The organism is Pseudomonas sp. SZ57 (assembly GCF_009495975.1).
Classification (GTDB): domain Bacteria; phylum Pseudomonadota; class Gammaproteobacteria; order Pseudomonadales; family Pseudomonadaceae; genus Aquipseudomonas; species Aquipseudomonas syringae.
In genome coordinates this window covers 1-57,671 of record NZ_WIBD01000002.1, presented here as the reverse complement: position 1 = coordinate 57,671, position 57,671 = coordinate 1, and the positions used below count along the sequence as shown (strand labels likewise).

General features: G+C 60.2%; 36 protein-coding genes (1 of these 36 running past the window's edge). 15 read left to right on the top strand and 21 right to left on the bottom strand.

The genetic code is table 11. The features are described from left to right. Positions 1-219, bottom strand: the 5' portion of a protein-coding gene (locus tag GE543_RS00475) for a lactonase family protein (RefSeq protein ID WP_153220133.1). Its footprint begins 915 nt before the window's first position; 219 of the gene's 1,134 nt are visible here — the first part of the coding sequence; the start codon lies at positions 217-219; its stop codon lies beyond the left edge, outside the window. A 164-nt stretch (positions 220-383) separates the two neighbouring features. On the opposite strand from GE543_RS00475, the gene GE543_RS00470 reads away from it, so the two are divergent. Together GE543_RS00470 and GE543_RS00465 are read left to right on the top strand one after the other, a co-directional pair. Next, positions 384-1,568: an MFS transporter gene (locus GE543_RS00470; protein WP_178118518.1), complete on the top strand. Its 1,185-nt coding sequence runs from the start codon at positions 384-386 to the stop codon at positions 1,566-1,568. A 246-nt stretch (positions 1,569-1,814) separates the two neighbouring features. After that, a complete protein-coding gene (locus tag GE543_RS00465; RefSeq protein WP_153220129.1) occupies positions 1,815-4,541 on the top strand; it encodes an autotransporter outer membrane beta-barrel domain-containing protein in 2,727 nt (908 codons plus the stop codon). A 30-nt stretch (positions 4,542-4,571) separates the two neighbouring features. Here GE543_RS00465 and glgB read toward each other — a convergent pair whose 3' ends face one another. From glgB to GE543_RS00450, 3 genes are read right to left on the bottom strand one after another with little or no spacing between them, the layout of a single operon-like run. Beyond that, the gene (gene glgB / locus GE543_RS00460; protein WP_153220128.1) at positions 4,572-6,797 is read right to left on the bottom strand and encodes a 1,4-alpha-glucan branching protein GlgB; all 2,226 of its coding nucleotides are present in this window, start codon (positions 6,795-6,797) and stop codon (positions 4,572-4,574) included. Further along, positions 6,794-10,120, bottom strand: a complete 3,327-nt coding sequence (gene treS, locus GE543_RS00455; RefSeq protein WP_046271736.1) for a maltose alpha-D-glucosyltransferase — start codon at positions 10,118-10,120, stop codon at positions 6,794-6,796. The genes glgB and treS overlap by 4 nt, the downstream gene beginning before the upstream one ends. 19 nt (positions 10,121-10,139) lie before the next feature. After that, a complete protein-coding gene (locus GE543_RS00450; RefSeq protein ID WP_153220126.1) occupies positions 10,140-12,158 on the bottom strand; it encodes an alpha-1,4-glucan--maltose-1-phosphate maltosyltransferase in 2,019 nt (672 codons plus the stop codon). A 294-nt stretch (positions 12,159-12,452) separates the two neighbouring features. On the opposite strand from GE543_RS00450, the gene GE543_RS00445 reads away from it, so the two are divergent. Further along, positions 12,453-12,611 carry a hypothetical protein gene (locus GE543_RS00445; RefSeq protein WP_153220124.1) on the top strand — a complete coding sequence of 53 codons (159 nt, stop codon included), beginning with the start codon at positions 12,453-12,455 and terminating at the stop codon, positions 12,609-12,611. A 48-nt stretch (positions 12,612-12,659) separates the two neighbouring features. Here the strand turns inward: GE543_RS00445 and GE543_RS00440 are convergent, their stop codons facing one another. The 11 genes from GE543_RS00440 to GE543_RS00390 form a co-directional block, all read right to left on the bottom strand. Next, a complete protein-coding gene (locus tag GE543_RS00440; RefSeq protein WP_032698495.1) occupies positions 12,660-13,406 on the bottom strand; it encodes an SDR family oxidoreductase in 747 nt (248 codons plus the stop codon). 113 nt (positions 13,407-13,519) lie between these two features. Continuing rightward, positions 13,520-15,631 (bottom strand): bifunctional diguanylate cyclase/phosphodiesterase, encoded by a 2,112-nt coding sequence (locus GE543_RS00435; protein ID WP_153220122.1) that lies wholly within the window; start codon positions 15,629-15,631, stop codon positions 13,520-13,522. Positions 15,632-15,798: 167 nt separating this feature from the next. Next, on the bottom strand, positions 15,799-17,262 hold the full coding sequence (locus GE543_RS00430; protein WP_153220120.1) for an efflux transporter outer membrane subunit: 1,464 nt from the start codon (positions 17,260-17,262) through the stop codon (positions 15,799-15,801). Further along, on the bottom strand, positions 17,259-20,366 hold the full coding sequence (locus GE543_RS00425; protein WP_153220118.1) for an efflux RND transporter permease subunit: 3,108 nt from the start codon (positions 20,364-20,366) through the stop codon (positions 17,259-17,261). The genes GE543_RS00430 and GE543_RS00425 overlap by 4 nt, the downstream gene beginning before the upstream one ends. Further along, entirely contained in the window at positions 20,363-23,473 is a 3,111-nt protein-coding gene (locus GE543_RS00420; protein ID WP_153220116.1) for an MdtB/MuxB family multidrug efflux RND transporter permease subunit, read from the bottom strand. Before GE543_RS00420 ends, GE543_RS00425 begins: the two co-directional genes overlap by 4 nt. Continuing rightward, positions 23,470-24,774, bottom strand: coding sequence for an MdtA/MuxA family multidrug efflux RND transporter periplasmic adaptor subunit (locus tag GE543_RS00415; protein ID WP_153220114.1), 1,305 nt, complete (start codon positions 24,772-24,774; stop codon positions 23,470-23,472). Before GE543_RS00415 ends, GE543_RS00420 begins: the two co-directional genes overlap by 4 nt. A gap of 152 nt (positions 24,775-24,926) precedes the next feature. Beyond that, entirely contained in the window at positions 24,927-25,427 is a 501-nt protein-coding gene (tpx, locus tag GE543_RS00410) for a thiol peroxidase (protein WP_153220112.1), read from the bottom strand. A gap of 90 nt (positions 25,428-25,517) precedes the next feature. Continuing rightward, positions 25,518-26,435, bottom strand: a complete 918-nt coding sequence (locus GE543_RS00405; protein ID WP_046235825.1) for a LysR family transcriptional regulator — start codon at positions 26,433-26,435, stop codon at positions 25,518-25,520. A gap of 114 nt (positions 26,436-26,549) precedes the next feature. Next, on the bottom strand, positions 26,550-30,239 hold the full coding sequence (locus tag GE543_RS00400) for a translocation/assembly module TamB domain-containing protein (protein ID WP_153220110.1): 3,690 nt from the start codon (positions 30,237-30,239) through the stop codon (positions 26,550-26,552). After that, positions 30,236-31,960, bottom strand: a complete 1,725-nt coding sequence (locus tag GE543_RS00395) for an autotransporter assembly complex family protein (RefSeq protein ID WP_153220108.1) — start codon at positions 31,958-31,960, stop codon at positions 30,236-30,238. Before GE543_RS00395 ends, GE543_RS00400 begins: the two co-directional genes overlap by 4 nt. Positions 31,961-32,019: 59 nt before the next feature. Next, entirely contained in the window at positions 32,020-32,691 is a 672-nt protein-coding gene (locus tag GE543_RS00390; RefSeq protein ID WP_003345438.1) for an N-acetyltransferase, read from the bottom strand. Positions 32,692-32,883: 192 nt separating this feature from the next. Here GE543_RS00390 and xthA point away from each other — a divergent pair, with 192 nt between their 5' ends. Together xthA and GE543_RS00380 are read left to right on the top strand one after the other, a co-directional pair. Then, the gene (gene xthA / locus GE543_RS00385) at positions 32,884-33,696 is read left to right on the top strand and encodes an exodeoxyribonuclease III (RefSeq protein ID WP_003410296.1); all 813 of its coding nucleotides are present in this window, start codon (positions 32,884-32,886) and stop codon (positions 33,694-33,696) included. 145 nt (positions 33,697-33,841) lie between these two features. Continuing rightward, positions 33,842-35,185 carry a substrate-binding domain-containing protein gene (locus GE543_RS00380; RefSeq protein ID WP_153220106.1) on the top strand — a complete coding sequence of 448 codons (1,344 nt, stop codon included), beginning with the start codon at positions 33,842-33,844 and terminating at the stop codon, positions 35,183-35,185. 11 nt (positions 35,186-35,196) lie between these two features. Here the strand turns inward: GE543_RS00380 and GE543_RS00375 are convergent, their stop codons facing one another. Continuing rightward, entirely contained in the window at positions 35,197-36,426 is a 1,230-nt protein-coding gene (locus GE543_RS00375) for an acyl-CoA dehydrogenase (protein ID WP_153220104.1), read from the bottom strand. Positions 36,427-36,611: 185 nt separating this feature from the next. On the opposite strand from GE543_RS00375, the gene GE543_RS00370 reads away from it, so the two are divergent. From GE543_RS00370 to GE543_RS00360, 3 genes are all read left to right on the top strand, one after another. Continuing rightward, positions 36,612-37,568, top strand: coding sequence for a LysR family transcriptional regulator (locus GE543_RS00370; RefSeq protein WP_256664634.1), 957 nt, complete (start codon positions 36,612-36,614; stop codon positions 37,566-37,568). A 136-nt stretch (positions 37,569-37,704) separates the two neighbouring features. Then, positions 37,705-38,097, top strand: a complete 393-nt coding sequence (locus GE543_RS00365; RefSeq protein ID WP_003318521.1) for a MerR family DNA-binding transcriptional regulator — start codon at positions 37,705-37,707, stop codon at positions 38,095-38,097. 30 nt (positions 38,098-38,127) lie between these two features. Next, positions 38,128-39,027: a hydroxymethylglutaryl-CoA lyase gene (locus GE543_RS00360; protein WP_153220102.1), complete on the top strand. Its 900-nt coding sequence runs from the start codon at positions 38,128-38,130 to the stop codon at positions 39,025-39,027. A gap of 281 nt (positions 39,028-39,308) precedes the next feature. Here GE543_RS00360 and GE543_RS00355 read toward each other — a convergent pair whose 3' ends face one another. After that, on the bottom strand, positions 39,309-39,566 hold the full coding sequence (locus GE543_RS00355) for a hypothetical protein (RefSeq protein WP_024662055.1): 258 nt from the start codon (positions 39,564-39,566) through the stop codon (positions 39,309-39,311). Positions 39,567-39,801: 235 nt separating this feature from the next. On the opposite strand from GE543_RS00355, the gene GE543_RS00350 reads away from it, so the two are divergent. Genes GE543_RS00350 through GE543_RS00335 form a run of 4 tightly spaced genes read left to right on the top strand, consistent with a single transcriptional unit; the run spans position 39,802 to position 45,422 of the window. Further along, positions 39,802-40,965, top strand: coding sequence for an isovaleryl-CoA dehydrogenase (locus GE543_RS00350; protein WP_153220100.1), 1,164 nt, complete (start codon positions 39,802-39,804; stop codon positions 40,963-40,965). Positions 40,966-40,978: 13 nt separating this feature from the next. Continuing rightward, positions 40,979-42,586, top strand: a complete 1,608-nt coding sequence (locus GE543_RS00345; RefSeq protein WP_153220098.1) for a carboxyl transferase domain-containing protein — start codon at positions 40,979-40,981, stop codon at positions 42,584-42,586. 14 nt (positions 42,587-42,600) lie between these two features. Then, positions 42,601-43,476 (top strand): gamma-carboxygeranoyl-CoA hydratase, encoded by an 876-nt coding sequence (locus GE543_RS00340; RefSeq protein WP_153220096.1) that lies wholly within the window; start codon positions 42,601-42,603, stop codon positions 43,474-43,476. After that, positions 43,473-45,422: an acetyl/propionyl/methylcrotonyl-CoA carboxylase subunit alpha gene (locus GE543_RS00335; RefSeq protein ID WP_153220094.1), complete on the top strand. Its 1,950-nt coding sequence runs from the start codon at positions 43,473-43,475 to the stop codon at positions 45,420-45,422. The genes GE543_RS00340 and GE543_RS00335 overlap by 4 nt, the downstream gene beginning before the upstream one ends. A gap of 96 nt (positions 45,423-45,518) precedes the next feature. Here GE543_RS00335 and nfuA read toward each other — a convergent pair whose 3' ends face one another. The 3 genes from nfuA to GE543_RS00320 form a co-directional block, all read right to left on the bottom strand. Next, positions 45,519-46,112 carry a Fe-S biogenesis protein NfuA gene (nfuA, locus tag GE543_RS00330; protein WP_002553665.1) on the bottom strand — a complete coding sequence of 198 codons (594 nt, stop codon included), beginning with the start codon at positions 46,110-46,112 and terminating at the stop codon, positions 45,519-45,521. Between the two features lie 70 nt (positions 46,113-46,182). Next, a complete protein-coding gene (locus GE543_RS00325) occupies positions 46,183-47,205 on the bottom strand; it encodes an acyltransferase (protein ID WP_153220092.1) in 1,023 nt (340 codons plus the stop codon). Positions 47,206-47,385: 180 nt separating this feature from the next. Beyond that, positions 47,386-49,698, bottom strand: a complete 2,313-nt coding sequence (locus GE543_RS00320) for a fatty acid cis/trans isomerase (protein WP_153220090.1) — start codon at positions 49,696-49,698, stop codon at positions 47,386-47,388. 157 nt (positions 49,699-49,855) lie between these two features. Between GE543_RS00320 and metH the strand changes: the two genes are divergently transcribed. After that, positions 49,856-53,575: a methionine synthase gene (gene metH, locus GE543_RS00315; RefSeq protein ID WP_153220088.1), complete on the top strand. Its 3,720-nt coding sequence runs from the start codon at positions 49,856-49,858 to the stop codon at positions 53,573-53,575. Positions 53,576-53,586: 11 nt separating this feature from the next. Here metH and GE543_RS00310 read toward each other — a convergent pair whose 3' ends face one another. Then, positions 53,587-54,687, bottom strand: coding sequence for an ABC transporter substrate-binding protein (locus GE543_RS00310; protein ID WP_153220085.1), 1,101 nt, complete (start codon positions 54,685-54,687; stop codon positions 53,587-53,589). A gap of 553 nt (positions 54,688-55,240) precedes the next feature. Here GE543_RS00310 and GE543_RS00305 point away from each other — a divergent pair. Together GE543_RS00305 and GE543_RS00300 are read left to right on the top strand one after the other, a co-directional pair. Then, positions 55,241-56,899, top strand: a complete 1,659-nt coding sequence (locus GE543_RS00305; RefSeq protein ID WP_003410272.1) for a nitrite/sulfite reductase — start codon at positions 55,241-55,243, stop codon at positions 56,897-56,899. Continuing rightward, positions 56,883-57,377, top strand: a complete 495-nt coding sequence (locus tag GE543_RS00300; protein WP_003410270.1) for a DUF934 domain-containing protein — start codon at positions 56,883-56,885, stop codon at positions 57,375-57,377. The genes GE543_RS00305 and GE543_RS00300 overlap by 17 nt, the downstream gene beginning before the upstream one ends. The last annotated feature ends 294 nt before the right edge of the window (positions 57,378-57,671 follow it).

The window sequence follows — 57,671 nt, the reverse complement described above, 5'->3', positions numbered from 1 at the left end:
GGCGAATAACGCTTTGCCATCCGGCGTGATGGCCATTGGATTGACCTGATCACCCGCCCTGGTTTGTTCGACCAGGCTGAGCGCCCCGCTCTTCTCGTCCAGACGGTATTGAGAGATCAGCCCGTCAGTGGGGCTGGAAATGTAGGCGAAGGTGGCTGCCTGGGCACTCAGGCCGAATGAACAACCGACTGCAGCGGCCAGCAACAGAATATTTTTCATGACGAACCTTTTTATTATTGTGATGTGATCAGTCATCCTATGAGCATCTCCTCACAACGGCAACTGTCTGATAACCAACCCGCATAATACCGTTAGCCTGCTTTCATTTATCCACGACGCACGCCATGATGAGGCACTCCCACCGCCCGCCAGCGAAGAGCCCAATGCCTGCCGCACACCCCGGTTCCATGACGATTACCCTGCAGATCGTCTCCATCGTCTTCTACACGTTCATCGCCTTCCTGTGCATCGGCCTGCCTATCGCGGTATTACCCGGCTATGTTCATGACCAGTTGGGTTTCAGCCCGCTGATTGCCGGTCTGGCCATAGCCTCGCAGTACCTCGCCACCCTGCTCAGCCGACCTTTCGCCGGCCGTGCCACAGATACGCTGGGCAGCAAGCGCTCCATCGTGTTCGGACTCTGGGGCATCGTCATCAGTGGCAGCATGACCTTGCTGGCCACACTGCTGCACGAATTCGCCACGCTGAGCCTGTCGATTCTCGTCGTCGCGCGGCTTTTCCTTGGGGTCGCTCAGGGGCTTATCGGGGTCGGCACCATCAGTTGGTGCATCGGCAAGATCGGCCCGGAGCATACTGCCCGCTCAATCTCGTGGAACGGTATTGCGTCCTATGGTGCGATTGCCATCGGTGCACCGCTGGGCGTAGTGGTTATCGACGGCATAGGCTTCAACAGCCTGGGTATTGCCATGATGGTAATGGCCGGGCTGGCACTGAGGCTGATTCGCGACAAGCCGTCGGTGCCCATCATTGTCGGTGAGCGCCTGCCCTACTGGTCGGTGTTTGGCCGGATCGCACCCTACGGTCTGGGCCTGACGCTATCGTCGATCGGCTATGGCACGCTGACCACCTTCATCACCCTGTTCTATCTGAATCGTGGCTGGGAAGGCGCGGCCTATTGCCTGAGCATGTTTGGTGTGTGCTTTATCCTCGCCCGCCTGCTGTTCATCGGTGCGATCAATCGGCTGGGCGGCTACAACGCGGCCATCCTGTGCATGGCGGTAGAAATCTGCGGGCTGTTGATGCTCTGGCTTTCTCCGAGCAGCGGCGTTGCCCTTGCAGGGGCCGGACTGACCGGCGTGGGGCTGTCGCTGGTCTACCCGGCGCTCGGCGTAGAGGCCATCAAGCGCGTGCCCACCCCTAGCCGCGGCGCAGGCCTGAGCGCCTACGCGGTGTTCTTCGACCTGGCACTGGCAATCGCAGGTCCGGTGATGGGTGCGATTGCCTTGGGCCAGGGCTATGACTGGATATTTTTCTACGCCGCCCTGCTATCGGTTTGCGCGCTGGCCCTGACAATCTGGTTGTCGCGGCGCGCGGCTCAAGCGGAGTGATTGGCCGCAACAGTACCTTTGCTGCATAAGCTTTTCACTTGTAGTTCCAATAGTTAGTAGATAAAGCTTAAATCCTGCCATCGGTCGGTCAACTTCTTGACGCATCCGGCAACGACTTCTTGACTTGATACTGCGAGCCTCGAAACAGGCTTGCAAAGTGTTCGTCGCCCGCCTTGGCGTGACGCCGCTTTGCGTAGCAGTCTGGCCTCTCGATTGCCTCCCTGCTGCCTGGACGGGAGTGCTGTCATGAAGATCCGTTGTGTTCATCTGTACCACCCCTGCAACGTGCTGCCGGTGGTGATACTGGCAATCATCCCTTCCTGGGCCGAAGGCGCCTGCAGCCTTTCCTCCCTGGCATCGGCAGGCGTTCAGGTCTGTGACAGCGGCAGCAGCGGGCCGTTTAGCGCGCTCAGCGGCGACCACGTGCTGATCTTTCCGCTGGGCGGAACGGGCACTGTGTCCGGCAATATCCTGTTCGGTCCGGGAAGGGACAGCGTGGACATGCAGTCGGGGCGCATTCTGGGCAACGTCACCCAAGGGGCGGGGATCGACCGCTTCACACTCTCCACAGGTGAGGTCAGCGGCGATCTGAACCAGGGCGATGATCCCGACGATTTTGTCATGAGCGGCGGCACGCTGGGCGCTCTGGCCCAGGGTGATGGTCGGGATACCTTTCTGATGACAGGCGGCACCATCACCCGCGCGTTCGAGGATGGCGACGTGGCGGTGATGACCGGTGGCAGCATCGGTCGCGTGGACATGAAGCTGGACAACAATGTATTCGAGATGTCCGGTGGCACTATCATCAACAACCTGGTCACCGGCTTTGGCCGGGACACGATCACCTTGTCGGGCGGCATTGTTGGCGGCAATGTCAGCGTCAGTGGCGGCGACGATCAGGTCACCCTCAGTGGCGGCGAGATTCGCGGCGAAGTTCGCACCAGCGTTGGCAATGACACTTTCAACTGGCTGAACGGCGGTTACGCACGCAGCAACGTGTTGATGGCTGACGGCAACGATACGGCACGCCTGTACAACCTGAGCGAATACTACCTGAGCGCCAACCCGCTGCTCGACGGCGGCCCGGGCAACGACGTGTTGACCTTCGATAACACCGTATCGTCGCAGCCGGGTCGCTATGCCAACTGGGAAACGTTCAACGTAAGCAACGGCTCGCAGCTGAATCTGGCCGGCACGCTGGTGCTTGGTGACAACGTGAGTAACACCGGCGTTCTGAATATCGATTCCACCAGTACGCTGCTCTCGACCTCGGGCAGCATTGCGCCCTTCAGCGCCGGATCCCTTGCCTCACTTGAGAATGCCGGAACACTGGACGTCAGCGATGCTGGCCGTTCGCTCACTGGCACATTGACCGTCACCGGCAATTACACCGGCCAGAACGGGCGGCTGCTGTTGCTCTCGGCACTGGGCGATGATGCATCCGCCAGCGACCGACTGGTAGTGGCACAGGGTCGTATCAGTGGTTCCACACGCATGATCGTCAGCAACTCGGGTGGTCTGGGCGCCCTGACCCGTGGCAATGGCATCGAAGTGGTACAAGCCATCAATGGTGCAACCAGCGAAAGCAGTGCCTTTTCGTTGCAAAACCCGCTGTCTGCAGGTGCGTATCAGTATTACCTGTTCAAGGGCGGCGCCACTGCCGGCTCTGAGAACAGCTGGTTTCTACGCTCTGCGGTGATTGCTCCGCCAGCGCCTGCCCCTGTCGAGCCCACCCCGGAACCTGCGCAGCCAACTCCACTGCCAACACCTGTTCCTGTTCCCGAGCCTATACCTACACCTACACCTACACCTACACCTACACCTCAGCCTGAGCCCGAACCTGCACCCACACCACAACCTGTACCTGTACCTGTACCTGTACCTGCCCCTCCCCCAAACCCTGAGCCTGAGCCTGAGCCGAACAGCCCTCCCCCTGTCACGCCAGCAGTCACACTGCCAGTGCCCGCCATCGGTACCCCGCCACTGCCTGAACCCGTTCGCGGAGCCGCGCCCATCGCGTTGTACCGACCCGAGGTCGCCAACTACTCCGTGGTGGCGCCCACCGCTGCGATCCTGGCCTTGAGCTCACTGGGTACCTTTCATGAGCGTCAGGGTGATCAAGCCTTGCTGACGCAAAACGGCACGACGTCGGCAGGTTGGGCACGCGTGTTCGGCAGTGACTTCAGACAACGCTGGTCGGGAGACGTGAGCCCTGGCCTGGACGCTTCATTCAAGGGTTATCAGATAGGCCACGACCTGTATGTTTGGCAACAGGACAGCGGGCAGACTCAGCGCATCGGCCTGTTCGTCGCGCATAACCGTCTGGACGGCAAGGTGAAGGGTTTTGCAGAAGGTTTCAGCGACTACCAGACAGGGCATCTGAAACTGCAGGGCGAGAGCCTGGGCGCCTACTGGACGCTGACCACACCGAATGGCGGATACGTCGACGCAGTGGCGATGGGCACACGCCTGGATGGCCGCAGCCGCTCTGTCAGGGGCATCGGTATCGACACTGAAGGCCACGTCATGAGCCTGTCTGTCGAGACAGGTTATCCGCTGCCGCTGTCACAGCGCTGGGTTGCCGAGCCGCAGTTACAGATCATCTACCAACGCGTAGACCTGCAGGATCAGGATGACGGCATTGCCCATCTCGGGTTCGACAGTCAGGCTTACACCACAGGGCGCATCGGCGTGCGCTTCAAGGGACACTATCAAGTGAGCAGCGTACCGATAGAGCCTTATCTGCGCGCCAACCTCTGGCACACCAAAGACGGCCATGACACGCTGACCTTCGATCACGCAGAGCAGATAAGAACCGCGCATCGGTCAACGACGGGCAGTATCGGCGCAGGGATGGTAGCGACATTGAGCAGCAACGCCAGCCTGCACTGGAGCGCTGATTACCTGGGTGATCTGGACGAGCATGGAGCGGAGGGGGTGAACACCAGCCTGGGGTTCAGGCTGGTGTGGTGATGCGACCGTCAGCGCGGGGACGCGCCTTGGTCAGTCTTTCTTCGGCTTGAGAATCAGCACCGCGAGTGGTGGCAGATTCAGCACCAGCGAATCCTCCATTCCATGCGCCGGCTCGGCTTCGGTCATGACCTCGCCACCGTTGCCAAAGTTGGAGCCTGCGTAGGTTTCTGCGTCACTGTTCAGCAGCTCCGTCCAGGCACCTCGCATCGGCGCGCCGAGACGGTAGTCCAGGCGCGGCACCGGGGTCATGTTGGCGACCACCAGCAGCGGCTCGCCGTCGTAACTCCAGCGCAGGTACGCAAACACGCTGTTGGCGCTGTCATCGCCGACCAGCCACTGGAAGCCGGCAGGGTCTGCATCGCGCTCGTGCAGCGCCTTTTCCTCTCGATAAAGGCGGTTCAGGTCGCCGACCAGGTTCTTTACGCCCACGTGCTCGGCATATTGCATCAAGTACCAGTCCAGCTCCCTGTCGTGATTCCACTCGCGCCATTGGCCGAATTCGCAGCCCATGAACAGCAGCTTCTTGCCGGGGTGCGTCCACATGAAGGACAGATAGGCGCGCAGGTTGGCGAATTTCTGCCAGCGGTCACCCGGCATCTTGTCGATCAGCGAATGCTTGCCGTGCACCACTTCGTCGTGGGAAATAGGCAGTACAAAACGCTCGGACCATGCATACACCAGGCTAAAGGTCAGCATGCCATGGTGATGCTCTCGGTAGAGCGGGTTCTCTTCCATGTACTGCAGCGAGTCATGCATCCAGCCCATGTTCCACTTGTAATTGAAGCCAAGCCCACCCTGCTGGGTCGGCTCGCTGACGCCCGGCCACGCAGTCGACTCTTCGGCAATCACCATGGTCCCGGGGGCTTCCAGTGCAACCACGTCGTTCAAATGACGCAGGAAGTCGATGGCCTCGAGGTTTTCGCGGCCGCCGAAGCGATTCGGTACCCATTCGCCCGCATTACGCGAATAGTCGCGATACAGCATCGACGCCACCGCGTCCACGCGCAGACCGTCGATATGGTAATGCTTGAGCCAGTGCAGTGCCGAGGCCAGCATGAAGCCATGAACCTCGGTGCGTCCCAGGTTGTAGATCAGGGTGTTCCAGTCCTGATGGAAGCCTTCCTTGGGGTCGGCGTACTCATACAGGCAAGTACCGTCGAACTGCGCCAGTCCGTGGGTATCGGTCGGAAAATGCGCCGGAACCCAGTCAAGAATGACGCCGATTTCGTTCAGGTGGCAGGAGTCGATGAAGAAGGCGAAATCTTCCGGCGAACCGTAACGGGCAGTTGGCGCGAACTGGGCCAGCAACTGATAGCCCCACGAACCACCGAACGGGTGCTCCATGATCGGCATCAGCTCGATGTGCGTGAAGCCAAGCTCCTTGACGTAAGGAATCAGGCGGTCAGCCAGTTCACGCCAGTTGTACTGCCGCCATTGATTGTCGTCGACCTGCTCCATTTGCCAAGAGCCTGCGTGCAGCTCGTAGATCGATAACGGTGCACTGACTTCGTGACGGCCTGCCCTGGATTGCATCCACTCCTGGTCACTCCACTGGAACTGCAACGGCGCAGAGATCTTCGACGCAGTATCGGGCGGTAGTGTGGTGGCCAGGGCCATCGGGTCACTTTTCAGCGGCAGAATACCGTGAGCACCGAGGATCTCGTACTTGTAGACCTCGCCGGGCTGCAGGCGCGGGACGAAAATCTCCCATACCCCGGTCGGGTGGCGCATGCGCATGGGATGGCGACGCCCATCCCAGCTGTTGAAGCTGCCAACCACAGAAACACGACGCGCATTGGGCGCCCAGACCGCAAAACGCACACCGTCCACGCCATCGACGCTGGTGACTTGCGCGCCCAGACAGTTGCTCAAGTCGCGATGATTACCCTCGGCAAACAGGTAGAGGTCCATCTCGCCCAGCAGCGGGCCAAAGCTGTAGGGGTCCTCGGTGATCTGTTCACCGCCGGCCCAGTTGATTTTCAGCAGGTAAGGCTGTGGGTGCTCGAGGTGGCCGACGAAAAACCCCGGCACGTCGCTCATTTCCATCTCGCCCAGTTCGCGACCGTCATCCCTGGCCAGCAGGCGGACACTCAAGGCTGCGGGCAGATAGGCGCGGACGAACTGCCCGCTGCCACCATCGCCATGCGGGCCGAGAATAGAAAACGGGTCACGGTGTTCAGCACGGATCAGCGCGTCGAGGTCCACAGCAGCGGGAATCGCGCGGTGGCGCGTGCCGGCTTTGTCAGGCGCATTCATATTGACTCTCCATCAGACGGTTGCAGCAGTCCACGCAAGCCTTGCAAGGGAACGGCCAGCCAGGCTGGGCGGTTCTCGGCTTCGTAGATCACTTCATAAGCAGCTTTTTCAAGGGTGAACAGCTCGAGTGCAGCGTCCTCCCCTTTCGCATCTTTCCAGGCATGCGCCATGCCGGTGGTCGCCGAGCGATAACCTTCGATGAAGGTTTCTCGCGCCTGCGCCAGGTAGGTATCGGCCACACGTTTGCGCGCCCCGGCAGCCTCGGGAGACGTGTCGACGCTCTGCGCACTGCGTACAGCCATGGCCGCTGCGTAATCAAAGGAGCGCAGGACACCGCTGACATCCTTGAACGGGCTGTGCTTGGCACGGCGCTCTTCAAGTGCGCGGGCCGGCTCACCCTCGAAATCGATCAGGTAGGCATCGCCTTTGACCACCAATACTTGCCCCAGATGCAGATCGCCATGCACACGAATGCGCAGGCCACCGGCCGAGCGCCTGGCCAGGCCTTCGACGCGCTGACGGATCTGCTTGCGCTGCGCGAGCAAGTCTTTGACCAGTTGCTGATCGTCCTGCTCCAGCTCGCCGATGCGCTGTTCCAGCAATTGCAAGGCGCGCTCGAGCTGAGCGTTGACGCTGGCCCCGGAGGCCTTGCTGTCCTGGCTGCTGGTGACTTCTACGGCAAAATCCGCATTGTCGGTGGGCGACGCGAGGATCTGATGCATCTCACCCAGACGCTGGCCAAGGCTGCGCGAGAAGTCCGCGAGTTCGAGCAACGCGTTGTAATGCTGTTCCTGGCCGGAAACACCGTGTGCCAACTCGTCACGTACCGCACGCTCGAGATTGTTCTGGGTCCATTCCCACGCATCGCCCTGATTGCTCAGATACCCTTGGGCGATCATCAGCAGATTAGGCTGACCGTCCTTGCCGACGCGTACCAGAGAGCCCAGCAGCGGTGAAATGTTTTTGAAGCCGGCCTGGGTCAGGAACGCGCCCATTTCCAGCTCGGGGTGCGTCCCGGCGCTGACTTTGCGAATCAGCTTGAGCACCAGGCTGCTGCCCACCACTACCGAACTGTTCGATTGCTCGGCAGACAGGTAGCGCACTTCCGACTCAGCGTTCAGGCCGAGGGGTGCCAGCTGCGAACTTTGCTCGAAACGCAACTCGCCGTCGGCACACGGTATGACGGTATCCGACTGCATGCCCTGAATCACGGCACGAATGAAGGTTTCCAGGGTGAATGCATCCGTGATCAACCCGACATCGCGGTTGCGACGTACTCGGGCGAGCGCCAGCTGCTGCGGCAATGCACTGCTGATGTCGTCTTCAGCCAGCAAGCCGAACGGCAATTGATAGCGATCGGTCTGCCCGCCTGCGGTGACTTCTATCTCGCTGAGCAATACCGGATGCGCTTCATCGCCGAAGCGCACGGCGTAGGCAATGCTGACCTTCTCGATTGCCTTGTCCTTGCCCGCGAACCAGCGCCGTTTAGGCAGGTAGACCGCCAGCGAGGTGTTTTCCATGGTGCTGCGCAGTGGCTCTTCGAGCAACTCTTCCAGACGCTTCTTGAGCACCAGAGTCGGGAAGTCCGGCATGCTCTGCGCGGGTTCAACGTGCCAACTGGGCATTTGATTCTCCGAAGCCAGTAAAAACCAGTAAAAACCGTACGGCGGCAGCGTCAGCAGATAGCTTAACTGGCCGATGGGCGGGAAAGCGCTGCCACCGAGCATTTCCACCGGCACCGTGCCTGCATAGGCAGACAGCTCAAGCTCTGCAGCCTGGGCGGCGCTGGAAACGTTGGCGACACACAACACCACTTCACTGTGTCCGTCAGGTGCTGTGTACTCGCGGGTATAAGCCAGAATACGGCGGTTCGACGGCGAGAGCATTTTCAGCGTGCCACGCCCGAAGGCCTTCTGCTGTTTGCGCACGGCGAGCATGCGGCGGTTCCAGTTGAGCAGCGAATGCGGGTCACGTTCCTGGATTTCGACGTTGACCGACTGGAAGCCGTACATCGGGTCCATGATCGGTGGCAACACCAGGCTCGCCGGGTCGGCGCGCGAAAAGCCGCCGTTGCGGTCGATGGACCACTGCATGGGCGTGCGCACACCGTCCCGGTCGCCCAGGTAGATGTTATCGCCCATGCCGATCTCGTCGCCGTAGTACAGCGTCGGTGTGCCGGGCATCGACAACAGCATGCTGTTCAGCAACTCCACCCGGCGACGGTCGCGATCCACCAGGGGTGCCAGGCGCCGACGGATGCCCAGGTTGATCCGTGCACGGCGGTCGGCCGCGTAGTAATTCCACAGATAATCGCGCTCACGATCGGTGACCATTTCCAGGGTCAGTTCATCGTGGTTACGCAGGAAAATCGCCCACTGGCAGTTTTCCGGAATTTCCGGCGTCTGCCGCAAAATATCGGTGATGGGAAAACGATCTTCCTGGGCCAGCGCCATGTACATGCGTGGCATCAATGGAAAGTGGAAAGCCATATGGCATTCATCGCCATCTGGGCCTTTGCTGTCACCAAAGTACAGCTGGGTGTCTTCCGGCCATTGATTGGCCTCGGCAAGCAGCATCCTGTCCGGGTAGTTCGCGTCGATCTCGGCCCGAATGCGCTTGAGCACCTGATGGGTTTCCGGCAGGTTCTCGTTGTTGGTACCGTCGCGTTCGATGAGGTACGGGATGGCATCCAGACGCAGACCGTCGATGCCCAGATCCAGCCAGAAGCGCATGACTTCCAGTACCGCATCCAGCACGTGCGGATTGTCGAAATTCAGGTCCGGCTGGTGGGAGTAGAAACGGTGCCAGAAGTACTGGCCGGCAACCGGGTCCCAGGTCCAGTTGGACGTCTCGGTATCGAGAAAGATGATCCGCGTACCGTCGTACTTCTGATCAGTGTCCGACCACACATAGAAATCCCGCGCCTTGGAACCGGGCTTGGCATTGCGGGCTTTCTGGAACCACGGATGCTGGTCGGACGTGTGGTTGATGACCAGCTCGCTGATCACTCGCAGGCCGCGCTTGTGTGCCTGGGCGATGAAACGCTTGGCATCGGCCATGGTGCCGTAGTCGCTGTGCACATCGCGGTATTCGGAAATGTCGTAGCCATCGTCCCGGCGCGGCGACGGATAAAACGGCAACAACCAGATGGTGTTGACGCCCAGCGCGGCAATGTAGTCGAGCTTTTCGATCAGGCCCGCGAAATCGCCGATTCCGTCGTTGTTGGAATCAAAGAACGATTTCACGTGAACCTGATAAATCACCGCATCCTTATACCAGAGCGGGTCTTTGATAAATGTCGCGTCACCGGGCTTCTTGGCCATTATTGACTCCTCGGGAGTGTTATTGCGCGGCCTGGATACGCCAGATTCCAAACGGTTGAGCTGGATCGAGACGCGTGTGCTGGTACTTGCCGTACCAGGTCCAGCGGTGACCGGTCATCAGGTCTTCACCCGATGTAGCGGCGTCATCCGGCAGGCCCATTTCCCACAACGGCAACTCGAAATCCGCTTCCTGTGCGTTGTACGGGTCGAGGTTGACGGCAACCAGAATGAAGTTGCTGCCGTCCGCCGAGCGCTTGCCGAAGTACAGAATGTTGTCATTCCACGCGTTATACAGTTTCAGACCCAGATGCGTTTGCAGTGCCGGGTTCTGCCGACGAATGCGGTTAAGCTGAGCGATCTCGGCAATGATGTTGCCCGGTGCCGCGTAATCGCGAACCCGAACCTCGTACTTCTCCGAGTCCAGATACTCTTCCTTGCCGGGAATCGGCGCCGCTTCGCACAACTCGAACCCCGAATACATACCCCACAGCCCGGAGCCCATTGTGGCCAATGCCGCTCGGATCAGAAACCCGGGGCGACCGGACTCATGCAGGAAACGCGGGTTGATATCGGGCGTATTGACGAAGAAATTCGGGCGATAGCAATCACGCCAAGGGACTTCATTGAGCTGGGTGAAATACTCGGAGAGTTCGGCCTTGGTGTTGCGCCAGGTGAAATAGGTGTAACTCTGGCTGTAACCGACCTTGCCCAGCCGTGCCATCATTGCCGGCTTGGTAAAGGCTTCGGCCAGGAACATCACCTCAGGGTGCTGACTGCGCACTTCGCCGATCATCCACTGCCAGAACGGCAGCGGTTTGGTGTGCGGGTTATCGACGCGGAAGATTTTCACGCCTTCGTTGACCCAGCCCAGAACGATGTCGCGCAACTCCGTCCACAGGCCGGGGATGGCGTCTGGCGCGTAGAAGTCGACGTTGACGATGTCCTGATACTTTTTCGGCGGGTTTTCCGCATAACGGATCGTGCCGTCCGGACGCCACGAGAACCAGCCCGGATGCTGCTTGAGCCACGGGTGATCCTGGGAACACTGGATGGCGAAGTCCAGGGCGATTTCCAGACCATGGTCGGCTGCAGCTTTCACAAGGTTACGGAAATCTTCACGACTGCCCAGCTGTGGGTGAATGGCTTCATGGCCCCCATCCTCGCTGCCGATCGCGTACGGGCTGCCCGGATCATCAGGGCCTGCGGTCAGGGAGTTGTTCGGGCCCTTGCGGTGGGCACGGCCAATAGGATGAATCGGCGGAAAATACAGCACATCGAAGCCCATGTCGCGAATGGTCGGCAGACGCGAATGCACATCGTTGAACGTACCGTGGCGCGCCGGATCGTCGGTCATCGAACGGGGAAACAGCTCGTACCAACTGGCAAACTGTGCCAGCTCACGTTCGACATCCAGCGGGAACTCGACGCTGCGGCTAAGGAACGCCTGATTGTCGGCCAGCTTCATCAGGCTGGCGGTTTCGCTGTGCAACAGCAGCGCGACTTTCTCGTCTTTATCGCCCTGTTCAAGCTGGCCCAGCAGGCCTTCGATTTGCTGGCGCTGCTCGTTCTGGCTGCGCTCGGCGGCATGCACCAGATGAATGCGGCCCTCTTCCAGCTCCAGATCCACAGGAACGCCGGCGCCGAACTTCTTCTCCAGCTCATAACGATAGCTGCCGAACTGATCGATCCAGGCTTCGAGGCGAAACACATGGCGGCTGACCGAGGTCGGGGTGAATTCACCGACCCAGCTGTCATTTCCAAGCTCGCGCATTGGCGCGCTGTGCCAGTGCTCTTCATCGGCAGCACGCCAGCGGATATTGACCGCCATCTTGTCGTGCCCATCGGCATAGACCTTGCTGGTCACGGTAACCGGTTGCCCGATGATCGCCTTGGCCGCGAACAAGCCACCGTCGATTACCGGCAACGTGTCTTCAATCACGATGCGGGGTAATTGCAGCGCCTGGGTCAGTGACAGCGGAAGGGTTGCTTGCGGGACATCGGTGGCCAGGGAATCCGGACCGTATGGCTGTTCATTCATCGAGCATCACTCCTCACGCCCCAGGGACGCTCCTGTGCATTCCATGCAATGGAAAAATTGACGGTATGGCAGCGTACGATCGCACTGTGCTGGCGACTCGTCTATTTCCGCTGCCTAGGTTCCGAGCGGTCAACGAGGGTAAAGTTCAAAGGTTTTGAGGATGTTTGGCGGTCGTGCGCAGAGATGGAGCAGCCATTGAGCGGATCAACGGGGCGACTGTGGTAGGAAGCAAATCGATTGAATCATCGGCCACGCCGGGCGGTCGTAAACAGGGTCTACAAGGAGGCAGCAACCATGACCTTACCCAACCCGGTAGAAGTACCCGATCCAAACATCGATGACCCCGCCGTGCCCGAGCCAGTGCCCGCACAGGACCCGCCGCCATCCACGCCGCCGCCCAATGAAACGCCAGTCGGCGACCCGCCCGCCAATGCGCCACCGGTAACGTTGTGACGACTCAGTAAGCGGGATCTGAAGGCGTCTGCCAGACCATGGACGCCTTCAGCGCCCTCCCGCCACATCGATGAACGTTCCGGTGGCGTAAGACGCATTGTCCGACAGCAACCAGAGAATGGCTTCGGCCACTTCCTCCGCGGTACCGCCACGGCCCATAGGCAATGCCCCCTCAAGCTTGCTGACGCGAAACGGATCGCCGCTCAAGGCGTGAAAGTCGGTGAAGATGAAACCTGGACGTACCGCGTTGACGCGAACGTTTTCAGCCGCGACTTCCTTGGACAGGCCGATGGTGAAAGTGTCCAGCGCACCTTTCGATGCCGCATAGTCAACGTACTCGCCTGCCGAACCGAGGCGTGCCGCGAGCGACGATACGTTGACGATGCTGCCACCGTGCCCCCCGTGCGCCGGCAACATGCGCAACAAGGCGTGTTTGCTGCACAGCATCGGGCCGACGACGTTGTTCATCATCATCTTCAACAGGCGAAATTCCGACATATCCTCGACTCTGGAAGCCTGCGCCAGGGTGCCCGCATTATTGACCAGGTGGGTGACACGACCGAGTTCGGAGTCGACCCTGGCAAACAGCCGCATGATCTCGTCTTCGTTGCTGACGTCGGCCTGCACGGTGATCGCCCTGGCGCCCATCGCCCTCACCTGGCCTGCGGTCTTTTCGGCAGCGGCATGATCCGACAGGTAGTTGATGCAGATCCGATAACCCTGTGAGGCAGCCAGACGCGCTGTAGCAGCGCCGATCCCACGCGAACCACCGGTGATAATGAGGACTTTTTCCATGGAGTGTCTCGTGTTTTTTTCAAAGGCCGACATCAGGATCCAGCCAACCCTCACAGGTTAACCAGCCGGTTCGGATCGTGACAGCCTTTACCGTCCAGCGCCATGTGCGCGCTTCAGAAAGCGGCTTGCCCGATATCGGACGCATCCACCACAGCTTTCGCCTCGGCTGCCTGGATTTCTTCGAGAAACTGCTGGGCCGGTAACGGATAACCCAGCAGGAAGCCTTGCAGCGAGTGACATCCCAAATGAGTCAGGAAGCGCTGCTGAACAGCGGTTTCGACGCCTTCGGCGACTATTCGCAGATTCAACGCCTGCCCTACTGCGACGATGGCCGAGACGATGGCGGCGTCGTCGGTGTCATGCTCCAGGTCGCGGACGAAGCCCCGATCAATCTTGATTTCATTGGCGGGCAGGCGCTTCAGGTACATCAGGCTGGAGTAACCGGTGCCAAAATCATCGATCGACAGGTCCACGCCCATTTCCGAAAGTCTTCTCAACACCGCCAGGCTGGCATCCGCATCATGCATGGCAGTGGTTTCGGTGATTTCCAAGGTCAGGCAGTTGGCCGGCAACTGATGCCGGGCCAGTGTGTCCGCCACTGCCGTGACCAGCCCGGAATGACAGAACTGCAAGGCTGACAGGTTGACTGCAATGCGCCAGTGCGAGTAACCCTGCGCGTACCACTCACGCATTTGCCGACAGGCTTCATCCAGCACCCACTCGCCGATCTGAATGATCAGGCCGGTTTTCTCCGCCATGGAAATGAACAGGTCAGGACCGAGGACACCCTGTTCCGGATGATTCCAGCGCAACAACGCCTCTGCGCCCACGGGCAGCCCGGTCATGGCGTCGAACTTGGGTTGGTAATAGATACAGAACTGCCGGTGCTTGATCGCCTTGTGCAAATCCTGCGACATCTGCAGTTGATTGCGGGCGTTACTGTTCATCGACGCATCGAAAAAGCTGTAGCCATTCTTACCGGCAGCTTTGGTGTGGTACATGGCCGCGTCGGCATTGATCAGAAGCTCATGCTGGGTGCTGCCATTGCCCGGGTACATGCAGATGCCGATGCTCAGTGAAATCTGCAACTGATGTTCGCCAATGTTAAACGGGTTGCCGACTTCATTGACCTGCCGTCTGGCAACGGCCAATGCATCCTCGGGGTTTTGAAGCTCCACCAGCAGGACGAACTCATCGCCGCCAACCCTGGCCAGCGTGTCGCGCCGGTGCAGGCTGTTGCGCAGACGCAAGGCAACCTGCCGTAGCAGCAGGTCGCCGGTGTGGTGGCCGAACGCGTCATTGACCGGCTTGAAGCCATCGAGGTCCATGAACATCAGCGCAAAGCAGCCGCCCGTCTCTGTGGCCCTCTTCATTGCCCGATCGATGCGTTCCGTCAACAACGCCCGGTTTGGCAAACCGGTCAGGTTGTCATGCAGGGCCAGGTGGGTCAGTTCCAGATTGGCTTGCGTCAGGGAGTCGGCCAGCACGGCGGTACGTGTTTCCAGATGGGAGTCGAGAATACAGCTGAACAGCGCAATCCCCAGAATCGACAGGCTGGCGACCAGCACGATTCGGTCCAGCCCGTCACTGCTCAGCCCCTGTGAAAGTGCACCGCAAAAGCTGCCATCGGCAAAATTCGCAGCGGCCATGCCGGTGTAATGCATGCCGATGACAGCCAGCCCCAGCAATAGCGCCGCCGAGGCGCGTAGCAGGTAGACCCTGGGGCGCTGCTGGCGAAGATGGAAGGCTATGCGCAATGCTGCCGCAGACGCAGCGATAGCAATGACCACAGAAAGCACGAACAGCCACGGCGTGTATTGAATGCCCGGCTGCATGCGCATTGCCGCCATGCCGGTGTAGTGCATGGCGCTGATGCCGAGCCCCAGCAACACCGCACCCAGGCTCAGTTGCAGCGCGGGCAATCGTGGCTGGGTGGCGAGCCACAGGGCGAACCCTGAAAAGCCGATGGCGATCAACAGCGACAGCAGCACCAGTGGCACGTCGTAGCCCAGGTCGATGGGCAATACGAACGCCAGCATACCGATGAAATGCGTCGACCAGGTGCCGACGCCCATTGCGATAGCGCCTCCCGCGGTCCATAGGTGGACAGCACGGCCCCTGGCCGAAACGATGCGGCCTACCAGATCGAGGGCCGTGTACGCGGCAAGAATAGCGACGAGGATTGATATGACGACGAGTGAGGGGATGTAGCTGCCAATCAACATAAACGCACCTGGAAACCAATGAGCGCGTCCATGCCGATCTTGTGCGGCTGATTGTACGCATTAGCTGCCAAATGTCGCGGCAACTGGTCGAAAAGATGGCGAATAGCTATTATTTTTTCGTTTAATGCGAACAGTTTACCGAAAACTGCGTTTTAAACACGAAATACTCATTCCCGGAGCGTCAAACCTGTCTCGGCATCCCAGCCTCCGCCCAGTGCGGCGATCAGTTGAACGCTGGCAATCAACCTGCTTTGCAGCACACTGAGCACACTGCGCTCGTTGCTCAATGCGGTGGCCTGAACATTGACGACGTCCAGGTAACCGATCAACCCGGCCTTGTATTGATTGTTGGTCAGGCGCAACGAATCACGAGCCGAGACCAGCGCTTCCTGGCGCACTGCAGCTTCCTGCTCGTATACCTTGAGCTGAACCAGATAGTTCTCGACCTCCTGAAAACCGTTCAGCACGGTCTGCCGGTACTGGGCGACAGTCTGGTCATATACCGCTTCGGTACGATCCACCTCGGCGGAGCGCTTGCCGCCGTCGAACAGGGTCAGCGCCAGCTGCGGGCCCACTGACCAGAAGCGATTGGGCAGGCTGATCCAGTTGGCAAAGGTACTGCTGCTGTAACCGCCGCTCATGCTCAGCGTGAAGTCCGGATAGTAAGCGGCCTTGGCCACGCCGATATTGGCATTGGCACCCATCACCGAGCGTTCGGCTGCGGCAATGTCAGGTCGGCGTTCAAGCAACTGCGAAGGCAGGCCTGGCGGGATCTGCGGCAACTGCGGAATCGAGGTGGTGGCGGGCAGATTGAAGTCTGCCGGCGCCATGCCCATCAGTACGGCGATGGCATTCTCGTATTGCGCACGCTGCCAGGCCAGGTCGATCAGGTCGGCCTGGGTACTTTTCAACTGCGTCTGTGCCTGCGCAACAGAATCACTTCCGGAAATACCGGCGCGGTACTGATTCTGCGTCAGGGTCAGGGAGCGCTGGTAGGCATCCACCGTGGATTCCAGCAGGCGTTTCTGTTCATCGATCACGCGCAATTGCAGGTAATTCTGCACCAGCTCCGATTGCAGGCTCAGGCGCATCGCCGCCAGGTCGGCAAGACTCGCCTGCGCATTGGCGGTGTCGGCTTCCAGCCCGCGACGCAGCTTGCCCCAGACGTCGGCCTCCCAACTGACGCCCAGTTGCGCGTTGTAACTGTTGCGAATCCCGGAGGCACTGGTGCCGGTGTTCGAGGTGCCAGTGCCCTGCCCCGAACGGGTTTTGCCAGTCGTCAGATCGAGGGTCGGCAGGAAGGCAGCCCTGGAGCTGCGCACCAGTGTTTGTGCCTGCCGATACTGCGCATCGTACTGCGCGACGGTCTGGTTGGAGGTGTTGAGGCGCTCGACCAGATCGTTCAGTTGCGGGTCCTTGTAGACCTCCCACCATGCACCTTTGGCCATCCCGTCACTGGGTGTGGCCGCACGCCAGCCCTGCGCAGCCTTGAACTGCGCGGGTGCAGCCATCGACGGCTTCTGGTAATCCGGCCCGACAGCACAGGCGCTGAGCAGCACGACGCAAAGCCCCAGCGCAAATGGACGAATCAACCCTGTCGGGCGGGAGGTGAATGCCAGGCGTTCGGTCATAGCGGAGTTTCCAGAGCAGCATCGGTACGCACGCCACGCCATTTGTTGTAACGATGGCGCAGACGGTCGAGATAAAGGTAAACCACCGGGGTGGTATAGAGGGTCAGGACCTGGCTGAAGATCAGGCCGCCGATGATGGTCAAGCCGAGCGGCTTGCGCATTTCAGCGCCTTCGGCGGTGCTCAGCAGCAGCGGCAAGGCGCCCAGGATGGCGGCCATCGTGGTCATCAGAATGGGCCGCAAACGTTGCAGGCAGGCACTGCGGATCGACTCTTGCGGCGTCATTCCCTGTTCGCGCTCCAGATGCAGGGCCAGGTCGATCATCATGATCGCGTTTTTCTTGACCACGCCAATCAGCAGGAACAGCCCCAACAGGGAGATCAGACTGAACTCGCTGCCCAGCACATAGATCGTCAGCAATGCGCCAACCCCTGCGGACGGAAGCGTCGAGAGGATCGTCAGCGGATGAATGTAACTTTCATAGAGGATCCCCAGCACCAGGTACACCGCCAGCAACGCACCGAGGATCATCCACGGCTGACTCTTCTGCGTGGAAGCGAAGGCGTTAGCGGTCCCGGCCATCTTGGAAATGATGTCGGACGGCAGACCGATGGCGGCAATCGCCCGCTCTATCGCCACAGTGGCCTTGTCGAGGCTGGCGCCTTCGGCCAGATCGAAGGAAATGTTTTCGGCCGCGAACTGACCGTCATGCGATACCCGGTCGTTGGCCAGGCTGCGCTCGTAATGGGCGATGCTCGACAGCGGTACACGCTGCCCGTCTGCGGTAATGACCTGAACCTGCTCCAGCGTCACCGGGTCCTGGGCGTATTTTGGATTGACCTCCATCACCACCTTGTACTGGTTGAGGCTGTCATAGATGGTCGATACCTGGCGCTGGCTGTAAGCGTTGTTGAGCACTGCCGTGACCATGTTCATATCGATACCCAGCCGCTTGGCCGTGTCGCGGTTGACCACCAGGGTCACCTGCTGCGCCCCGCGCCCTTCCCGTGCGTCGATGGCGGTCAGCTCGGGTACCGACTTGAGCGCTGCGACGATCTTTGGGTACCACAGACGCAGACTGCCCAGGTCAGCGCTCTGCACGATGTATTGATACTGCGAACTGGTCTGCTCGCGACCTCCGCCCAGTTGCAGGTCCTGATCCGGGGCCAGGAACAGCCTGCCGCCCGGCACATGCGGCATGTTCTTGCGCAGGCGCTCGACCACTTTCTCGGCAGACAGCTTGCGCTCGGAAATCGGCTTGAGGCGCACGATCATGAAGGCGTTATTGGTGCCACCGCTGCCACCGATAAAACCGGCAACGCTTTCCACCGCGGGGTCAGCGAGAATCGACAGGCGGAAGGTCTCCATTTTCGGCTGCATGACCGAAAACGAAAGGCCGTCGTCACCGCGTACGAAACCCATCAGTTGCCCGGTGTCCTGTTGCGGCAGAAAGGTCTTGGGCACCACCACATACAGCGCGATATTGACCACCACGGTGATCAGCAGACTGAGCAGCGTCAGCCGTCGATGCCGCATCACCCAGCCCAGCGAGCGGTCGTAGCCTGCCACCATTCGATCGTTGACCCGCTCGCTCCAGCGCTGAAAGGCGTTTTCCCCATGGGCTTCGCGCGGCTTCAACCAGCGCGCGCACAACATCGGCGTGAGGGTCAGGGACACGATCAGCGAGACGATGATCGCCACCGACAAGGTGATGGAAAACTCGCGAAACAGACTTTCGACCAGACCGCCCATGAACAGGATGGAAATGAACACCGCGACCAGCGAGACGTTCATCGACAGCAAGGTGAACCCCACCTCCTTGGCGCCCAGAAAAGCCGCTTTCATGGGGTCGAGGCCGTTGTGAATATGCCGGGAGATGTTTTCCAGCACGACGATGGCGTCGTCCACCACCAGACCGGTGGCGAGGATCAACGCCATCAGTGACAGGTTGTTCAGGGAGAAGCCGAACAGGTGCATGATCGCAAAGGTGCCAACCAGCGATACCGGAACCGCCAGGGTGGGGATCAGCGAGGCGCGAAAACTGCCGAGGAACAGGAACACCACCATCACCACCAGCACGACGGCAATCAGCAGGGTCATTTCGGCTTCGTGCAACGTCGCCTTGATAACCGGCGAGCGATCCATCGCGATATTGAGGCTGACACTGGCCGGCAGCACCGCTCGCAGCGCTGGCAACTGCGCCTTGATCTGCGCCACGGTTTCAATGATGTTGGCCCCCGCCTGGCGGTTGACGACCAGCAGCACGGCACGGTCATTGTTGTAGAAGCCGCTGTTGTAACGGTCCTCCACGGCGTCGCTGACTTTCGCCACGTCCTTCAGGCGCAAGGTCGCTCCGTCCTTGTAGCGAATGATCAGCGGCGCATAATCCTCGGCGGTTTCCAGCTGGTCGTTGGCCTGCACCTGCCAGTTATGCTGGTCGTCCTCCACAAAGCCCTTCGGCCGTCTTACGTTGGTGCTGGTGATCGCCGTACGCACGTCATCGAGCGATACACCGTACTGGGAGAGCATCTGCGGCTCCAGTTCGATACGCACAGCAGGCAGCGAGCTGCCGCCGATCTGCACTTCGCCGACCCCGGAAATCTGGGACAGGCTCTGCGACAGGATGGTGGACGCCAGGTCGTAAAGCTGACCCTTTTCCAGCACTGTCGAGGTCATCGACAAGACCATGATCGGCGCCTGCGACGGGTTGACCTTCTTGTAGGTCGGCATGCTGCGCATCCCGCTGGGCAGCAGGTTGCGTGAGGCATTGATGGCCGCCTGCACTTCCCGGGCAGCGCCGTTGATGTCGCGATCAAGGTCGAACTGCAGAATGATCCGTGTGGTGCCCTGGCTTGAATTGCTGGTCATGGTGTTGACACCGGCAATACTGCCCAGCGAACGCTCCAGCGGCGTGGCCACCGTGGACGCCATCACCTCAGGGCTGGCACCGGCGAGGCTGGCCGAAACCACAATCACCGGGAAATCCATGTTCGGCAACGGTGCCACTGGCAACAAGCGAAAGCTCACCGCGCCGAGCAGCATGATCGCCAGGCTCAGCAGAACGGTCGCAACGGGGCGGCGGATGAACGGCGCTGAGAGGTTCATGCGTCAGCTCGTTCCAGCCGGTCCGGCTCGGCAGGCTTGCGACTCCAGCGACGGCCAAGGCGGTCGAAATACAGGTAGATGACCGGCGTGGTGAACAGTGTCAGTACCTGACTGAGCAACAGCCCGCCGACCATCACCAGCCCCAGTGGTTGCCGCAATTCGGCGCCGGAGCCACTGGCAAGCATCAGCGGGATGGCGCCGAACAACGCTGCCAGGGTGGTCATGAGAATCGGCCGGAAGCGCAACAGCGCCGCGTCGTAGATCGCCTGCTCGGGCTCAACACCGCGGTTGCGCTCCGCGTCGAGCGCGAAGTCGATCATCATGATCGCGTTCTTCTTGACGATGCCGATCAGCAGAATGATGCCGATGATCGCAATCATCCCCAGATCGTTGCCGCTGATCAGCAGAGCCAACAAGGCCCCCACTGCTGCCGACGGCAGGGTCGAGAGGATGGTGATCGGGTGAATGTAGCTCTCGTAGAGCACGCCCAGCACGATGTACATGGTGACCACCGCCGCCAGAATCAGCAGCAACGTGCTGGACAACGAAGCCTGAAACGCTTCGGCCGCGCCCTGAAACTGGGTCTGCACGCCAATCGGCATGCCGATCTCCTGCTCGACCTCCTCGATCACCTTCACCGCCTTGCCCAAGGCAATATCGGGCGCCAGGTTGAACGACATCATCACCGCCGGGAACTGCCCAAGGTGCGCGATGGCCAACTGAGCCTGGCGCTGCTCGACACTTGCCAGGCTGGATAGCTTCACCTGTGCGCCATCGGTGGTCTTGACGTGAATCTGCTCGAGCGCCGCCGGGCCGAGTTCACTGCCCGACGCAGCCTGCAGCACCACGCGGTACTGGCTGGCCTGCGTATAGATGGTAGATATCTGGCGCTGACCGAATGCGTCGTACAGCGCGTCGGTGATGTTCGCAACGGTGACCCCGACCCGGCTGGCCGCATCACGATCGATGTTCAGGTACACCTGCAAACCTTTGTCCTGCAGGTCGCTGGCCACATCCCTCAGTTCGGGCCGCTTGCCGAGCGCGTCTACCAGCTTTTCGCTCCACAGCGTCAGCAGTTCGGCGTCGGGCGACGACATGCTGAATTGATACTGGGTGCGACTGACCCGGTCTTCGATGGTCAGGTCCTGCACCGGCTGCATGAACAGACGGATATCCGACAGTTTGTCGACCTCGGGCTGCAGGCGCTGGATCACCTCGGACGCAGTCAGGTCGCGCGCTCCGTGAGGCTTGAGGTTGATCAGCAGACGTCCGCTGTTGAGCGTGGCGTTGTCACCGTCGACACCAATGTAGGACGACAGACTGACCACCGCCGGGTCCTTGAGAATGATGTCGGCAAGTGCCTGCTGACGCTGGCTCATCGCTGCGAACGACACCGACTGTGGCGCTTCCGAAATACCCTGGATCACGCCGGTGTCCTGTACCGGGAAGAAGCCTTTGGGTACGACGATGTACAGCAGCACCGTCAGTGCCAGGGTGGCCAGGGCAACCAGCAGGGTCAGGGGCTGATGCTTGAGCACCCAGCGCAACCTGCCCGCGTAGATGTCGATCAGCCAGTCGATCCAGGCACCGCTGGCCCGGTAAAAGCGGCTCTGCTCTTCTTCCCTGGGCTCGCGCTTGAGCAAGCGCGCGCACATCATCGGCGTCAGGGTCAGCGAGACCACCAGCGATATCAATATCGCGACCGCCAGGGTAATCGCGAACTCGCGGAACAGCCGCCCTACCACGTCGGCCATAAACAACAGCGGGATCAATACCGCAATCAGTGACAGGGTCAGGGAAATCAGGGTGAAACCGATCTGCTTCGCGCCCTTGAGTGCGGCCTGCAAGGGCGTCTCGCCCTCTTCGATGTGCCGGGAGATGTTTTCCAGCATGACGATGGCGTCATCGACGACGAAACCGGTCGCAATGGTCATGGCCATCAGCGTCAGGTTGTTGACCGAAAAACCGGCCAGGTACATCACGCCGAAAGTGCCCACCAGCGACAGCGGAACGGCAATCGAGGGAATGATCGTAGCGCTGAAACGACGCAGGAACAGGAACGTGACCAGCACCACCAGGACGATCGCGATCAGCAATTCGTGCTGAACATCGGTCACCGACGCGCGGATGGTTTGCGTGCGGTCCGTCAGGACCACGACGTCGAGGCCGGCCGGAAGGTTTTCGGTGATCGACGGCAGCAACGCCTTGATCCGGTCGACCACCTCGATGACGTTGGCGCCCGGCTGACGCTGAATGTTCAACAGCACCGCCTGGCTGCGATTGGCCCAGGCCGCGAGCCGCTCGTTTTCGGCACCATTGACGATTTCGGCCACATCCTTCAGGCGCAAGGGTGCGCCATCCTTATAAGCCAGAATCAGGTTGGCGTACTCCTCCGGAGACTTCAGCTGATCGTTGGCATCCAGCATCGACACCCGGGTCGGCCCGTCAAAGTTGCCCTTCGGCTGGTTGACGTTGGAGGCGCTGATCAGGGTACGCACATCGGACAGGTTGAGGCTGTTGGCGGCCAGCGCCTCCGGGTTGACCTTGATCCGTACCGCCTGCCGCTGCCCGCCGGCAATGCTGACCATGCCCACGCCGCTGATCTGCGAGATCTTCTGCGCCATGCGCGTATCGACCAGATCATTGAGCTTGGGCAACAACATGGTTTTCGAGGTGATCGCCAGGGTCAGAACCGGTGTGTCGGCCGGGTTGACCTTGTTGTAGACCGGAGGCGCCGGCAGATCGGTCGGCAGAAGGTTGGTGGCCGCGTTGATCGCCGCCTGCACCTGCTGCTCGGCGACATCCATATTGATTTCAAGGCTGAAGCGCAACGTAATGACCGACGCACCGCCAGAACTGGTCGAGGCCATCTGGGTCAGGCCGGGCATCTGTCCGAATTGACGTTCCAGAGGCGCAGTCACGGAACTGGTCATCACCTGCGGGCTGGCACCCGGGTACAGGGTCATCACCCGGATGGTCGGATAGTCGACCTGGGGCAACGCCGAAACCGGTAGCAAGGTATAGGCGATCAGGCCCGCCAGGACGATTGCCAACATACTCAGTGTGGTGGCAACCGGACGCAGGATGAACAGGCGTGACATGTTCATACGTTTGGTTTTTCCACCTTGCCGAGCGCCGCCGACTTGTCGGTCTTGCTGTCAGGCTTGCCTTGCAGCTTCTGGGCCGGGCCAGCCGGTACTTCCTTGCTGTCGTTGACGACTTCGACTTCGGCACCGTCGCGCAGGCGATCGGTGCCTTCGAGCACCACCCGCTCGCCGGCTGCCAGACCTTCAGTAATCACCGTAGACGTCTCGTCGCTCGGGCCGGTCTTGAGCAGCTTGAGCTTGACCTTCTTGTCACCGTCCAGCACATAGACAAAGGTCCCGTCGGTGCCGAACTGCACGGCCGCGGTCGGCACGAGCGTTACTTTTTTCAGCGTGTCGGCGCGCAGCCGCACGTTGACGAACTGATTGGGAAACAGGACCTCGTCGCTGTTATCGAAACGCGCCTTGAACTTCAGTGTGCCGGTGGCCACGTCGATCTGGTTGTCGAGGCTGGCCAGTACGCCGGTGGCCTGCATCTTCGTATCGCCACGGTCCCAGGCTTCAACGGGTAGCTTGTCGCCGGTGCGGTAGCGGGAAATGACTTTCGACAGGTCCTTTTCAGGCAGCGTGAACGCCACGGAAATAGGCTGGGTCTGGGTGATCACCACCAGCGCGGTAGTGTCATTGGCGGCAACCAGATTGCCCACGTCCAGCTGTTTGAGGCCGACACGCCCGGCAATCGGGGCACGGATGCGGCTGAAGTCCAGGCTGAGTTTTGCGTCAGCCACGGCAGCCTGATTGGTCTTGATCGTGCCCTTGTATTGATTGACCAGCGACTCGGCAGTGTCGAGGGTCTGCTTGGCGATGCTGTCCTCGGCAAACAAGCCTCGGTAACGCTGCACGTCGAGCTGAGCGTTCTTGAGCAGCGCCTGGTTGGTGGCCAGCGTACCTTCGGCCTGCTGCAACGCCACTTGATAGCTGCGCGGATCGATTTCAGCCAGCAGATCACCCGCCTTGACCATCTGCCCTTCCTGGAAGTAAATCTTGACCAGCTCCCCCGCCACGCGGCTGCGCACATTGATGGTATTCATCGCCGTCACGGTGCCAAGCGCTTTGTAGTAGATCGGAAAATCACCTTCGGTAGCCGGGGCCACACGCACCGGGACCGCGACAGCCGATCCGCCGAAGCCGGGCCGTGCCATGCCGCTTGTGGCGGGCTTCTTGTTGCTCTCGGAACCCTTGCCGGAAGTGGACGCAGGCCAGAACCACCAACACAAGGCAACAATGACCAACAGGATCAGCAAACTGATCAACCAGCGACGGGATTTACGGGAGCCAGACGATTGCATGAATAAATCAACCATTACAGGTGGGGGTTTGTTCAGAAGGCTGAACAATAAGCACAGTTACGTTACAAGCAAAGCGGCTTTACCAAGCGCTTACTTTGGATAAACGTATGAAGCACAAACAAAAAAACGGCCTGAGCGGATTCAGGCCGTCGACAGGTTGCGGAAAGTTACTTCAGCACAGCCAATGCAGCGTCGTAGTTGGGCTCGCTACCGATCTCGGCAACCAGCTCGCTGTGCAGCACCTTGTCGTTCTCGTCCAGAACGACAACGGCGCGCGCAGTCAGACCCGCGAGCGGACCGTCTGCAATGGCAACACCATAATTCTGAGCAAAGTCAGCACTGCGGAACGAGGACAGGTTCTGGACATTCTCCAGGCCTTCGGAGCCGCAGAAACGGGACTGGGCGAACGGCAGGTCGGCCGAGATGCACAGAACCACAGCGTTGCTCAGGTCATTGGCCTGGGTGTTGAATTTACGTACCGAGGTGGCACAGGTCGGCGTATCGACGCTTGGGAAGATGTTCAGTACCTTGCGCTTGCCGGCGAAGGAAGCCAGGGTTTTATCCGCAAGACCTGCGCCGACCAGCGTGAAATCGTGTGCCTTGCTACCGACTTCAGGCAGGTTGCCACTGACCTGAACGGGGCTGCCTTTGAGGGTCACTTGAGCCATGAAACACGTTCCTTTTCAAAATGGATGAAAGAGCCGGAAGTTAAACACGAAAGTGTGCCGCGGCCTATATGGGATAATTCTGAATTTTTTTCAGGAAACCAGTCTGTCCCTGATATCTGTGTGGGCACACAATTCCACCAGCCAATCAACGAATACCCTGACCCGTCGTGACAACTGTCGGTGCGGGGGGTAAAGCGCTGTCAGTGGCAGCGGCGGCGGACGATGCAAACGCAGTACCTCCACCAGCACACCGCTGCGCAATTGCGCGGCGACATGGTAGCGCGGCACCTGAATCAGGCCGAAACCGGCTTCGCACGCCGCGACATAGCCATCGGCACTGTTGACAGCGATCGCGCAGACCGATGCGTGCTCAACGTCCATGCCATCGGCCATGAACTCCAGACCATAACGCTTGCCGGTGCTGGTCGAAAAATATTCGATTACCTGATGTTGCGCGAGGTCCTGCAGGTCCAGTGGTGTGCCGTGTTGCGCCAGGTACTCACGACTGGCGCAGGTAATCTGGGTCAGACTGCCCAGCGGCCTGGCAACCAGTGTTTCATCCAGTGCCGCGCCGGCACGCAACACGCAGTCCACGCCTTCGCGGATCAGATCGACCGGCCTGTCACTCATGCCGATCTCCAGACGGATCTGCGGGTAGCGCCGGCTGAATTCAGGCAACGCCGGGATGATGATCATACGGCCCAGACTGACCGGCAGATCGACACGCAACAGCCCCTTGGGCTCGGCCCCGGTCGCCGAGAACGATGCCTCGGCATCGTCCAGATCGGCCAGCAGGCTGACGCAGCGCTGGTAATAGGCCTTGCCGTCCGGGGTGGCGCTGACCTGACGCGTCGTACGCTGCAAAAGCTGTACGCCCAAATGCGCTTCCAGCTGTTTGATCAGGATCGTCACCGAGGCACGCGGCATGTGCAGACTCTCGGCCGCCCTGGCGAAACCGCCCAGCTCGACGATACGGGTGAACACGCGCATGGCGTTGAATCGATCCATGATGGCCGGCAACCTGAAGGTAGAAAAGGAGTGGAGGGACTTGCAGTTGCAAGAGGGACGTCCGGGAAAGGCCGGGCAGCGGGACGCCGGGCCATTACCGCCGCCGACCCTCGCCTAGAAGTCCCTTTTATAGAAAATATCCAGCGAGCTGGCAACACCGCTCGCGGCCTCAAGGTACACGCGCTTGCTGAGCAGATAGCGCAAGGCAATCGTATTGGCCGGTTCAAACACGCCTACGCCATAGCGCAGGCTGAGCTTATCGGTGATCTTGCCGCTGGCAACCACGTTGGTCTTGTCGCCGGTTCCCGAGGTGTCCAGCTCGAAGTCCTTGATACCCAGATTGTCCGCGAGCTTGCCGGTGGTCGACGAGCTGCCTGCCACACCCAGCGCCAGCGCAGCCTGAGCAACCATGTTGTTGTCTTCGCCGGAAGTACTGAGCGGTCTGCCCATGACCAGATAGGAGAGCGCCTGCTCCTGGCTCATCGCAGGTTCGGAGAACACCTCGGTGGTAGGCTGCTCGGCGCTGCCGGTCAGGCGAATACCGGCAATCACGTCGTCGGTCTGGCGAATCGCTTCGATGTCCAGATAAGGCTGGTCGACCGGACCGGCAAACAGCAGACGCGCCTTGCGGATGGTCAGCCGCTGCCCGTAGGCACGATAACGACCATCGTTCAGGTTCAGTTCGCCACGGGTGTCCAGGTTGTCACCGATGTGCACATGCCCGACCAGATTGGCAGTGAGCCCGAACCCGCTGAAGCTGAGCTTTTCCTGGCCGACGTCCACATCGATATCCATCGCTACAGCCAGCGGCGCAGCGCCCTGCTCGGTCTGCTGTCCGACAATTACCGTGTCACCGGAGAGCTTCACAGTAGAAGGCGGCAACTCGCGCACGGTAATCGCGCCCTTGGGCACCAGCACCTTGCCGGAGATGGCCAGTCGCTCGCCCTGCATGGAGATTTTCAGGTCAGGCGCCGCCTCTACCGCCGCATAGGGTTCGACATTGATCGGCAGGCGCGAGCCCTTGAGGCTCACATCGACATTCAGGCTCTGCCCCCAGGCCACCTGACCGCCTATGCTGCCCTGCCCGGTGCTGCCACTTTTCCAGCCGCCGTTGAGCTGTACGCTTTCTCCGGCAATCAACGCCTGGACCTTGAGGTCGTGCAGTTCCATAGGCAGCTCTGCCCCTGCCACCTCACCCCCTTCAAGCGTCACGTTGCCGTTGACCAGTGGCGCCAGCAACGTGCCTGACAACCGGCCATTGCCATTCAGACGCCCATTGAGTTTCTGCACCATCGGCGCGAAAGGACGTGCCACCGAGATATCCAGCCCCGAGAGGTTAAAGTCACCTGCCAGGGGCTTGTCCTTGGCCAGCGGGTCGATCTGCGCGTTGAGCAGCAGCCTTCCCAGCTTGCCGCCATCGAAGTCCAGACGCGTGTCGATGCGTTTGGGCGCCAGCGTGGTGGCCAGTTTCAGCGTCTGATAAGGGAAGTCCAGCCACTGATTGTTGTTGCGTACCCGCAGCGTTCCGCCTCCGGCATCAATCGTGACCTTGCCGCTGGGACCCGCTGCCGGAATGTCGAGCTGCACGTCTGCATTCAACGCGCCCTTCCAGGCAAAATCCTTGGGCATCCATTGAGCCAGGCTGTCCAGCGGGAAATTCTTGAGCTGATAACGCAAATGGGGTTCCGGCATCAGGCGCTGATCGCCGCCACACAGGCTGGCGGCCCCGGACAACCAACAATGCGCACCGAAGTTGAGGCGGCCGTCAGCCAGACGCTCGATCTTCGCCGGCTGCTGCAGACGCCAGTTCTGCCCGCCGCTTTGCACCGTACCGCTGGCCAGCCGGCCTCGCCAATCACCCTTGTCCAGGCCTCCGTCAAGGCCGATGGCCAGCTTGAGCAATGGTCCTTGCAGGTCCAGTTTCAGTTGTTGGTTCTTGAGCGTGCCCTGACCGTCCACCAGCAAGGTGCCCAACTGGGTATCGCCAGCCTGGATACCGGCACCTTTCAGGTTGATGATCGCGCGCTGCGCCTGATCAAGTCTGGCGTTGAGCGTGAGGGTTTGCAGACGATTGTCCTGCAAGGCGAGCTGGCTGCCCTGCAAGGCCAGTTGCCCCTGGGGTGCCTGCAACGTTCCGGCCAGGTCCAGCCGGCCTTTGACTTGCCCCTGCAAGCGTGGCCAAAGCTGGGCCAGACGTGGCAGATCCAGGTCCAGTTGCCCTTTGAGACGCTCTTGCAGACTACCCGTACCTTGAATACGGTTGTCGCCGAGGCGGATGCTCAGGCTGCTGACATTCCATTGCTGATCACGGCCGTCAGCCTTGGCTTGCAGCAGCGCCGGCTGACCACGCAGACGCCCTTTCAAATCGAGGTCGGCGCTGAGGTCAAGCTTCTCATTGCGCATCTGACCTTTGCTGCGCAATGGGCCTGCCAGTGTGCCGGGCAGTTCGGCAACCCAGAATGAAGGGTCCAGCGCACTCAGGTCCAGAGCCGTATCCCAGCCGATGCCGTCAGCGAATTGCAGGTTCAGGAAACCGCTGGCCTTGCCCTGCCCGGCGACCAGTTCCAGTTGCGGCAGATGGATCTCTTGCAGATTGCCGCTGAACGGGCTGACCAGGGTGAACGCACCGGCAGGCCCTTTAAGGCTGGCGTTGAAATTGCCGAGGTAATTGCCATCGGTATAGGAAATATCACCCTTGAAGGCATGCAATGCCACCTGAGGCTCTGACGCCAGTGGATACAGGCGCTGCCAGGGGAAATCCAGCCAGTCAATGCTCGCCTCCGCAGAAAGACCGCTCTGCCAGTTCATCTTGCCGTTGATGGCCAGACGCTGCTGATCATCGGCGGCCAGATCGAGTCCGGCGATGGTTGCGCCGTTGGCATCCACACGCCCTTTCAATGCCAACGCAACAGCGCCATTCTCTGCGGGAAGGCTGGCGCTGCCGTCTATCAGGTAGCCCGAGTCAAGATTGCCCTCGGCGGTCAGCAGCAACTGGTCGAGTTGCAGGGTATCAGGCAATGCAGCGCTGGGCTTGAAGTGCTCGGCAGTCAGCTTGATGCGTGCCGGAAGGTGTTCGGCCAGGGGTTGCAACTCGCCGGTCAGCAAACCCGGCAGATAACCGCTGCTGTCCGCCTTGAGCTGCAGCGTCTTCAGCAGATCGCCCTGGATAACCAGCGCCAGCGCCCAGGGCTGACCATCCTGTGGTGGAAGTTGCAGTTGACCTTGCACGCTGAGTGGCCAGTCGCCCTCGGGTTTCAGCAGGCCATTGAGGTCCAGCACCAGCGCATCACGTTGCAGGTGCGCACTGTCGATCTTCAAGCCTTCGGCGGTCCAGTGCGCTGACAGCTTGAGATCGCGCAACTGTTCGACTCCATCCAGTTGCAGACCACCCAGCTGTATATCACCCAGCTGCAGCGCCAGCGGTAACCTGAGCGTCGGTAACTGGATCGGGCCGTTGCTGGCGGGCGTCTCGCTCGGCGGGAAGTGCATCAGCACCTGCTGCGCATGCAGACGGTCGATGCACAGCGTCATCTTCAACAGGCAGGCAGGCGTCCAGGCGAAATCGACGGATTGAACCTCGACGCGGTCTGCGCCCTGCTGCCACACGAGGCGCTCAGCGCTCCACTGGCCGCCCAGTCGTCCCTGAAAGTTTTCCAGCTGTACACCGGGCACCCGAGCCAAGGCCCACTGACTGCCCGCGTGGGTGCCCAGCAGCAGCGCGACACTGATGACCACCAGCAGCAGTAATGCAACAAGTCCCAGCCCGACGATCTTGGCGCCGCGGGTGATGTTCGCCTTGTTCAAAGCTCCGGCCCCATCGAAAAGTGCAGACGGATTCCACCATCATCGTCCAGCGCGTGGGCCAGATCGAGACGCAGAGGGCCCACTGGAGATACCCAGCGCACGCCGAAACCAACCCCGGTTTTCAGGTCTGGCTTGTCCAGGCTGTTGAACGAGTTGCCCTGATCGATAAAGGTCGCCAGGCGCCATTTGTCAGCAATGGAATATTGGTATTCGACGCTACCAGCAAACATGTATCGCCCACCGATGCGGTCGCCGTCGGAGTTGGTCGGTGACAGCTTCTGATAGTCATAGCCGCGTACGCTCTGATCTCCGCCGGCAAAAAAGCGCAGCGATGGCGGTATCGAGGTGTAACCGTCGGTGAGGTTGCCGCCAAACTGCACACGACCGAGAAAGCGGTGATTTTGCGCGACCGTGGTCAGCCCTTTGAGCAGCACATTGGCATGCACCAGGTTGGCGTCAGACAACATGCCCTCCTTGGCCACCTGCGTGTCGAATTGCAGGCGGTAACCCTGGTGCGGGTCGATACGGTTGTCACTGCGCAGGTACGAGTAACTGATACCGGGCATCAGCAACGTGCTGAGGCCGGCGTCATCGCCCAGGCGGTATTCTTCACGCTGCCATTTCAGGGATATGACCCGCTCCCAACCACTGGGCAGCTTGCTGTGCCATTCAGGCCCGGCAGTCAGCAACTTGCTGAGACTGTCGGTTCCGGCGATCTCTTCGTACTGATAACCGCCGGCGTAGCGCAATTTGTCGGTCAGCGGCGGATCGAGGGGCACGTCGTACCACAGGCCGATATTCTGCCGTGGCGCGGAGATCTCGGATTCGAAGCCATAACTGTGGCCCTGCGGGTTGGCCCAGTGCCGGGTCCAGTTGGCTTTGCCACGCGGGCCGACGTCGGTCGAATAGCCAAGGCCCAGCCCCATGGTGCGAGGTTTACGGGTTTCGAGCTGGACGGTCACCGGGATGACCTGATTTTCCGCTGCGGTGGGCGCAGCATCGACCCGTACGCCCTCGAAATAACCGCTGCCCTGCATGGCCTGGGTCAGTTCGGCAATCAGTTGGGAGTCGTAAGGCGTATTTTCCTTGAACGGCACCATGCGTTTGAGCAGATCGTCATCAAATGGCGCGTCGCCACTGAACATGACCTTGCCGAGCGTGTAGCGCGGTCCGCTTTCATAAACCAGTTCGATATCGGCCACACCGGCCCGCGGATCGATGGCCAGACGCTGGCTGGTGAAGTGTCCACTGAAAAATCCGTAGCGCGAGGCCTGATTCTGGATCAGGCGCTTGGCGTCTTCATAATTGCCATGATTCAACACCGCGCCGCTTTTCAGCGCGTCGCTGCTCGGCACACGAAAAGCCTTCATCGCTGCCGCCGGCCCTTCGACCCGGATCACCACGTTGCGCAAGTGAATGGGTTCGCCCGGCTGGATGTTGATCACCAGGCTGGGCTGCTCTCCATCCTTGATCTCACTGTCGATCTGCGCCTGGTAATAACCCAGCGCCTGAGCGGCTTTTTCCGCCTGCTGCTCGGCGCCCAGGCTGAAGTTGCGCAATGCTTGGGCGTCACGCTCGCCGAGATCACCGACATACCCTTCGACGTTGGCCTTGAGTTGCGGATTGGCAGGCTTGATCCTGACATCGAGGCGGGCCTGGGCAAGCGCGGCCGCACTCATGGTCATCAGGAACACGCTGCTGAATAGTCTGAAAAGCTTCATGGGCGTAGATGCTACCACGATCGACAGGCTGCACTGGAAGCCCACGAATTGTCGGATATTCAGGCCATTACGTCAGGGACCGGCAGTGATACCTGAGGGTTGGGATGAAAAAACACGTGCTCTCGGACGGGGCCTACAGCAATTTCACCGATCTCTTCATAGCCCTGTCGCTTATAGAACTCCAGATAGCGCGGATTGCCGGTATCGACCACGATGCCCTGAGAGTGTTCATCCACTGCGCACCAGTCGTGCAGCGCCGCCAGCAGTTGCTCGCTCAGGTCCTGACCGAGCTTCTGCCCCTGAAACTCCGGATCGAGGCCGATCAACGGCAGCACATGCACGGTTTCCGACGGTACGCAGGCAAGTACCGCGTTGTAATACGCCAGATAGCGCTGGGTGCAACCCAGACCTGTGTCCATCACCATGCGCAAGCGCCACGCCCAGCTTTCGGTGACACCCAGACGACGCTGCGGCGGCGCGATCAGCGCTACACCGACCAAACGGTCCTGGAGAAAGAGACCCAGCGCAGGCTGGTTTTGCAAAAAGTGTTGTTTGACCAGTTGGCGAATGGTCGCCAACACGCGTTGCTCATAGCCCTCGCGCTCGGCGTTGAACAGATAGGCAAATGTCGGATCGTGCCGGTAGGCCCTGAACAGCAAGGAGCGGGTTTCACGGGAATAACCACTGTCGAGTTGGCGAATTTCACCCGTGATGGCAGCAGGTAGGGACATAAAGGGCCTCGTGTTAACGGAACTGCGTCTGGCGCAGCGGTTTTGGCAAGCAGGCTTTCGAGTGATGGCCATTGATAACAGTTCCAATGAATTATCCAGACACACCATGGCCTGCGCTTGCGACTCGGCACTGGTCCTGAAACCACAGGTCGGCTAGCATCGCTGTTTGTTTTTGCTCAGGACCGCTGTTTTATGAAAATCGTCTCGTTCAACATCAATGGTCTGCGCGCTCGACCGCATCAGCTGGCGGCGCTGATCGACAAACATCAGCCTGACGTGATCGGTCTTCAGGAAACCAAGGTTTCGGACGAGCAATTCCCCCAGGCGGAAGTCGAAGCGCTGGGCTATCACGTTCACTTCCACGGCCAGAAAGGCCATTACGGTGTCGCGCTGCTGTCGCGCAATGCGCCGCTGGCCCTGCACAAGGGCTTCGAGGGGGACGACGAGGAATCCCAGAAGCGTTTCATCTGGGGTACTTACGCCGACAGCAATGGCCAGCCGGTCACCATCATGAATGGCTACTTTCCACAGGGCGAAAGCCGCGATCACCCGACCAAATTCCCCGCCAAACAGCGCTTTTACGAAAACCTGCAAACGCTGCTCGAGGGGCAATTCCGCAACGATCAGCCGCTGATCGTCATGGGCGACGTGAATATTTCTCCGCAGGACTGCGATATCGGCATTGGCGCCGACAACGCCAAACGCTGGCTGAAAACCGGCAAGTGCAGCTTTCTGCCCGAAGAGCGGGAGTGGATGGAGCGCCTGAAAAACTGGGGCCTGGTGGACAGCTTTCGACACCTGCATCCGGAAGTCGTCGACCGCTTCAGCTGGTTCGACTATCGCAGCCGTGGCTTTGAAGACGAGCCCAAACGCGGCCTGCGCATCGATCTGATCATGACCTCTAGCGGTTTGCAGCCACGCATCAAGGAAGCGGGTGTGGATTACGATTTGCGCGCAATGGAAAAGCCGTCCGACCACGCGCCGATCTGGCTGGAACTGAGCTGATTGCCCCCTACTGGCCCCTCTTGCGCGATCCTTCTTTAACAAGGATGGGTCGCGCTGAAACACGCACAGTCCCTGAAATTGTCATATTCCGGCAATCTCTCTGACTTATTCTCCCGGCACCCTCCCGTGATTCATGGTGACGCCGATGCTGCGCGCTTTGCTTACGGCGCTCATCCTGTCGAGCGCCACCCTGCCCGCTTTCGCGCAAGCCGCACTGCCGTTGCCTGCTGGCGATACACCGGCCTTGCGCATTCAAGGCTCCAACACCATCAATGCACAACTGGGGCCTGCGCTGGTCGAAGGATTGATGCGCCAGCAAGGTCTGCAGTCGGTACAGACCCTTCCCGGCAACACTCTTAATGAACAGCGCGTCGTGGGGACCACGGCCACCGGACAACCTGTCAGTGTCGAAATCGCTGCGCATGGTTCAGGCACCGGTTTTACCGCGCTGAAAGCAGGTAACGCAGATATCGCGGCCTCCTCTCGACCGATCAAGGATCAGGAGGCCAAAGACCTGACCAGTCTGGGGGACCTGAAAAGCGCGGCCAGCGAGCAAACCATTGCCATCGACGGCGTTGCGGTGATCGTGCATCCCGGCAATCCACTGAGACAGCTGGATACCCTTCAACTGGCACGCATTTTCAGTGGCGAAGTCAGAAACTGGAGTGAGATCGGTGGCAACCCAGGCGCCATCCATCTCTATGTTCGCGATGAAAAGTCCGGCACCTACGAGACGTTCAAGGACCTGGTAATGACCAAATACGGCAAGAGCCTGCTGGGCAGCGCTGCGCGATTCGAATCCAGCGAACAGCTCTCCGACGAAGTCAGCAAGGACATCAATGGCATCGGCTTCACTGGCCTGCCTTCCATACGCCGCGCCAAGGCGGTGGCCATCGCCGACGGCGATTCCAGGCCCATGCTGCCAACCGTCAGCCTGATTGCCACCGAAGACTATCCGCTGTCGCGACGACTGTACTTTTATGTGCCCACCTCGGCCCATCAGCGCTGGGCGCAGGCGCTGGTCCGGTTTGCGCAGAGTGCCGAGGGCCAAGCCATCGTCGCGCAAAGCGGTTTTGTCGCGCAGACCGTGCAGGTGCTCAAGGTGCAGCCTACCGCGCAAATGCCCGCCGATTACCAGGCGCTGGCACGCAAGGCCGAACGCCTGTCAGTCAACTTCCGCTTTGCCCAGGGCAGCGCGCGCCTCGACAACAAAGCGCAGCAGGATCTCAAGCGGGTTGCGGATTACCTGAAGTCCAGCGACAAACTGGATCGGCATGTGACGCTGGTCGGCTTCGGCGACGCCAAGAGCGACCCGGAGCGTGCCGCTCTGCTCTCCAGGCTGCGTGCCATGGCGGTGCGCCGGGAACTGCTGAAAAGCGGCGTGACGTTCCGCGACATCGTCGGCCTGGGTGACGAAATGCCGGTGGCCACCAATGATATCGACGACGGCCGGATCAAGAACCGTCGAGTTGAAGTCTGGGTGCAGTAATTCGCTGAAAGCTAGAGTTGGCTGCGCGCCAGATCTGCCGGTATATATTTGCCCAACTCATACTTGCCGACGGCAGCGCGATGCACTTCATCCGGGCCGTCAGCCAGACGCAACGTACGCTGCATCGCGTACATGTAGGCCAGCGGGAAATCACTGGAAATCCCGGCGGCGCCGTGCATCTGGATCGCCCGATCGATGACCTTCAGCGCCACATTGGGCGCCACCACCTTGATCTGCGCGATTTCGCTTCTGGCGACCTTGTTGCCCACGGTATCCATCATGTAGGCCGCTTTCAGGGTCAGCAGGCGTGCCATGTCGATTTCCATGCGCGAGTCGGCAATCAGGTCGATATTGCCGCCCAGCCTGGCCAACGGCTTGCCGAACGCGACGCGGTCAATGGAACGCCTGCACATCAGCTCCAGCGCCCGCTCCGCCATGCCGATCGAGCGCATGCAGTGGTGAATGCGTCCCGGCCCGAGCCTTCCCTGTGCGATTTCAAACCCCCGCCCCTCACCGAGCAGCACGTTCTCGAACGGGACCCTGACGTTTTCGAACAGCACTTCGGCATGACCATGGGGCGCATCGTCATAGCCGAACACCGGCAGTGGCCGCACGATCTTCACGCCGGGCGTATCAACCGGCACCAGAATCATCGAGTGCTGCTGATGGCGCGGCCCCTCAGGATTGCTCAGGCCCATGAATATCAGGATTTTGCAGCGCGGGTCGCAGGCACCGGAGGTCCACCACTTGCGACCGTTGATGACCCACTGGTCACCGTCACGCTCAGCGCGCGCAGCCATATTGGTGGCGTCCGATGAGGCCACGTCGGGCTCGGTCATGGCAAAGGCAGAGCGAATCTCACCGCGCAGCAGCGGTTCGAGCCAGCGGGCTTTCTGTTCCTCGCTGGCATAGCGGACCAGTACCTCCATGTTGCCGGTGTCCGGCGCCGAGCAATTGAAGGGCTCCGGACCGAGCAGTGAGCGGCCCATGATTTCCGCCAGCGGCGCGTATTCCAGATTGCTCAGGCCGGCGCCCAGTCCGGAGTCGGGCAGGAACAGATTCCACAATCCTTCCGACTTGGCCCGGGCCTTGAGCTCTTCCACGATTGCCGTGGGCTGCCAGCGATCCCCTTCAGCCACTTGCCGCTCGAAAACCGGTTCGGCCGGATAAACGTAGGCATCCATGAACGCTGTGACGCGTTCACGCAGGGCCTGCACCTTCGGGGAATACGCAAAATCCATGGGGTCGCCACCGTGTCGATCAGGTTGTCGAAGTCATGAACACGATGCTAGAGAAACGCTGCACATTTATCTAATCTATTCCCAGCGTGTATAAACATTCATAACCGATATATGATCCGCCCACCCTTGCGGCATCACCACCCTCTAAACAATCAATCACAATAACGGCACGAGGCGCCCCATCAATGAACCTGAACAAGGTCGATCTCAACCTTTTCATTGTCTTCGACGCCATCTACACCGAAGCCAACCTGACCCGCGCCGGACAGATTGTCGGCATTACCCAGCCTGCGGTCTCCAACGCACTGGCGCGGCTGCGCGAGACCTTCAACGACCCGCTGTTCGTGCGCACGGCACAGGGCATGGTGCCGACACCGATGGCGCAGAACATCATCGGCCCGGTGCGCAACGCGCTTTCGTTGCTCAGGGTATCGGTGCAGGAAAGTCGCATCTTCAACCCGCTGCAGGCCAACAAGAATTACCGCATCAGCATGACCGACCTGACCGAAGCGGTGATCCTGCCGGCGCTGTTTCAGCGACTGCGGCGCCTTGCCCCTGCAGTGACCATCGAAAGCTTTCTGTCCAAGCGTAGGGAAACCACCAAGGAACTGGCCGCAGGACGCCTCGACTTCGCTGTGGACGCACCGCTCAACACTGACCCGCAGGTGCGCCACGTGAAGCTGATGGAGGACCGCTATGTGTGTGGCATGCGCAAGGGGCATCCATTGGCGAACAAGGCCACGCTGACCCTCGACGATTACCTGAGCCAGTCACATATCCATATCTCCAGCCGCCGCAGCGGGTTGGGCCATGTGGATCTGGCGCTGGGCAAGATGGGCATCCAGCGCAGGATCGCGTTGCGCTCGCAACACTACATGATGGCAACCCAGGTGCTGCAGCAGACCGACATGGTCATGACCGTGCCCGAACGCTTCGCCCGTCGTAACGACTTGCACTATGTCTACCTGCCAGTCAGCGACGTTCCGTCGGTCGAGACCCACCTGTACTGGCATGAAAGCACCGACCAGGACCCGGCCAACCGCTGGATGCGTGAACAGATCATCGAACTTTCAGCGGGTTGTGGCGCAGGAACAAAACCTCGAAAGTGCATTAAATATTTAACTCAACTCATTGATTATTAATAATTTAATTTATTAACTTAATGTTGTTTCGAAGCAAAGGTTGGCGACCGCTCAAGCTCTGGCACTGCCACTGCTGCTTGACGTAAACGTAAAGCAGCCCTTAGCTTTGCGGCTGCAACCCTCGCCGAGCCACGCCATGAGCAGTCATACCTACAGCATTTCCGAGCTCGCCCGCGAGCTGGATATCACCACCCGCGCCATACGCTTTTACGAAGAGCAAGGCATGCTCAGCCCTGAACGCAAGGGCCTGGAACGTATCTATACGGCGCGTGACAAGGTCACCCTGAAACTGATCCTGCGAGGCAAACGCATCGGTTTTTCCCTGGCCGAGTGCAAGGAACTGATCTCGTTGTATGACCCTGCCGGCGGCAATCAGAAGCAGTTGCAGACCATGCTGGGCAAGATCGCCGAACGCCGTGATCAGCTGGAGCAGCAGTTGCTGGACATCCAGCAGATGCAACTGGAACTGGACACCGCCGAAGAGCGCTGCCGAGCCGCACTCGATAAGACCGCTGCTGCCCCACTCTGACCCATTCGCACTCACCACAAAGGCGCCGCCATGTCCCTCCCGCAAAAGGTGAATCTCGTTGAAGTCGGCCCGCGTGACGGCCTGCAGAATGAAGCACAACCCATCAGTGTCGATGCCAAGGTACGCCTGGTGGATGACCTGACGGCAGCCGGGCTGGGCCACATCGAGGTCGGCAGCTTTGTCTCGGCCAAATGGGTGCCGCAGATGGCGGGCTCCGCGCAGGTGTTCGAACGGATCCAGCGCCGAGAAGGCGTTATCTATTCGGCTCTGGCGCCGAACCTGCGCGGCTTCGAAGACGCATTGGCTGCCGGGGTCAGAGAAGTCGCGGTGTTCGCAGCGGCGACCGAAGGGTTCTCGCAGCGCAACCTCAACTGCTCGATCAGCGAAAGCCTGGAACGCTTCGCGCCTGTCATGGAAGCAGCACGCATGCATGGCGTGCGGGTTCGAGGGTATGTGTCGTGCGTGTTGGGCTGCCCTTACGAGGGCAGCGTTTCGCCCGAACAGGTCGCGACGGTCGCCAACCAACTGCACGCGATGGGCTGCTATGAAATTTCCTTGGGTGACACCATCGGAACCGGTACGCCGGGCGTCACACGGGCATTGATCAACGCCGTGGCTGCGCAGATACCGCGCGGCAAGCTGGCCGGCCACTTCCACGACACCTATGGCCAGGCGCTGGTAAACATCTATGCAAGCCTGGAGGAAGGCATCCAGGTGTTCGACAGCTCCGTGGCCGGCCTCGGTGGCTGCCCTTACGCCAAGGGCGCCAGCGGTAATGTTGCCACTGAAGACGTGCTGTACATGTTGCAGGGGCTGGGTATCGAAACCGGGGTTGATCTGGACCAGGTCATCGCGGCGGGCCAGCGCATCTGCGACGTGCTGCAACGCAGCAATGGCTCTCGCGTGGCCAAGGCCAGACTGTCTGCGTAGCCTGTCACCTGTCGGTAACAGGGTGCGACAACTTGCCACAGAGTGTTACTGTGCCCCGCGTCGAGCAGAGACAAACGGGTAACACGGAAACACTCGGCCGCAGAATCAAACGGCCCGATGCCGGAAAAACAAGGTCATCCCCCGGTATTACAGGGGTTTTGAAAACCTGGCACGGGTCCTGCTATATCCCTTGTACAACAAAAATAAAAACACGCAGCAACCTAATAAAAACAATACGTACCGGCTCTGACATAACAAGAACAACACGGACAGAGGCGTAGCTAACAGATTTTTTTGAAGTGGATAGCTTTTCTGAACCACTTGCCTCGCAAGTCGTTCGCAGCCAGACAGAGAACAATAAAACTGCCCTGAGGCAGCTGCCGAACTGGTTGGATCACTACGATGAAAGTGTCATCAGCGCTCAAAAAAATACGTTTGCTCTTGATCCCGCATGTGGATCGCTCAAAAAAGATGTGAAGGGTCAGGTCGCCAAAAACAACAACAGGCCTCCCGAACAACAAAAAAGAGCATAACAACATACCTTGAAGGGGAGCCCAGGCTCCCCTTCGTGCTTTCCGGCATTCCGCCCTCTCCTCTCATGACTGAAAAATACAGGTTGATCACTCTTCTTCCGCATAGGCATCGGCGTTGACAGCAAAACCCTACAGGTTTACGTTAACGTAAAGGTCATAGCTGATAGACGCTATAGCCGCTTCCAGAAAGACGCGCCATCCAAGAACAAAGCGCCACTCAAGAACAAAAAAGGAATACCCCATGAGTTACCCCAGCCTGAACTTCGCCCTGGGCGAAACCATCGACATGCTGCGCGATCAGCTGCAATCCTTCGTCGCCGCAGAGCTTGCCCCACGCGCCGCGCAGATCGACAAGGACAACCTGTTCCCCGCCGACATGTGGCGCAAGCTCGGCGAAATGGGCGTACTGGGGATCACTGTCAGCGAAGAATACGGTGGCGCGGGCCTGGGTTATCTGGCGCACGTCGTGGCGATGGAAGAAATCAGCCGTGGCTCGGCATCGGTGGCGCTGTCCTATGGTGCCCATTCCAACCTGTGCGTTAACCAGATCAATCGCAATGGCAGCCCGGAGCAAAAGGCCCGTTACCTGCCCAGGCTGATCAGCGGCGAACACGTTGGCGCGCTGGCCATGAGCGAACCCAATGCAGGCTCGGACGTGGTGTCGATGAAACTGCGCGCCGACAAGTGCGGTGATCATTATGTGCTCAACGGCAGCAAGACCTGGATCACCAACGGGCCGGATGCCAATACCTACGTGATCTACGCCAAGACCGACCTGGAAAAGGCAGCCCACGGCATCAGTGCGTTTATCGTCGAACGCGACTGGAAAGGCTTCTCGCGCGGCAGCAAGTTCGACAAGCTGGGCATGCGCGGCTCCAACACCTGCGAACTGTTTTTCGATGATGTCGAGGTGCCCGAGGAGAACCTGCTGGGCGTGCTTGATGGCGGGGTCAGGGTGCTGATGAGCGGTCTCGATTACGAGCGCGTCGTGCTCTCCGGCGGACCGACCGGGATCATGCAGGCGTGCATGGACGTGGTGGTGCCCTACATTCACGACCGCAAGCAGTTCGGCCAGAGCATCGGCGAGTTTCAGCTGATTCAGGGCAAGGTCGCAGACATGTATACCCAGCTCAATGCCAGCCGGGCCTACCTGTACGCGGTCGCCCAGGCCTGTGACCGCGGCGAGACCACTCGCAAGGATGCTGCAGGGGTGATCCTGTACAGCGCCGAGCGGGCCACGCAGATGGCGCTGGAGGCCATCCAGATTCTGGGGGGCAATGGCTACATCAACGAGTTCCCGGCGGGCCGACTGTTGCGCGACGCCAAACTCTACGAGATCGGCGCAGGCACCAGTGAAATCCGGCGCATGCTCATCGGTCGCGAACTGTTCAACGAAACCCGTTGATTGCGGAGCCACCATGACCATCCTGCAAACCCGAATCAACACCCGTTCGCCTGAATTCACCCTCAATCGCGACGCCCTGCTCAAGCAGGTCGAAGCGCTGCGTTCGCTGTTGAGCAACGTCCAGCAAGGGGGCGGCCTCAAAGCCCAGGAGCGCCACACCTCACGCGGCAAGTTGCTGCCGCGCGAGCGTATCAACCGTTTGCTGGACACCGGTTCACCGTTTCTGGAAATCGGCCAACTGGCTGCGCATGAGGTGTACGGCGAAGAGGTCCCGGCCGCTGGCGTGATCGCCGGAATCGGCCGGGTCGAGGGCGTCGAATGCATGATCATCGCCAACGACGCCACGGTCAAAGGCGGCTCCTATTACCCGCTGACGGTAAAGAAGCATTTGCGCGCCCAGACGATCGCCCAGCAAAACCGTCTGCCGTGCATTTATCTGGTGGATTCCGGCGGCGCCAACCTGCCGCGTCAGGATGAAGTGTTTCCGGACCGCGAACATTTCGGGCGGATCTTCTTCAACCAGGCCAACATGAGCGCGCAAGGAATTGCCCAGATCGCGGTGGTCATGGGCTCCTGTACCGCAGGTGGCGCGTACGTACCCGCCATGGCCGACGAGGCGATCATGGTCCGCCAGCAGGCCACGATCTTCCTGGCCGGCCCGCCGCTGGTCAAAGCGGCAACCGGCGAAGTGGTCAGCGCCGAAGAACTGGGCGGTGCCGATGTGCACTGCCGCACGTCCGGCGTGGCCGACCATTATGCCGACAACGACGATCACGCGCTCGCACTGGCGCGCCGCAGCATCGCCAATCTGAACTGGCGCAAGCAGGGTCAACTGAACACCGTCGCGCCCATTGCACCGCTGTACCCCGGCGATGACCTGTACGGCATCATCCCCGCCGACACGAAACAGCCATTCGACGCGAGGGAAATCATCGCGCGACTGGTGGATGGCTCGGTGCTCGACGAATTCAAGGCCCTGTTCGGCACCACGCTGGTCTGTGGCTTCGCGCGTCTGCATGGCTACCCGATCGCGATCCTCGCCAACAATGGCATCCTGTTCGCAGAGGCGGCACAGAAAGGCGCGCACTTCATCGAGCTGGCCTGCCAGAGAGGCATCCCCCTGCTGTTCCTGCAGAACATCACCGGCTTCATGGTCGGGCAGAAGTATGAAGCCGGCGGCATCGCCAAGCATGGTGCCAAGCTGGTGACCGCCGTGGCCTGCGCCAGGGTGCCGAAATTCACGGTGATCATCGGCGGCAGTTTTGGCGCGGGGAATTACGGCATGTGTGGCCGCGCTTACGATCCGCGCTTTCTATGGATGTGGCCCAACGCGCGGATCGGCGTGATGGGCGGCGAACAGGCGGCCGGCGTGTTGGTGCAGGTCAAATGCGAGCAGGCCGAACGTGCTGGTCAGGCGTTCAGCGCCGAGCAGCAGGCCGAGCTGAAACAGCCGATTCTCGATCAGTATGAGCATCAGGGCCATCCTTACTACTCCAGCGCGCGCCTGTGGGACGACGGGGTCATCGACCCGGCACAAACCCGCGACATTCTCGCACTTGCCCTCTCCGCCTCGCTCAACGCGCCCATAGAACCTACCACCTTCGGCCTGTTCCGAATGTGAGCCGGGAAATGACCATGACTTCGACCTCATTCGCAACCATAGAGCTGATCAACGACCCGCGTGGCTTTGCCACGCTGTGGCTGAATCGACCGGACAAGAACAACGCCTTCAACGCGCAGATGATTCGCGAGCTGATCCTCGCGCTCGACCAGGTACAAGGCGATGCCAGCCTGCGCTTTCTGCTGTTGCGCGGCCGTGGCCGGCATTTCAGTGCCGGCGCCGACCTTGCGTGGATGCAGCAGGCAGCAGACCTGGATTACAACACCAATCTGGACGACGCACGCGAACTGGCGGAGCTGATGTACAACCTCGCCAAGCTGAAAATCCCGACGCTCGCCGTGGTCCAGGGCGCAGCATTCGGCGGCGCGCTGGGTCTGATCAGTTGCTGTGACATGGCCATTGCAGCGGCGGATGCGCAGTTCTGCCTGTCCGAAGTGCGCATCGGCCTGGCGCCAGCGGTCATCAGCCCATTCGTGGTACAGGCCATCGGCGAACGCGCCGCGAGACGCTACACCCTGACGGCCGAGCGCTTCGACGGCCAGCGGGCGCAGCAGATCGGTCTGGTGGCCGAGTGCTACCCGGCTGCAGAGCTACAAGACCAAATGCAGCACTGGGTCGACAACCTGCTGCTCAACAGCCCGCAAGCCATGCGCGTCAGCAAGGAGCTGCTGCGCGAAGTCGGCAGCGGTGAGCTGACCCCTTCGCTACGCCGCTACTGCGAAAGCGCCATCGCGCGCATCCGTACCAGTGCCGAAGGGCAGGAAGGCCTGCGCGCCTTTCTGCAGAAACGCACGCCCGGCTGGCAGCCCGTCAAGGATCAGCCGCCTGGCGATCCCGTTACAACAGCCTCGACAGCCCGGCACGAACCGCAGAAGGACTCGCAATCATGAGCACGCCCGAGCTAACCAAGCTGTTGATTGCCAACCGCGGCGAGATTGCCTGCCGCATCATGCGCACGGCGAAAAACATGGGCCTTACCACGGTCGCCGTGCACAGCGCCATCGACCGTGACGCACGCCATAGCCGCGAGGCCGATCTCTGCGTGGACCTTGGCGGCAGCAAGGCCGCAGACAGTTATCTGGCGATCGACAGGCTTATCGAAGCCGCCAGGGCGAGCGGCGCGCACGCGATCCATCCCGGCTACGGATTTCTGTCTGAAAATGCCGATTTTGCGCGTGCCATCGAAAACGCCGGGCTGATTTTCCTCGGTCCACCCGCTTCGGCCATCGATGCCATGGGCAGCAAATCCGCCGCCAAGGCCTTGATGGAGCAGGCAGGCGTGCCCTTGGTGCCTGGCTATCACGGTGAAGCACAGGACATCGAGACGTTCCGCGCCGCAGCCGAGCGTATCGGCTACCCGGTGCTGTTGAAAGCCACCGCTGGCGGCGGCGGCAAAGGCATGAAAGTGGTCGAGCACACGGGCGAACTGGCCGAAGCGCTGGCTTCGGCGCAACGCGAGGCGCTGTCCTCGTTCGGTGACGCGAGGATGCTGGTAGAGAAATACGTGCTCACCCCGCGCCACGTCGAAATCCAGGTGTTTGCCGACCGGCATGGCCACTGCCTGTACCTCAATGAGCGCGACTGCTCAATCCAGCGCCGACACCAGAAGGTCGTCGAGGAAGCACCGGCGCCCGGCCTGACGGCTTCATTGCGTAAAGCCATGGGCGAAGCCGCGGTGAAAGCCGCACAGGCCATCGGCTACGTGGGCGCGGGTACGGTGGAGTTCCTGCTGGACGCACGCGGCGAGTTTTTCTTCATGGAAATGAATACCCGTCTGCAGGTCGAACACCCGGTCACCGAGTACATCACCGGGTTGGACCTGGTGGAATGGCAGATCCGTGTCGCCAGAGGCGAATCGCTGCCCATCACCCAGGAGCAGGTGCCCCTGACCGGCCATGCCATCGAAGTCCGTCTGTACGCCGAAGACCCGGCCAACGACTTTCTCCCGGCCACCGGCACCCTGGAGCTCTACAGAGAGCCTGCGCCCGGCCCCGGCAGGCGGGTGGACAGCGGCGTTGCCGAAGGCGACAGCATCTCGCCCTTCTACGACCCGATGCTCGGCAAGCTGATTGCCTGGGGCGAAGACCGCGAGCAGGCCCGTCTGCGTCTGCTGGCAATGCTCGATGAATTTGCCGTGGGCGGAGTCAGGACCAACTTGGCCTTCCTGCGTCGAATCATCGCGCATCCAGCGTTCGCCGCGGCGCAGCTTGATACCGGCTTCATTCCCCGCCATCAGACGCAACTGCTGCCGCAAACCGACGAGCCGGACGAGACATTCTGGCAGGCCGCCGCCGAGGCCTTCAGCCAGAGCGAACCGGCACGCATCGATCAAGCCGATCCGTATTCGCCCTGGGCAGTCAGCAGCGGCTTTCGCGCCGGGCTGCCTGCGCAGACGGATCTGCGACTGAGCTGCAACGGTCAGGCCCGCAACACCTGCCTGCGCCACAGCAGCTCCTCGTTATTCACTCTGAGTGGTGAGCATCTGCAGGTCGAGCACAACGGTGTGCGCCAACGACACCTGGCGATACGACGCGACAATACGCTGTATCTCGAATGGCAAGGCGAGGTGCATACCGTCACCCGCCTGGACGCCATCGCCCAGGTAGACGCCGGTGAGGGTCAGCATGGCGGCCTGACAGCACCAATGAATGGCAGCATCGTACGGGTACTGGTTGAAGTGGGTCAGGCGGTCGAGCCTGGCGCGCAACTGGTGGTGCTGGAAGCCATGAAGATGGAACACAGCATCCGCGCCGCCAGCGCCGGGGTGATTACCGCGCTCTACTGCCACGAGGGCGAGATGGTCAATGAAGGCGCGATACTGGTGGAGCTGGAGTGACGCTCGTCAACCGCCGCACATGAAAACGCCCTGAACAGTCAGGGCGTTTTCGTGCAGCAACTTTCGTGCAGCAACTTCCTTGCAAAAAAGAGACGCTTAGTAATAGGCGTTTTCTTTCTGCGTATGGTCGGTAACATCGCGAACGCCCGACAACTCGGGAATACGCTCAAGCAACGTGCGCTCGATACCTTCCTTCAGCGTGACATCAGCCTGACCACAGCCCTGGCAACCGCCACCGAACTGCAGCACGGCGATGTTCTTCGCTTCTTCCTCGACCACATCGATCAGCGTGACCTGGCCGCCATGGCTGGCGAGGCCCGGATTGATCTCGGTTTGCAGGTAGTAATTGATGCGCTCGTTGATCGGGCTGTCGGCATTGACCATCGGCACTTTGGCGTTCGGCGCCTTGATGGTCAGCTGGCCGCCCATCCGGTCGGTGGCGTAGTCGACCACTGCATCGTCCAGAAAGGCCTCGCTGAAGCCGTCGATCCAGGCCGTGAAGCTCTTCAGGCCGATGGCCTTGTCTTCCGGTTTCTCTTCACCCGGCTTGCAGTAGGCAATGCAGGTTTCGGCGTACTGAGTGCCGGGCTGGGTGATAAATACGCGGATGCCAATGCCCGGGGTATTCTGCTTTTCCAGCAGATCGGCCAGATAATCGTGGGCGGCATCGGTAATAGTGATAGCGGTCATGAAAATTCCTCGCAGACGTGCGTGCAGTTTACGCCAATCGGCCGCTTCACACAAAGTCCCAGTATTTTTGTCAGGTTAATGCCTGCGCCTGACTGACCGCCCTGCGCGCATCCAGCCAGGCTTTCATCCGGCGGTACAGGCCTTTCTCGATCCACTCATAACTGACCCAGGCACCGATGGCGATGATCGGCACGCAGAAGGCGAAGACCACATAGGGACTGAGGCCAAAACGTTGCGCCATCAGCAAGCCGCCGTACAGCACCAGAACGTGCAGCAGGTACACCGAATACGAACAGTCACCCAGCACCTTGAGCAGGCGAATGCCTTGGAAATACGGTTCCAGCGAGATACAGGACAGCACGATCAAGGCACTCGGCAGGCCCCAGTTGAGCAGGCGCTGCTCGTTGCTCAGGTTATTGATTGCATACAGCCCGACCGCAATGCCTGCCAGCGGCAGCCATAGCGCTTGTTTGATCCAGCCCCGGCGGTAGAGGATGCCGATACCGATACCCAGCAGGAATTCGTAAATGATGTCGTTGCCGTAGAAGCGGCTGATCAGCCCGGCGCGAGCCAGAACCTCACTGACCGCAAACAGCGCTGCGGCAATGATCAACGGCCGGTGACGCTGTTGAAAGAGGAACACCATCGAGAACAGCAGGTAGAAGAACATCTCGTAGTTCAGCGTCCAGCCAACGTTGAGCGTCGGGTAGAGACCATAACCACCGGGGTTTTCGGAAGGAATGAACACCAGTGACAAGAGGAAATTCTGCCAGCCGATGACTTGGTGCGGAAGCATCGGCGCTGCAATCAGCAGCAACAACGCCATGGCGGCGGTGTATAGCCAATAGGCCGGAACGATGCGAATCAGACGATGCAGAATAAAGCGCCGTGCCGGCATGTCGCTGTTCTGCGTAGACAAAAAAATCACCAGACCGCTGATGACGAAGAAGATATCGACGCCGACCGCGCCCTTTGACACAAAGAACTGCCCTACCGGGCCGCTGGCCTTGAAATCGAAAAAAATCTGCATGAAGTGATGACACACCACGACCCACGCTGCGAACGCCCGTAGGGCCTGAACTGAAATCAACATCACGAAAAACCTCTACTTCCTGACTTTCAATCATGGGCCGCTGAATAACCCGGCCTATGACGCGCACCATTTCGGACCACCTTTTTGAAAAAAAGATCGCGCAAGATACATTTCGTTCAGGAAGTAAAGATGGCCGCAGGCCATGTTACACAAGGGCCTGCGGCGTGAAGCCCCCGTTTTTCAGAGGTTCTCGTAGCGATTCATGTCCAGCACACCGGCTTCGCGCGGTTCAGTTTCCTGAACGTAGCGATTCAGATCGTGGAAGTAGCTCCAGAACAGCGGATGAGTACGGCGGATGCCCCAATGCCGGACGATCTGTTCGAAACTCGCCTGATCCTTGCTCTGCTGCATGGCATCGACAAAGGCCGGCACCTGTGCGACTGGAATGTTGAAAATGAAATTCGGGTAACTGCTGAGCACGCCCGGGTAGACAGTCAATGTGTCCAGGCCCGGAATATAGCGGTACGACTCGCCCAGCAGAAACGCGACATTACTGTGCGCGCGGTTGCGCAGCATGCTGTAGATCACGCGCTTGCCATTGCTGCCCTCAATCCGCAGCATGCTCGCTTCCGGCAACTGATCGATGACCTTCAGACCCGCCGCAGGACGCGACGTCAATCGGCTCAGCGCCTGTTCTGCCTGGGCAAAGCTGCTGTCGAGGCCAGGCCGCGAGCAATACGCCCCGGTGCAGCGGTTGATCGGGTCAGGCGCGGCATTCAAGGTACCGAAGCGCTCGATCAGCCTGGACGCAAAGTCACGCTGCGCGGCCTTTTCATCGAGCTTGATGCCCGTCGGCGTATCGTCGTCGATCTTCTGGTAATCCAGCCACATCTTGATTTTGCCGCCCTCCTGATAAAGATCACTGAGCATGTCTTCACGCAGGTCGGCAGGCATCAGGCGCAGGAAGTTGATCTCGGCGCCGTTGCGGATCAAATCGAAATACAGCCGCGTCTGGGCCTGATGTGCAACATTGCCATAGACGTCGAAGTTCACCGCCAGCTGGTAATAGGTACGCTCCAGCAACGGGTAATCGAACAGCCACATGGAGTGCGGCACGTCACCAATCAGCCCTTTATTGACCGACGCACTGTCGAAATGGCGGAAAACGGTCAGCAAGGCATTGTCATTACCTGCCCACAGGGTGCTCCAGCCCGGCGCAGGCATTTTTGCGTAACTGTCGCGGCGCAGGTCTTCATACTCATTGCGCCGGTCGCGGTAGGACAGCCACAGGCTCAGCACGCTGCCCACGTCATCGTTCTGCCCCGGCATGGCCAGCAAGGGCGTGGCCTCCCCGCGATACGTCGCATCGGTGATGTAACGATCATGGGACGGGTCCTGAAACAGCACCCAGAACTGATCGCGAATCACGTCTGTGGCGATCTGCCCGCGACAGACCGGCCCGCGAATGAACGTGCGGACGAAATATTCGGCGTTGTCGAGCATGAATTGATAACGCGCCGCTGCCGGAATGGCTTCGAAGGTCAGAAACGGATTGGCACGATGGCCAGGGCCGTAACCCGGCAATGCGCTGACTTTCCAGTCGGACCCGTAGAACAACTGCCTGACCCGCGCCAGCTTCTGCGGGCTCATGGCGTAGGTAATGTGGGTCTTGTGAACGATCACTCCTTGCACGGGGATCAGCCGGTAATAGAAGTCGCTGCCCGGATCGTCGTCGGGACGACGGGTCGCGATCAGGTCCACAGGTTTACCGCTCGGAGTTCGCGAGCGCACCCACTGGAAGAAGTGCCCCGCCTCACCGCCTTCGAAATAGATGTGCGCCAGGAACAGGTGCTCGAACAGCCAGCGACCGACCAGCGCCTGATTCGCCCCAGGTTCGTTGAGCTGCGCCTCCCAGGCATTGATCTGCGCCGCCTCGGTGACACTCGGGGTAATGGCCTGCTGCTCGACCGGCGCACCGGCGGCCAGCCAGCGCTGCAGGGTCTGGTATTCGGCATCGGTCAGGCCGGCGACCGCCAGCGGCATGCCCTGCTGCGCGTGGGCAGCCGCATAAGCATTGAATTCGCCGGGCAGCGGGCAGACGTTTTCGCGACTGATGCCCAGCGCGATGTCATCCGGAATCTTGCTGTTGGCTGGCAAGGGTGCGCTGCGCCCCAGGTCAAGCATGCGCGTCATCAATGCCGCCTGGCTGCCCTGCGCTTCCAATACTGAGTAGAACCCCTTGCCGCGCCACGCGTCGGTGTCACGCGCATCATAAAACAGACGCGTCGGCGCAACCGCCTCGCTGCGTTCGCCCTGATAAACCGAGACCTTGCTGGCACCACGGCTCACGCCTTCGCCGCTGCCCAGGTTCAGCTGGCAGGGAGCGTCATTGCAGGCGTGGCAGGCAACGCACTTCTCGGTGAGGATCGGCTGGATGTCCTTTACATAGGAAATCGCCGGGGATGCCGGTGTGACGGGGGGTGCAGGAGTCTGGGCCTGGACAGCACAGCAGATAAAAAGCAAGGCGACGCTTGCCAACAAACGGTGCTGCATATGCCATGGGCTCTGATATTAAAATGGCACAATTCTACAAGGGCACCACCCACTCCAACATGAATGATTTTCATGCAAAAGGCGCAACACCACCAAAACCGTTCCGGTTTGCTATCATCCCGTTCTTTAAAGAATCGACCTTCTCAAGGTAGCCCCCATGTCTGACCGCAGCGCCCGCCATCAAGCCTTTCTCACTGCTCTGAAACAGAGGATCCTGATCCTCGATGGCGGCATGGGCACCATGATCCAGAGCTACAGGCTCGAGGAACAGGATTATCGCGGCAAGCGTTTCGCCGACTGGCCCAGCGATGTCAAAGGCAACAACGACCTGTTGATCCTGACCCGCCCTGATGTGATCGGCGCCATTGAGAAGGCTTATCTGGATGCCGGCGCCGACATCCTTGAAACCAACACATTCAACGCCACCCAGGTATCCCAGGCCGATTACGGCATGGAATCGATCGTCTACGAGCTGAACGTCGAAGGCGCACGCCTGGCGCGCAAGGTCGCAGACGCCAAGACACTGGAAACCCCGGACAAGCCGCGCTTCGTGGCCGGCGTGCTGGGCCCTACCAGCCGCACCTGCTCGCTGTCCCCCGACGTCAACAACCCCGGCTATCGCAATGTGACCTTCGACGAACTGGTCGAGAACTACACCGAAGCGACCAAGGGGCTGATCGAAGGCGGTGCCGACCTGATCCTCATCGAGACCATTTTCGACACACTCAATGCCAAGGCGGCGATCTTTGCCGTGCAGGGTGTATTCGAAGAAGTGGGCTTCGAGTTGCCGATCATGATCTCCGGGACCATCACCGACGCCTCGGGACGCACGCTGTCCGGCCAGACTACCGAAGCGTTCTGGAACTCGATCAGCCATGCCAACCCGATCTCGGTCGGCCTGAACTGCGCATTGGGTGCCAGCGAACTGCGTCCTTACCTGCAAGAGCTGGCCAATAAAGCCAACACCCATGTGTCCGCGCACCCCAACGCCGGCTTGCCGAATGCATTTGGCGAATACGACGAACTGCCGAGCCAGACGGCGAAGATCATCGAAGAATTCGCCCAGAGCGGCTTTCTGAACATCGTCGGTGGCTGCTGCGGTACCACCCCGGCGCACATCAAGGCGATTGCCGAGGCGGTTTCGGGTTACGCGCCGCGGGAAATTCCGGACATACCCAAGGCCTGCCGCCTGTCAGGCCTCGAACCATTCACCATCGATCGCCAGTCGCTGTTCGTCAACGTCGGCGAACGTACCAACATCACCGGCTCCGCCCGCTTTGCCCGCCTGATCCGTGAAGACAATTACACCGAGGCCCTGGAAGTCGCCCTGCAGCAGGTCGAAGCCGGCGCTCAGGTGATCGATATCAACATGGACGAAGGGATGCTCGACTCGAAGAAGGCCATGGTGACCTTCCTCAACCTGATCGCAGGCGAGCCAGACATCTCCCGCGTACCGATCATGATCGACTCCTCGAAGTGGGAAGTGATCGAGGCCGGCCTCAAGTGCATCCAGGGCAAGGGCATCGTCAACTCCATCAGCATGAAGGAAGGCGTCGAGCAGTTCATTCATCACGCGCGGCTGTGCAAACGATACGGCGCGGCCGTGGTAGTCATGGCCTTCGACGAACAGGGTCAGGCCGATACCGAGGCGCGCAAGAAGGAAATCTGCAAGCGCTCCTACGACATTCTGGTCAACGAAGTGGGCTTCCCGCCGGAAGACATCATCTTCGACCCGAACATCTTCGCCATCGCCACCGGCATCGAAGAGCACAACAACTACGCCGTGGACTTCATCAACGCCTGCGCCTACATTCGAGACGAGCTGCCGTATGCGCTGACCTCGGGTGGTGTGTCCAACGTGTCGTTCTCGTTCCGCGGCAACAACCCGGTGCGTGAAGCGATCCACTCGGTGTTCCTGCTGCATGCGATCCGCAATGGCCTGAGCATGGGCATCGTCAACGCCGGGCAGCTCGAGATCTACGACCAGATCCCCGCTGAACTGCGTGACTGTGTCGAAGACGTGGTGCTCAACCGCAACCCGGAGGGCACCGATGCGTTGCTGGCGATTGCCGACAAGTTCAAGGGTGATGGCAGCGTCAAGGAAGCCGAAACCGAAGAATGGCGCAGCTGGCCGGTCAATCAGCGTCTGGAACACGCACTGGTCAAGGGCATTACCACTCATATCGTGCAGGACACCGAAGAGTCGCGTCTTGGGTTCGCGCGGCCTATCGAAGTGATCGAGGGCCCGCTGATGGCGGGCATGAACGTGGTCGGCGACCTGTTTGGCGCAGGCAAGATGTTCCTGCCTCAAGTGGTCAAATCCGCGCGCGTGATGAAGCAGGCGGTGGCGCACCTGATTCCGTTCATCGAGCTGGAAAAGGGCGACAAGCCCGAAGCCAAGGGCAAGATCCTGATGGCGACGGTCAAGGGCGATGTGCATGACATCGGCAAGAACATCGTCGGCGTGGTACTGGGCTGTAACGGCTACGACATCGTCGATCTGGGCGTGATGGTGCCTGCCGAGAAAATCCTGCAAGTGGCCCGCGACGAGAAATGCGACATCATCGGCCTGTCCGGCCTGATCACGCCGTCCCTGGACGAAATGGTGCATGTTGCCCGGGAAATGCAGCGCCAGGACTTCCACCTGCCGCTGATGATCGGCGGCGCGACCACGTCCAAGGCGCATACGGCGGTGAAGATCGAGCCCAAATACAGCAATGACGCAGTGATCTACGTCACCGATGCTTCCCGAGCAGTCGGTGTCGCGACCCAGCTGCTGTCGAAAGAGCTGAAGCCGGCCTTCATTGAAAAGACCCGACTCGAATACGTTGAAGTACGTGAACGCACCTCGGCACGCAGCGCGCGCATCGAACGCCTGAGCTACGGTGCTGCCGTGGCTAAAAAGCCGCAGTTCGACTGGGAAAACTACACCCCTGCCCAACCGACGTTCACCGGCACCCGGGTGCTGCAGGATATCGACCTGAACGTGCTGGCCGAGTACATCGACTGGACGCCGTTCTTCATTTCCTGGGACCTGGCTGGCAAGTACCCGCGCATCCTCACCGACGAAGTGGTCGGTGAAGCGGCCACTGCGCTGTACGCCGACGCCACGCAGATGCTGCGCAAGCTGATCGACGAGAAGTTGATCAGCGCCCGCGCGGTCTTCGGCTTCTGGCCGGCCAATCAGGTCAATGATGATGATCTGGAAGTCTATGGCGACGACGGCAAGCCGTTGGCCAGGCTGCATCACCTGCGCCAGCAGACCATCAAGCCCGACGGCAAGCCGAACTTCTCGCTGGCCGACTTCGTTGCACCCAAGGACAGTGGCCTGACCGACTACATCGGCGGCTTCATCACCACTGCCGGCATCGGCGCCGAGGAAGTCGCCAAGGCTTACCAGGGCAACGGCGACGACTACAACTCGATCATGGTCAAGGCGCTTGCCGACCGTCTTGCCGAAGCCTGCGCCGAATGGCTGCACCAACAGGTGCGCAAGGAATACTGGGGTTATGCGCAGGACGAAGTGCTGGACAACGAGGCGCTGATCAAGGAGCAATACATGGGCATCCGCCCGGCACCCGGCTACCCGGCGTGCCCCGACCACACGGAAAAAGGCACCCTGTTCGCCCTGCTCGATCCGCTGCCGGAAGGCAGCGCCGAACATACCGCAGGCAAGAGCGGCGTGTTCCTGACCGAGCACTACGCGATGTTCCCGGCTGCAGCGGTCAGCGGCTGGTATTTCGCCCATCCTCAGGCGCAGTACTTCGCGGTGGGCAAGGTCGACAAGGATCAGGTCGAAAGCTACACCGCTCGCAAGGGTCAGGACCTCAGCGTCACCGAACGCTGGCTGGCTCCGAACCTGGGCTACGACGAGTAACGCCTGACCGGTTATCTGCCGCCTGGGGGATCAGGCGGCAACATGCCTTTCAGCGAAAATGGCGACGCTTCTCCAGAAGCCTCCACATTGAATGCCTGGATATCGAGCCGGTAATGTTCGTCCTTGGCTGCATCCAGAAAACGTTGCGCATCCTGCGGCTCGACGATGTGAACCACATCAATGATGCGAGCGCCGATCTGTTGCCGGGCCTGCCGTTGGGCAGTGTCATAGCGGTGCAAGAGAATGATGGCCCATCCGCCCAGGGTGAAGTGCCCTGAAGCCACCACGCTCAGACTGCCATTGAGCTGAGCCCGCAGCGAAAGTGACGTGCCGTTGATAGCACTGAACAGCACGTCCTGCCCTGGCTTGCCGCCGCTCTCGCGCAATGCATCCATCGCACCGAACGCCATTTGCTCGTTGGCAGCCCATACCAGGCGTGTCTGCGGGTAGCGCTTGAACAGCACGCGAGCCTGCTCGAGCGCCCGATCACGGCGCCAGCCACCCAGCGCAATCTGCCGCAGATGCACCTCTGGATGCTCCGATAGGGCACGCAGCATGCCTTTTTCACGCAGCAGGGAAACGGGCGTGGTGTTAGTCCCGGAAAACGCCAGCATGTCGATGACCTGACCGTCTGCGCCAGGCGCAGCGAGACGGATAAGCCGCTTTGCCGTCAGATAGCCGCCCTCTTCATCGTTACCCACCAGGCTGCCGATGAAGTCCGGATAGCGTGAGGGCAGGTCACCGAGAATCCGAATCTGGTCCGCGGCCAGCGTATTGTTGACGGCAAACAGCTTCACCCCGCTGCCCACGGACATGCGCAGGACTTCAGGGGCGATATTCAGCTCATTGGAAAACAACAGGTAATCCGGGCGCTCGTCCCCTTGCAGCGTCGCTCGCGCCAGATGGAGCAACTTGCGGGTGTCGCGCTCGGTGTAGAGTATTTTCAGCGACATGCCAGTGGTGTCGGCGGCCGTCTGCATGACGCGGGAGTAACTCTGCCAATAGCCATCGGCTTCTGCGCCGGGACTCAAAAATACCACCGAGGCGGCATGTGTCGTCCCCACCCACAGATAGCTGCACAGCATCAGCCAGCCAACATATAACGCCTTCATATCAACGAACCTTGAAGCAGCAGGGATTTATCGCCAAAAGCGAGTTATCGGCTGCAACAGCAAGGTTCTGGAGACTCCGGCAGATTCTTTATCAGCCCCTCACCGGCTGCTGGCCCAGAACATCGCGGCGCCTACCGCCAGAATGACAATGAATAAAATGGCCCAGGTATCCACGGATCTGCCTGGTTTGGCTACTTTCGGGTGCTTGCTCATCGCATCGCCTCTTGTCGGTCTTGTGGGTGATTGCACATGAATGGGAGTATCCCGACACCTGTTCGGTATCGTTCAACGCTCAGTTAAGTCGAGTCTTGCCCACACGGCAAGCAGGGATATGAACTGGCGCCGTTTTGCTTATCGATTTTAGTGATTTGCATATATATAAACATCACTTTTATCGATAACTGCAAACTGCTATCGTCGCCTTCGCTCCCCGGGGAGTGCGCGGCCGTGCGCGCAGAATTGACCAGATGAAGCAGGAAACAACGAGCAGCGGGCTTTTTCCAGACTGACGCCACTGCCCTGCTTCATGACGAAGCCTGAGAACAGGACCTATATGTACGTATACGACGATTACGATCAGAAGATCATCGAGGACCGCGTCAAGCAGTTCCGGGATCAGACCCGACGCTACCTGGCCGGGGAACTGAGCGAAGAAGAGTTTCGACCGTTGCGCCTGCAAAACGGTCTTTATGTTCAGCGCTTCGCGCCAATGTTGCGCGTCGCCGTACCCTACGGTCAGCTGACCTCGCGCCAGGCGCGCATGATGGCGAAAATTGCGCGCGACTACGATAAAGGCTACGCGCACATCAGTACCCGCCAGAACGTACAGTTCAACTGGCCTGCACTTGAAGATGTTCCCGATATTCTCGCTGAACTTGCCACTGTGCAGATGCACGCTATCCAGACCAGCGGCAACTGCCTGCGCAACGTCACCACCGACCAGTTTGCCGGTGTGGCCGCAGATGAGCTGGTAGACCCGCGCCCATGGTGCGAGATCGTCCGTCAGTGGACCACCTTCCACCCTGAATTCGCTTACCTGCCGCGCAAGTTCAAGATTGCGATCAATGGCTCGACCAGTGACCGCGCAGCCATCGAAGTGCATGACATCGGCCTCGAGCCATTGCGCAACGAAGCGGGCGAGCTGGGCTTCCGCGTTCTGGTGGGTGGTGGACTTGGCCGTACACCGGTCGTCGGTGCCTTCATCAATGAGTTCCTGCCGTGGCAGGATCTGCTGAGCTACCTCGACGCCATCCTGCGGGTCTACAACCGCTATGGCCGTCGCGACAACAAGTACAAGGCGCGAATCAAGATTCTGGTCAAGGCGCTGACCCCCGAAGTGTTCGCCGCCAAGGTCGACGCTGAAATGGCTCACCTGCGTGGCGGTCAGACCACCCTGACCGAAGCCGAAGTGCAGCGCGTTTCCCGGCACTTCGTCGACCCGCAATACAAGGCCCTCAGCGATCAGCACGCCGAACTGGCAGCGCTGGACGCTCAACACCCCGGCTTCGCTCGCTGGCGTCAACGCAATGTGCTGGCGCACAAGAAGCCTGGCTACATTGCCGTGACCCTGTCGCTCAAGCCAACCGGCGTCGCCCCTGGCGATGTGACCGACAAGCAACTGGACGCCATTGCCGACCTGGCCGATCGCTACAGCTTCGGTCAACTGCGCACCTCTCACGAGCAGAACATCATCCTTGCCGATGTCGAGCAGAGTGAGCTTTTCACCCTGTGGAACGAGCTGCGCGACAATGGTTTCGCCACACCGAACATCGGCCTTCTGACCGACATCATCTGCTGCCCGGGCGGTGATTTCTGCTCGCTGGCCAATGCCAAGTCGATCCCGATCGCCGAATCCATCCAGCGCCGGTTCGACGATCTGGACTACCTGTTCGATATCGGCGAGCTGGACCTGAATATTTCCGGTTGCATGAACGCCTGCGGGCACCACCATGTCGGCCATATCGGCGTGCTGGGCGTGGACAAGAAAGGTGAAGAGTTCTATCAGGTCTCGCTTGGCGGCAGTGCCAGCCGTGATGCGAGCCTGGGCAAGATTCTCGGCCCCTCCTTTGCCCAGGAGGCGATGCCGGACGTGATCGAGAAGCTGATCGACGTCTACGTTGAAAAACGGACCGAAGACGAGCGTTTCATCGACACCTACCAACGTATTGGCATTGACCCTTTCAAGGAGCGCGTCTATGCAGCGAATCATTAAGAACAACGAAGTCATCGATGAAACCTGGCATCTGCTGCCCAAGGACACGACCTTTGACAGCCTGTCGAACTGTGACGACCTGATCGTGCCGCTGGCGCTGTGGCGCGAACACGCGCATTCGCTGAAGGCACGTGATGGCGGTCTGGGTGTGTGGCTGGACAGTGATGAAGAGGCCGAGGAAATCGGCGAGGATGTCGACCAGTTTCAGGTCATCGCTTTGAATTTTCCGGCCTTCACAGATGGTCGCAGCTTCTCGAATGCGCGCCTGTTGCGTGATCGTTATGGTTACAAGGGTGAGCTGCGTGCCATTGGCGACGTGTTGCGCGATCAGTTGTTCTACATGCGCCGCTGTGGCTTCGATGCGTTTGCAGTGCGTGCCGACAAGGATCCGTACGAGGCGCTGGAAGGTCTGAAGGACTTCTCGGTCACCTATCAGGCCGCGACCGACGAGCCGCTGCCGCTGTTCCGCCGCCGCTGATTCAGGCGCCTTTGGATTTGGCTAAAAGGCACAGCTTGGGAACTGATGACTATCGTTCCCATGCTCCGCGTGGGAATGCAGTTCGTGACGCTCTGCGTCACACGGCGGCTCTGGGATGTCAGGTGGATTGAGGTCCGGCTCAAGTCACCTTTTCGCCCCTCGGCGAGTGACTTTGAAGGATCAAAGTAACCAAAATCCTGGCTCCGTTTCCGGCCCGACTTCGTCGGGTTCCTTCGCCCTGTCACTGATCCGGGGGTCGCCGCAACGCGCCATCCATGGCCCGGTGCGGCTAGC

Bases quoted from the DNA above. Each gene is read 5' to 3' on its own strand.
- GE543_RS00470 (WP_178118518.1), top strand. From the start codon at position 384: ATGCCTGCCGCACACCCCGGTTCCATGACGATTACCCTGCAGATCGTC.
- GE543_RS00465 (WP_153220129.1), top strand. From the start codon at position 1,815: ATGAAGATCCGTTGTGTTCATCTGTACCACCCCTGCAACGTGCTGCCG.
- glgB (WP_153220128.1), bottom strand. From the start codon at position 6,797: ATGAATGCGCCTGACAAAGCCGGCACGCGCCACCGCGCGATTCCCGCT.
- treS (WP_046271736.1), bottom strand. From the start codon at position 10,120: ATGGCCAAGAAGCCCGGTGACGCGACATTTATCAAAGACCCGCTCTGG.
- GE543_RS00450 (WP_153220126.1), bottom strand. From the start codon at position 12,158: ATGAATGAACAGCCATACGGTCCGGATTCCCTGGCCACCGATGTCCCG.
- GE543_RS00445 (WP_153220124.1), top strand. From the start codon at position 12,453: ATGACCTTACCCAACCCGGTAGAAGTACCCGATCCAAACATCGATGAC.
- GE543_RS00440 (WP_032698495.1), bottom strand. From the start codon at position 13,406: ATGGAAAAAGTCCTCATTATCACCGGTGGTTCGCGTGGGATCGGCGCT.
- GE543_RS00435 (WP_153220122.1), bottom strand. From the start codon at position 15,631: ATGTTGATTGGCAGCTACATCCCCTCACTCGTCGTCATATCAATCCTC.
- GE543_RS00430 (WP_153220120.1), bottom strand. From the start codon at position 17,262: ATGACCGAACGCCTGGCATTCACCTCCCGCCCGACAGGGTTGATTCGT.
- GE543_RS00425 (WP_153220118.1), bottom strand. From the start codon at position 20,366: ATGAACCTCTCAGCGCCGTTCATCCGCCGCCCCGTTGCGACCGTTCTG.
- GE543_RS00420 (WP_153220116.1), bottom strand. From the start codon at position 23,473: ATGAACATGTCACGCCTGTTCATCCTGCGTCCGGTTGCCACCACACTG.
- GE543_RS00415 (WP_153220114.1), bottom strand. From the start codon at position 24,774: ATGGTTGATTTATTCATGCAATCGTCTGGCTCCCGTAAATCCCGTCGC.
- tpx (WP_153220112.1), bottom strand. From the start codon at position 25,427: ATGGCTCAAGTGACCCTCAAAGGCAGCCCCGTTCAGGTCAGTGGCAAC.
- GE543_RS00405 (WP_046235825.1), bottom strand. From the start codon at position 26,435: ATGGATCGATTCAACGCCATGCGCGTGTTCACCCGTATCGTCGAGCTG.
- GE543_RS00395 (WP_153220108.1), bottom strand. From the start codon at position 31,960: ATGAAGCTTTTCAGACTATTCAGCAGCGTGTTCCTGATGACCATGAGT.
- GE543_RS00390 (WP_003345438.1), bottom strand. From the start codon at position 32,691: ATGTCCCTACCTGCTGCCATCACGGGTGAAATTCGCCAACTCGACAGT.
- xthA (WP_003410296.1), top strand. From the start codon at position 32,884: ATGAAAATCGTCTCGTTCAACATCAATGGTCTGCGCGCTCGACCGCAT.
- GE543_RS00380 (WP_153220106.1), top strand. From the start codon at position 33,842: ATGCTGCGCGCTTTGCTTACGGCGCTCATCCTGTCGAGCGCCACCCTG.
- GE543_RS00375 (WP_153220104.1), bottom strand. From the start codon at position 36,426: ATGGATTTTGCGTATTCCCCGAAGGTGCAGGCCCTGCGTGAACGCGTC.
- GE543_RS00370 (WP_256664634.1), top strand. From the start codon at position 36,612: ATGAACCTGAACAAGGTCGATCTCAACCTTTTCATTGTCTTCGACGCC.
- GE543_RS00365 (WP_003318521.1), top strand. From the start codon at position 37,705: ATGAGCAGTCATACCTACAGCATTTCCGAGCTCGCCCGCGAGCTGGAT.
- GE543_RS00360 (WP_153220102.1), top strand. From the start codon at position 38,128: ATGTCCCTCCCGCAAAAGGTGAATCTCGTTGAAGTCGGCCCGCGTGAC.
- GE543_RS00355 (WP_024662055.1), bottom strand. From the start codon at position 39,566: ATGTTGTTATGCTCTTTTTTGTTGTTCGGGAGGCCTGTTGTTGTTTTT.
- GE543_RS00350 (WP_153220100.1), top strand. From the start codon at position 39,802: ATGAGTTACCCCAGCCTGAACTTCGCCCTGGGCGAAACCATCGACATG.
- GE543_RS00345 (WP_153220098.1), top strand. From the start codon at position 40,979: ATGACCATCCTGCAAACCCGAATCAACACCCGTTCGCCTGAATTCACC.
- GE543_RS00340 (WP_153220096.1), top strand. From the start codon at position 42,601: ATGACTTCGACCTCATTCGCAACCATAGAGCTGATCAACGACCCGCGT.
- GE543_RS00335 (WP_153220094.1), top strand. From the start codon at position 43,473: ATGAGCACGCCCGAGCTAACCAAGCTGTTGATTGCCAACCGCGGCGAG.
- nfuA (WP_002553665.1), bottom strand. From the start codon at position 46,112: ATGACCGCTATCACTATTACCGATGCCGCCCACGATTATCTGGCCGAT.
- GE543_RS00325 (WP_153220092.1), bottom strand. From the start codon at position 47,205: ATGTTGATTTCAGTTCAGGCCCTACGGGCGTTCGCAGCGTGGGTCGTG.
- GE543_RS00320 (WP_153220090.1), bottom strand. From the start codon at position 49,698: ATGCAGCACCGTTTGTTGGCAAGCGTCGCCTTGCTTTTTATCTGCTGT.
- metH (WP_153220088.1), top strand. From the start codon at position 49,856: ATGTCTGACCGCAGCGCCCGCCATCAAGCCTTTCTCACTGCTCTGAAA.
- GE543_RS00310 (WP_153220085.1), bottom strand. From the start codon at position 54,687: ATGAAGGCGTTATATGTTGGCTGGCTGATGCTGTGCAGCTATCTGTGG.
- GE543_RS00305 (WP_003410272.1), top strand. From the start codon at position 55,241: ATGTACGTATACGACGATTACGATCAGAAGATCATCGAGGACCGCGTC.
- GE543_RS00300 (WP_003410270.1), top strand. From the start codon at position 56,883: ATGCAGCGAATCATTAAGAACAACGAAGTCATCGATGAAACCTGGCAT.